Source organism: Ruegeria pomeroyi DSS-3 (assembly GCF_000011965.2).
GTDB classification, from domain to species: Bacteria; Pseudomonadota; Alphaproteobacteria; order Rhodobacterales; family Rhodobacteraceae; genus Ruegeria_B; species Ruegeria_B pomeroyi.
The window spans coordinates 1,219,352-1,277,022 of record NC_003911.12; the positions used below are offsets into that span (position 1 = coordinate 1,219,352).

The 57,671-nt window shown below is 64.2% G+C and carries 51 protein-coding genes (2 of these 51 running past the window's edge); 41 read left to right on the top strand and 10 right to left on the bottom strand.

Annotated features, from left to right (window positions below; translation table 11 throughout):
• The 3 genes from SPO_RS05935 to SPO_RS05945 form a co-directional block, all read right to left on the bottom strand.
• Positions 1-2,416 carry the 5' portion of a pyruvate carboxylase gene (locus SPO_RS05935; protein WP_011046914.1) on the bottom strand. It extends 1,022 nt beyond the left edge of the window, so only the first 2,416 of its 3,438 coding nucleotides appear in the window; the start codon lies at positions 2,414-2,416; its stop codon lies beyond the left edge, outside the window.
• Positions 2,417-2,553: 137 nt separating this feature from the next.
• Complete coding sequence (locus tag SPO_RS05940; RefSeq protein ID WP_044028004.1) at positions 2,554-3,708, bottom strand: alpha-hydroxy acid oxidase; 1,155 nt, start codon at positions 3,706-3,708, stop codon at positions 2,554-2,556.
• 100 nt (positions 3,709-3,808) lie between these two features.
• Positions 3,809-5,605: a sensor domain-containing diguanylate cyclase gene (locus tag SPO_RS05945; RefSeq protein ID WP_011046916.1), complete on the bottom strand. Its 1,797-nt coding sequence runs from the start codon at positions 5,603-5,605 to the stop codon at positions 3,809-3,811.
• Positions 5,606-5,795: 190 nt separating this feature from the next.
• Between SPO_RS05945 and SPO_RS05950 the strand changes: the two genes are divergently transcribed.
• Positions 5,796-8,192 (top strand): ATP-dependent helicase, encoded by a 2,397-nt coding sequence (locus SPO_RS05950; RefSeq protein ID WP_030003192.1) that lies wholly within the window; start codon positions 5,796-5,798, stop codon positions 8,190-8,192.
• An 18-nt stretch (positions 8,193-8,210) separates the two neighbouring features.
• Here SPO_RS05950 and SPO_RS05955 read toward each other — a convergent pair whose 3' ends face one another.
• The 3 genes from SPO_RS05955 to SPO_RS05965 form a co-directional block, all read right to left on the bottom strand.
• The gene (locus SPO_RS05955; RefSeq protein ID WP_011046918.1) at positions 8,211-9,074 is read right to left on the bottom strand and encodes an EamA family transporter; all 864 of its coding nucleotides are present in this window, start codon (positions 9,072-9,074) and stop codon (positions 8,211-8,213) included.
• Positions 9,075-9,851 (bottom strand): phosphodiesterase, encoded by a 777-nt coding sequence (locus tag SPO_RS05960; protein ID WP_011046919.1) that lies wholly within the window; start codon positions 9,849-9,851, stop codon positions 9,075-9,077.
• 427 nt (positions 9,852-10,278) lie between these two features.
• The gene (locus SPO_RS05965) at positions 10,279-10,503 is read right to left on the bottom strand and encodes a DUF1127 domain-containing protein (RefSeq protein ID WP_011046920.1); all 225 of its coding nucleotides are present in this window, start codon (positions 10,501-10,503) and stop codon (positions 10,279-10,281) included.
• Between the two features lie 933 nt (positions 10,504-11,436).
• Here SPO_RS05965 and mraZ point away from each other — a divergent pair.
• The 10 genes from mraZ (at position 11,437) to murD (ending at position 22,584) form a co-directional block, all read left to right on the top strand.
• Positions 11,437-11,940, top strand: a complete 504-nt coding sequence (gene mraZ, locus SPO_RS05970) for a division/cell wall cluster transcriptional repressor MraZ (RefSeq protein ID WP_011046921.1) — start codon at positions 11,437-11,439, stop codon at positions 11,938-11,940.
• Between the two features lie 4 nt (positions 11,941-11,944).
• Positions 11,945-12,940, top strand: coding sequence for a 16S rRNA (cytosine(1402)-N(4))-methyltransferase RsmH (rsmH, locus tag SPO_RS05975; RefSeq protein WP_011046922.1), 996 nt, complete (start codon positions 11,945-11,947; stop codon positions 12,938-12,940).
• Complete coding sequence (gene ftsL, locus SPO_RS05980; RefSeq protein WP_011046923.1) at positions 12,937-13,305, top strand: cell division protein FtsL; 369 nt, start codon at positions 12,937-12,939, stop codon at positions 13,303-13,305. Before rsmH ends, ftsL begins: the two co-directional genes overlap by 4 nt.
• Complete coding sequence (locus SPO_RS05985) at positions 13,302-15,089, top strand: peptidoglycan D,D-transpeptidase FtsI family protein (protein ID WP_011046924.1); 1,788 nt, start codon at positions 13,302-13,304, stop codon at positions 15,087-15,089. Before ftsL ends, SPO_RS05985 begins: the two co-directional genes overlap by 4 nt.
• Positions 15,090-15,107: 18 nt before the next feature.
• On the top strand, positions 15,108-16,589 hold the full coding sequence (locus SPO_RS05990; protein ID WP_011046925.1) for a UDP-N-acetylmuramoyl-L-alanyl-D-glutamate--2,6-diaminopimelate ligase: 1,482 nt from the start codon (positions 15,108-15,110) through the stop codon (positions 16,587-16,589).
• Positions 16,586-17,980 (top strand): UDP-N-acetylmuramoyl-tripeptide--D-alanyl-D-alanine ligase, encoded by a 1,395-nt coding sequence (locus tag SPO_RS05995; RefSeq protein ID WP_011046926.1) that lies wholly within the window; start codon positions 16,586-16,588, stop codon positions 17,978-17,980. Before SPO_RS05990 ends, SPO_RS05995 begins: the two co-directional genes overlap by 4 nt.
• Positions 17,981-17,995: 15 nt before the next feature.
• Positions 17,996-19,078 (top strand): phospho-N-acetylmuramoyl-pentapeptide-transferase, encoded by a 1,083-nt coding sequence (gene mraY / locus SPO_RS06000; RefSeq protein WP_011046927.1) that lies wholly within the window; start codon positions 17,996-17,998, stop codon positions 19,076-19,078.
• Positions 19,079-19,220: 142 nt separating this feature from the next.
• Entirely contained in the window at positions 19,221-20,021 is an 801-nt protein-coding gene (locus tag SPO_RS06005) for a hypothetical protein (RefSeq protein ID WP_011046928.1), read from the top strand.
• On the top strand, positions 20,014-21,117 hold the full coding sequence (locus SPO_RS06010) for a tetratricopeptide repeat protein (protein ID WP_158454161.1): 1,104 nt from the start codon (positions 20,014-20,016) through the stop codon (positions 21,115-21,117). Before SPO_RS06005 ends, SPO_RS06010 begins: the two co-directional genes overlap by 8 nt.
• Before the next feature lie 66 nt (positions 21,118-21,183).
• Positions 21,184-22,584, top strand: a complete 1,401-nt coding sequence (gene murD, locus SPO_RS06015) for a UDP-N-acetylmuramoyl-L-alanine--D-glutamate ligase (protein ID WP_011046930.1) — start codon at positions 21,184-21,186, stop codon at positions 22,582-22,584.
• A gap of 135 nt (positions 22,585-22,719) precedes the next feature.
• Here murD and SPO_RS06020 read toward each other — a convergent pair whose 3' ends face one another.
• The 3 genes from SPO_RS06020 to SPO_RS06030 all read right to left on the bottom strand — a co-directional run bounded on the left by SPO_RS06020 (position 22,720) and on the right by SPO_RS06030 (position 25,306).
• Positions 22,720-23,904, bottom strand: coding sequence for an NAD(P)/FAD-dependent oxidoreductase (locus SPO_RS06020; RefSeq protein ID WP_044028005.1), 1,185 nt, complete (start codon positions 23,902-23,904; stop codon positions 22,720-22,722).
• 55 nt (positions 23,905-23,959) lie between these two features.
• A complete protein-coding gene (locus SPO_RS06025; protein WP_011046932.1) occupies positions 23,960-24,844 on the bottom strand; it encodes a DMT family transporter in 885 nt (294 codons plus the stop codon).
• Between the two features lie 99 nt (positions 24,845-24,943).
• Positions 24,944-25,306 carry a winged helix-turn-helix transcriptional regulator gene (locus SPO_RS06030; protein WP_011046933.1) on the bottom strand — a complete coding sequence of 121 codons (363 nt, stop codon included), beginning with the start codon at positions 25,304-25,306 and terminating at the stop codon, positions 24,944-24,946.
• Positions 25,307-25,433: 127 nt separating this feature from the next.
• On the opposite strand from SPO_RS06030, the gene gstA reads away from it, so the two are divergent.
• The 27 genes from gstA (at position 25,434) to SPO_RS06165 (ending at position 54,096) form a co-directional block, all read left to right on the top strand.
• Positions 25,434-26,048, top strand: a complete 615-nt coding sequence (gene gstA / locus SPO_RS06035) for a glutathione transferase GstA (protein WP_011046934.1) — start codon at positions 25,434-25,436, stop codon at positions 26,046-26,048.
• Positions 26,045-26,431 (top strand): nuclear transport factor 2 family protein, encoded by a 387-nt coding sequence (locus tag SPO_RS06040; protein ID WP_011046935.1) that lies wholly within the window; start codon positions 26,045-26,047, stop codon positions 26,429-26,431. Before gstA ends, SPO_RS06040 begins: the two co-directional genes overlap by 4 nt.
• Positions 26,432-26,491: 60 nt before the next feature.
• Positions 26,492-26,698, top strand: a complete 207-nt coding sequence (locus SPO_RS06045) for a tautomerase family protein (protein ID WP_011046936.1) — start codon at positions 26,492-26,494, stop codon at positions 26,696-26,698.
• Between the two features lie 166 nt (positions 26,699-26,864).
• Positions 26,865-28,028, top strand: coding sequence for a putative lipid II flippase FtsW (gene ftsW, locus SPO_RS06050; RefSeq protein WP_044029079.1), 1,164 nt, complete (start codon positions 26,865-26,867; stop codon positions 28,026-28,028).
• 13 nt (positions 28,029-28,041) lie between these two features.
• A complete protein-coding gene (locus SPO_RS06055; protein WP_011046938.1) occupies positions 28,042-29,139 on the top strand; it encodes a UDP-N-acetylglucosamine--N-acetylmuramyl-(pentapeptide) pyrophosphoryl-undecaprenol N-acetylglucosamine transferase in 1,098 nt (365 codons plus the stop codon).
• Positions 29,136-30,533 carry a UDP-N-acetylmuramate--L-alanine ligase gene (murC, locus tag SPO_RS06060; protein ID WP_011046939.1) on the top strand — a complete coding sequence of 466 codons (1,398 nt, stop codon included), beginning with the start codon at positions 29,136-29,138 and terminating at the stop codon, positions 30,531-30,533. The genes SPO_RS06055 and murC overlap by 4 nt, the downstream gene beginning before the upstream one ends.
• 113 nt (positions 30,534-30,646) lie before the next feature.
• Positions 30,647-31,834, top strand: coding sequence for an APC family permease (locus SPO_RS06065; RefSeq protein WP_044028007.1), 1,188 nt, complete (start codon positions 30,647-30,649; stop codon positions 31,832-31,834).
• Complete coding sequence (locus SPO_RS06070; protein WP_044028008.1) at positions 31,831-32,082, top strand: DUF2484 family protein; 252 nt, start codon at positions 31,831-31,833, stop codon at positions 32,080-32,082. Before SPO_RS06065 ends, SPO_RS06070 begins: the two co-directional genes overlap by 4 nt.
• Positions 32,079-32,324: a DUF2484 family protein gene (locus SPO_RS06075; protein ID WP_011046941.1), complete on the top strand. Its 246-nt coding sequence runs from the start codon at positions 32,079-32,081 to the stop codon at positions 32,322-32,324. Before SPO_RS06070 ends, SPO_RS06075 begins: the two co-directional genes overlap by 4 nt.
• A gap of 7 nt (positions 32,325-32,331) precedes the next feature.
• Positions 32,332-32,601, top strand: coding sequence for a hypothetical protein (locus SPO_RS06080; RefSeq protein WP_044028009.1), 270 nt, complete (start codon positions 32,332-32,334; stop codon positions 32,599-32,601).
• On the top strand, positions 32,591-32,875 hold the full coding sequence (locus SPO_RS06085) for a hypothetical protein (protein ID WP_044028010.1): 285 nt from the start codon (positions 32,591-32,593) through the stop codon (positions 32,873-32,875). The genes SPO_RS06080 and SPO_RS06085 overlap by 11 nt, the downstream gene beginning before the upstream one ends.
• Before the next feature lie 68 nt (positions 32,876-32,943).
• On the top strand, positions 32,944-33,870 hold the full coding sequence (gene murB, locus SPO_RS06090) for a UDP-N-acetylmuramate dehydrogenase (protein WP_011046943.1): 927 nt from the start codon (positions 32,944-32,946) through the stop codon (positions 33,868-33,870).
• Between the two features lie 99 nt (positions 33,871-33,969).
• The gene (locus tag SPO_RS06095; RefSeq protein WP_011046944.1) at positions 33,970-34,890 is read left to right on the top strand and encodes a D-alanine--D-alanine ligase; all 921 of its coding nucleotides are present in this window, start codon (positions 33,970-33,972) and stop codon (positions 34,888-34,890) included.
• A complete protein-coding gene (locus SPO_RS06100; RefSeq protein WP_011046945.1) occupies positions 34,878-35,885 on the top strand; it encodes a cell division protein FtsQ/DivIB in 1,008 nt (335 codons plus the stop codon). The genes SPO_RS06095 and SPO_RS06100 overlap by 13 nt, the downstream gene beginning before the upstream one ends.
• Positions 35,886-35,893: 8 nt before the next feature.
• A complete protein-coding gene (gene ftsA / locus SPO_RS06105) occupies positions 35,894-37,228 on the top strand; it encodes a cell division protein FtsA (RefSeq protein WP_044029083.1) in 1,335 nt (444 codons plus the stop codon).
• A 397-nt stretch (positions 37,229-37,625) separates the two neighbouring features.
• On the top strand, positions 37,626-39,254 hold the full coding sequence (ftsZ, locus tag SPO_RS06110) for a cell division protein FtsZ (protein ID WP_011046947.1): 1,629 nt from the start codon (positions 37,626-37,628) through the stop codon (positions 39,252-39,254).
• Positions 39,255-39,466: 212 nt separating this feature from the next.
• The gene (gene lpxC / locus SPO_RS06115; RefSeq protein WP_011046948.1) at positions 39,467-40,387 is read left to right on the top strand and encodes a UDP-3-O-acyl-N-acetylglucosamine deacetylase; all 921 of its coding nucleotides are present in this window, start codon (positions 39,467-39,469) and stop codon (positions 40,385-40,387) included.
• A gap of 150 nt (positions 40,388-40,537) precedes the next feature.
• Complete coding sequence (locus tag SPO_RS06120; protein ID WP_011046949.1) at positions 40,538-41,392, top strand: outer membrane protein assembly factor BamD; 855 nt, start codon at positions 40,538-40,540, stop codon at positions 41,390-41,392.
• A 39-nt stretch (positions 41,393-41,431) separates the two neighbouring features.
• Entirely contained in the window at positions 41,432-43,081 is a 1,650-nt protein-coding gene (gene recN, locus SPO_RS06125; protein WP_011046950.1) for a DNA repair protein RecN, read from the top strand.
• 105 nt (positions 43,082-43,186) lie between these two features.
• The gene (locus SPO_RS06130) at positions 43,187-44,872 is read left to right on the top strand and encodes a chloride channel protein (protein ID WP_044028015.1); all 1,686 of its coding nucleotides are present in this window, start codon (positions 43,187-43,189) and stop codon (positions 44,870-44,872) included.
• 143 nt (positions 44,873-45,015) lie between these two features.
• Positions 45,016-46,464 carry a M81 family metallopeptidase gene (locus tag SPO_RS06135; protein ID WP_011046952.1) on the top strand — a complete coding sequence of 483 codons (1,449 nt, stop codon included), beginning with the start codon at positions 45,016-45,018 and terminating at the stop codon, positions 46,462-46,464.
• 155 nt (positions 46,465-46,619) lie between these two features.
• On the top strand, positions 46,620-48,215 hold the full coding sequence (locus SPO_RS06140) for an ABC transporter substrate-binding protein (protein ID WP_011046953.1): 1,596 nt from the start codon (positions 46,620-46,622) through the stop codon (positions 48,213-48,215).
• A 74-nt stretch (positions 48,216-48,289) separates the two neighbouring features.
• A complete protein-coding gene (locus tag SPO_RS06145) occupies positions 48,290-49,231 on the top strand; it encodes an ABC transporter permease (protein ID WP_011046954.1) in 942 nt (313 codons plus the stop codon).
• Positions 49,231-50,133: an ABC transporter permease gene (locus SPO_RS06150; protein WP_011046955.1), complete on the top strand. Its 903-nt coding sequence runs from the start codon at positions 49,231-49,233 to the stop codon at positions 50,131-50,133. Before SPO_RS06145 ends, SPO_RS06150 begins: the two co-directional genes overlap by 1 nt.
• 10 nt (positions 50,134-50,143) lie before the next feature.
• A complete protein-coding gene (locus SPO_RS06155; RefSeq protein ID WP_044029085.1) occupies positions 50,144-51,787 on the top strand; it encodes an ABC transporter ATP-binding protein in 1,644 nt (547 codons plus the stop codon).
• 3 nt (positions 51,788-51,790) lie between these two features.
• Positions 51,791-52,960, top strand: a complete 1,170-nt coding sequence (locus SPO_RS06160; protein WP_011046957.1) for a M20 aminoacylase family protein — start codon at positions 51,791-51,793, stop codon at positions 52,958-52,960.
• Between the two features lie 5 nt (positions 52,961-52,965).
• Positions 52,966-54,096, top strand: coding sequence for a M20/M25/M40 family metallo-hydrolase (locus tag SPO_RS06165; protein WP_011046958.1), 1,131 nt, complete (start codon positions 52,966-52,968; stop codon positions 54,094-54,096).
• Between the two features lie 870 nt (positions 54,097-54,966).
• On the opposite strand, the gene SPO_RS06170 is transcribed toward SPO_RS06165, so the two are convergent.
• On the bottom strand, positions 54,967-55,665 hold the full coding sequence (locus SPO_RS06170; protein WP_044028017.1) for a hypothetical protein: 699 nt from the start codon (positions 55,663-55,665) through the stop codon (positions 54,967-54,969).
• 126 nt (positions 55,666-55,791) lie between these two features.
• Here SPO_RS06170 and SPO_RS06175 point away from each other — a divergent pair, with 126 nt between their 5' ends.
• The 3 genes from SPO_RS06175 to SPO_RS06185 form a co-directional block, all read left to right on the top strand.
• On the top strand, positions 55,792-56,046 hold the full coding sequence (locus SPO_RS06175; RefSeq protein WP_011046960.1) for a helix-turn-helix domain-containing protein: 255 nt from the start codon (positions 55,792-55,794) through the stop codon (positions 56,044-56,046).
• Positions 56,047-56,249: 203 nt separating this feature from the next.
• On the top strand, positions 56,250-57,023 hold the full coding sequence (locus tag SPO_RS22445) for an AAA family ATPase (protein ID WP_084790946.1): 774 nt from the start codon (positions 56,250-56,252) through the stop codon (positions 57,021-57,023).
• Positions 57,024-57,047: 24 nt separating this feature from the next.
• Positions 57,048-57,671: the 5' portion of an ATP-dependent nuclease gene (locus SPO_RS06185; protein WP_158454162.1), read on the top strand. The gene runs 261 nt beyond the window's last position; the window shows 624 of its 885 coding nt (coding positions 1-624); it begins with the start codon at positions 57,048-57,050; the stop codon falls past the right edge of the window.

The following is a 57,671-nucleotide window of genomic DNA, read 5'->3' on the forward strand; positions in this document are numbered from 1 at the left end:
AGTAATCGCTGATCTCGCGGATCGCCTTGACGTCCAGCCCGGTGTCGCGGTCGGTATGGCGCAGCGCCTCGACCACGGTGCCCAGCGTTGCCTGGCTGGTATTGCCCGAGAAACTGTCCATCGCGCAGTCGACCGCATCCACACCTGCCTCAGAGGCGGCGAGGATGGTGGCGCTGGCGATACCGGCGGTGTCATGGGTGTGGAAATGGATGGGCAGGCCCACCTCTTCCTTGAGCGCGCGGATCAGCACCCGTGCGGCGGCGGGTTTCAACAGGCCCGCCATATCCTTGAGCCCCAGCACATGGGCGCCCGCGTCACGCAGCTGCTTGCCCATCGCAACATAGTATTTCAGGTCATACTTGGCGCGTTCGGGGTTCAGGATATCGCCGGTATAACAGATCGTGCCCTCGCAGATCTTGTTCTGCTCGACCACGGCATCCATGGCGACGCGCATGTTCTCGACCCAGTTCAGGCTGTCGAACACGCGGAACACGTCGATGCCCTTGGCGGCCTGGCGCACGAATTCGCGCACCACGTTGTCGGGATAGTTGGTATAGCCCACCCCGTTGGCGCCGCGCAGCAGCATCTGGGTCATCAGGTTGGGCATCGCCTCGCGCAGGTCGCGCAGGCGCTGCCACGGGCATTCCTGGAGGAAGCGATAGGCCACATCAAAAGTCGCGCCGCCCCAGCATTCGACGCTGAACAGCTGCGGCAGGTTGGCGGCATAGGCGGGCGCCACCCGGATCATGTCGATCGAGCGCATCCGGGTCGCCAGCAGCGACTGGTGACCATCGCGCATGGTTGTGTCGGTGATCAGCAGCTGGCGCTGCGCCTTCATCCAGTCGGCCACCGCCTGCGGGCCCTTCTGCTCCAGCAAGTTGCGGGTGCCCATGCGCGGCTCGCCGCGCTTGGCGGGCGGCTTCGGCATGCGGGCTTCGGCGGCGGGCATCGGGCGGTCCCGGGTTTCGGGATGCCCATTCACCGTGATGTCGGCGATATAGGTCAGCACCTTGGTGCCCCGGTCGCGCCGCTTCTTGAACTGGAACAGATCCGGTGTCGTGTCGATGAACTTGGTGGTGTATTCGTTCGACAGGAAGGTCGGGTGCTTCAGCAGGTTCTCGACAAAGGCGATATTGGTGCTGACCCCGCGGATGCGGAATTCGCGCAGGGCGCGGTCCATCCGGGCGATGGCCTTTTCCGGCGTCGGCGCCCAGGCGGTGACCTTGGTCAGCAGCGAGTCGTAATAGCGCGTGATCACCCCGCCCGCATAAGCCGTGCCGCCATCCAGTCGGATGCCCATGCCGGTGGCCGAGCGATAGGCGGTGATGCGGCCATAGTCGGGGATGAAGTTGTTGAGCGGATCCTCGGTGGTGATCCGGGTCTGCAACGCGTGGCCGTTCAGCGCGATCTCACCCTGGCTGGCCTTGCCGGTGGCCTCGGCCAGGGGCTTGCCCTCGGCGATCAGGATCTGGGCCTGCACGATGTCGATGCCGGTCACCTCTTCGGTCACCGTATGTTCGACCTGCACGCGCGGGTTGACCTCGATGAAGTAGAAATTGCCGCTGTCCATATCCATCAGGAATTCGACGGTACCGGCGCATTCATAGTTCACATGGGCGCAGATGCGACGGCCGAGATCGCAGAGCTCTTCGCGCTGGGCCTGGCTCAGATAGGGGGCCGGGGCGCGTTCGACCACCTTCTGGTTGCGGCGCTGGACCGAGCAGTCGCGCTCCCACAGGTGATAGATCTCGCCATGCTTGTCGCCCAGGATCTGAACCTCGACATGGCGGGCGCGGATGATCATCTTTTCCAGATAACCCTCGCCATTGCCGAATGCGGCTTCAGCCTCGCGCCGGCCCTCCATGACCTTTTCGGCCAGTTCCTTTTCGCTGTGGATGGGGCGCATACCGCGTCCACCACCGCCCCACGAGGCCTTGAGCATCAGCGGATAGCCGATCTCGGCGGCCTCCTTGCGGATCGCGTCCATGTCGTCGCCCAGAACCTCGGTCGCCGGGATCACCGGAACACCGGCGGCGATGGCCACCTTGCGGGCGCTGGCCTTGTCCCCCAGCGAGCGCATGGTCTCGGCACGCGGTCCGATGAAGGTGATGCCGTTCTGGACACAGGCATCGACGAAATCTGGGTTCTCGCTCAGCAGGCCATAGCCCGGGTGGATCGCGTCGGCGCCACATTCCTTGGCCACCCGGATGATCTCGGGGATCGACAGATAGGCAGCAACCGGGCCCATGCCCTCGCCGATGCGATAGGCCTCGTCGGCCTTGAACCGGTGCAGGCCCAGCTTGTCCTCTTCGGCGTAGACGGCAACCGTCTTCTTGCCCATCTCGTTGGCGGCGCGCATCACGCGGATGGCGATCTCGCCACGGTTGGCAATCAGGATCTTCTTGAAATCGGTCATGGCAGGTCCCGGTTATTGGTTAGTTGGCAGTGGGATTTACGCGGACAATAGCCGCAGTGATATTGGTAGTTCTGGGTAGAACCGGCATGTTATCGCTCGCATCCGCCGCATTTCGATATGACCCGGTCCGAATGGGGTCACTGTGCGATGCTCAGGGGGCGGGTCGGTGGCAGGTCGGTGAGGCGGGCGGCGCCCAACTGGCCCAGGTTCGATTCGATATCCTTTTGCAGGATGTCGATGGCATGGGCGGCACCGCGCGGGCCCAGCGCGGCCAGCCCGAAGTGGAAGGCCCGGCCCAGCATCACGAAATCCGCCCCCAGCGCCAGTGCGCGCAGAATGTCGAGCCCGCTCTCGACCCCGCTGTCAAAGATCAGCGGCAACCGGGTCGCGGCGCGGATATGAGGCAACATCTCGGCGGCCCCCGGGGCGCCGTCGAACTGGCGCCCGGCATGGTTCGAAACCCAGAGCGCATCGACGCCCAGACGCTCCATCCGTTCGCCATCCTCGGGGCGCAGGACGCCTTTGACGACAAACGGACCCTGCCAGGCATCGCGAAGCCAGGCCACGTAATCCTCGGTCGGCGAGGTGCGCAGCAGATAGCCGATATGGGCGGTGGGCGGCAGATTGGTCAGGCCCTGGCTGTATTTGTCCAGCGTGCGCATATGCGGCATGCCTCTGCGGGCCATGCCCATCGCCCAGGCCGGGCGCATCGCCACCTGTGCCAGCAGGCGCGGGGTCAGTGTCGGTGGCTGGGTCAGGCCCGAGCGCACCTGCCGCTCGCGCCGCGAGGCGACGGGCACATCCACCGTCAGCACCAGGGTCTTGAACCCGGCCTGCCGGGCCCGCTCGACCAGGTCGCGGCGGATGTCCGGGTTCTTGGGCGGGTAGAGCTGAAACCAGGCCTGGGGCCCGATATGGGGGGCCAGATCCTCGGGGCTTTGTGACGCGACGGTGGACAGGCAATAGGGAATGTTGGCGGCGGCGGCGGCGCGGGCCAGATGGCCCTCGGCATCGGGCCAGATCAGGCCGGACATGCCCACCGGCGCGACGCCGAAGGGCAGCGCGTAGGTTGTGCCGAGCAGGGTGGTTGTCAGATCGTGCTCGAGCGGGCCATGCAGGACCGACGGCAGAAAGCCAACCCGGTCGAGCGACGCACGATTGCGGGCCTTGGTGGCCTCGACTCCGGTGCCGCTGTCCAGGTACTCCCAGACAAAGCGGGGCAGGCGCCGCCGGGCGCGCCATTTCAGGTCCATGATGCCGGGAAACGCGCTGTGCAAATCCATGCGGCGCATTAATGGGTGACGTTGGGGAAAAGTCTAGTCCCGGATGTGCCATTTCCGCAGATTTTTTCTGCACTGCGGCAGAGCCGGGGCAGAGGCCACGTTTCCGGTGCTATTCGGCGGCGAATTTCCCTTCGGGCGTCTTGGGGTCCTTTGCTTTTGCCGGTTTGGCGGCCTGCGCCTCGCGCGGGTCCGTTCCCGGCGACTGTGCGACGCGCACCTGGTTGCGGCCCAGTCCCTTGGCCTCGTAAAGCGCGTCATCGGCGGCGCGCATCAGGTCCTGGGGCATGGTGCCGTGGCGCGGGTAATGCGCCACCCCGGCCGAAATGGTCACCCGCGGCAAGGTCTTTTCACCATAGCGGACACTCACCTCTTCGACCGACTGGCGCAGCAATTCGGCGCGGGTCAGCGCATCCTCGGGCGCGCAGTCGAGCAGCACCAGCATGAATTCCTCGCCGCCGATGCGACAGGCCACCTCGTCGCGGTCACAGGCCTGCTCCAACGCCGCGCCGACCGCGCGTAGCACCATGTCGCCGGCATCATGGCCGTGGGTGTCGTTGAATTTCTTGAAGTGATCGACATCGACCGCGATCAGGCTGAGCCGGCCGCCGCGCGTCTGGCAATGCAGCAACTGCTTGCGCAGGGTTTCGGTCAGGTGGCGCCGGTTGAACAGGCCGGTCAGCGGGTCACGCACCGACTGGTCGTGCAACTGGTCGCGCATCCGCACATTGGCGATCGCCATGCTGATCTGTTCGGCACACATCTGCGCCAGCCGCTTGCTGGCGGAGAATTCCGCCTCGGCCCCGGGCTGGGCGCGCAGATGCATCAGGCCGACGGTTTCGCCATGCGCCAACACCGGGAAGCAGAAATAGGGCCGGCCATCATGCGGTTCGGCATGGTCGCAGACGAAATCCACCTCGGATGCGCCATATTCATAAGAGCGCCCGCGGCGCAGGCCCCAGCAGGCCTCGGGGTGGATGTGATCCTTGAACGCCCCGCCATTCCAACCGGCGCTGCCATCCAGCACATCACGCGAGTTGGAATAGACATAGAGACTGCCCTCGGCATCGGGCAGGATATGTTCCATGAAGCGCGACACCATCGCGAACAGCTCCTCCAGCGAGCGGCAGGATTGCAGCCATTCGTTCAACTCGCCCAGCAGCCGCACCTCGCGCGCCAGCCGCAATTGTTCGTCCATCAACGTGCGTTCGGTTTCGGATCGCGATTGCAGTGCCGCGAAACGGGCGCGGTTGGTGCGATAGATCACCAGCATCGTTATGCACATGGTCAACAGGGCAAAGCTGCTGAGCGCCGCCAGCACCAGCTGCAACCGCTTGGCAAAGGTCTGCCGGCGCTCGCTGACATCGGCATAGAATTTCAGCGCCCCCAGAAACTGTCCGTTCAACATCACCGGCGTATAGACCTCGGCAATGCAGCGCAGGCTGCCGGTCTGCACCGGCTCGTCAACCGGCAAGAGCCCATCGACCTCGGTGATCGGACGTTCGGACAGGGTGAAATGTGTTCCGCCGCGCGCCACCACGTCGAAAAAGGGCGCGTCCTGCGTCAGCGTGCCGATCTCATCCTCGCGGGTGGACCAGATCACCCGCCCATCCGCAGCCAGCAACGTCAGCCGATAGGCGTCCGAGGTGTTGGGCATCAGCATCAGGAATTCGATGTCATGTTCGTCCAAAGCGCCGGTGGCGAAGGTTTCCGACAGATGGTCCAGATGCATGGTGATTCCACGCGACCACAGCTGTGCCTGCTTGCGGATATCCGCCTCGATCATCCGGTCGACCACCGGCACCGGCAGGCGAAACACCGACCAGGCGGCGACAGCGACCATCGCGCATAGAAACAGGACCAGACCAAGCCATCGTAAGCGCCAACTGGCGAATGCCTTCTGTGTCACGTTGCTCTCCCGCGCGCCTGAACCTGTCTGAGGCTCGGCGCCCGGATTTACAAAGTCGTTAACAGATGCGCCGCATGATCCGGCAAAATCCTTAAACTTTCTGCGAAACCCGGCGGAAAACCGAAATAACCTGTGAACAAGCCGTGAACAAACCCTTCCCCTCGGCCCCGTTCCGGCGTAATTTGCCCCCATGAGCAGTTATGACGACATGGATGCCTTTGAAGGCGTCTCGCTTTCCGCGCGCGCCATGGCGGCGCGTCCCGCGCCCTATCTGGACGACCTCAACCCCGCCCAGCGCGAGGCGGTGGAGCGATTGGACGGTCCGGTGCTGATGCTGGCGGGCGCGGGCACCGGCAAGACCAAGGCGCTGACCGCGCGCATCGTGCATCTGCTGATGACCGGCCGGGCCCGGCCCAACGAGATCCTGGCGGTGACTTTTACCAACAAGGCCGCGCGCGAGATGAAGAACCGCGTCGGCCGCCTGCTGGGCCAGCCCGCCGAGGGCATGCCCTGGCTGGGCACCTTTCATTCGATCTGTGTCAAGCTGCTGCGCCGGCATGCGGAGCTGGTCGATCTGAAATCGAACTTCACCATTCTCGACACCGACGACCAGCTGCGCCTGCTCAAGCAGCTGGTGCAGGCCGCCAATATCGACGACAAGCGCTGGCCCGCGCGGCTGCTCGCCAATATCATCGACGGCTGGAAGAACAAGGCGCTGACGCCCGACAAGCTGCCCGCCGCCGAGGCCGGCGCCTATAACCATCGCGGACCCGAGCTGTATGCCCAGTACCAGACCCGCCTGCGCGAGTTGAACGCGGTCGATTTCGGCGACCTGCTGTTGCATATGGTGACCATTTTCCAGACCCACCCGGATGTGCTGGAGCAATATCAGCGCTGGTTCCGCTATGTGCTGGTGGACGAGTATCAGGACACCAATATCGCCCAGTATCTGTGGCTGCGGCTGTTGGCGGGCGGGCATCGCAACATCTGTTGCGTGGGCGATGACGACCAGTCGATCTATGGCTGGCGCGGTGCCGAGGTGGGCAATATCCTGCGGTTCGAAAAGGATTTTCCCGGCGCCCATGTGGTGCGGCTGGAACAGAACTATCGCTCGACCCCGCATATCCTTGCGGCGGCCTCCAACGTCATTCGTGGCAACGAGGGGCGGTTGGGCAAGGAGCTGTGGACCGATGCGCAAGAGGGCGAAAAGGTCCGCCTGATCGGCCATTGGGACGGCGAGGAAGAGGCCCGCTGGATCGGCGAAGAGATCGAGGCGATGCAGGGCGGCACACGGGGCGTACGGCCGATCTCGCTGGATGAAATGGCGATCCTGGTGCGCGCGGCGCATCAGATGCGCGCGTTCGAGGACCGGTTCCTGACCATCGGCCTGCCTTACAAGGTGATCGGCGGCCCGCGTTTCTACGAGCGGATGGAGATCCGCGATGCCATGGCCTATTTCCGGCTGGTCACCAGCCCCGAGGACGACCTCGCCTTTGAGCGGATTGTGAACACGCCCAAGCGTGGCCTTGGCGACAAGGCGCAACAGGCCATTCGCGCCGTCGCGCGCGAGAACGGAGTCTCGCTGGTCGAGGGCGCCCGGATCGCGGTGGAGAACGGCCTGATCAAGGGCAAGGGCGGCAAGGCGCTGGGCGAGTTGACCGACGGGCTGGCCCGCTGGGCCGCGCTGACGCGCGGGCCACGGATCGAGATCGACGACGACTCGGTGATCGAGGACGGCGCCGCGCCGATCCAGTTCGGCGCGCCCGAGATGTCGCATATCGAGCTGGCGCAGGTGATCCTGGACGAATCCGGCTATACTGCCATGTGGCAGAACGACAAGACGCCCGAGGCGCCGGGGCGGCTGGAAAACCTCAAGGAACTGGTCAACCAGCTCGACAATTTCGAGAACCTGCAAGGGTTTCTGGAACATGTCAGCCTGGTGATGGACAACGAACAGGACAGCGGCGGCGCCAAGGTCTCGATCATGACGCTGCACGCGGCCAAGGGGCTGGAGTTTCCCGCCGTCTTCCTGCCGGGATGGGAGGACGGGCTGTTCCCCTCGCAGCGCTCGATGGATGAAAGCGGCCTCAAGGGGCTCGAGGAGGAGCGGCGGCTTGCCTATGTGGGCATCACCCGCGCCGAGGAGGTCTGTACCATCTCCTTTGCCGCCAACCGGCGGGTGTTCGGCCAGTGGCAGAACGCGCTGCCTTCGCGGTTCATCGACGAATTGCCCGAGGATCATGTCGAGGTGCTGACCCCGCCCGGCCTTTATGGCGGTGGTCTGAGTTCGCCGGGTATCGAGAGTCGTGCAGCTGCCGCCGATGGCTATAACTCGCCCGGCTGGAAACGGCTCCAGGCGCGTCAGGGCCAGCATGGCCTCTCGCAACCGCGCGAAAGCCGCAATACGGTGATCGACCTTGCCGCGGTGGCCAGCTTCACCCTGAGCGCGCGCGTCTTTCATCAGAAATTCGGCTATGGCAGCGTGGTCGGGGTCGAAGGGGACAAGGTCGAGGTCGCGTTCGATAAGGCCGGTCTGAAGAAGGTGGTGGCCCGCTTTCTTTGCGCGCCCGACGACGTTCCGTTCTGAGCGCGCGCGGCCTGCCGCCTATTGCAGCGCGATCATCGCGATGCCGATGGCGATCAGCACCGCCCAGCCCAGGCGGCGCAGGCCGCGCGGCTCTTTCAGTACCAGCGCCGCCAGGATTACCGAAACCGGGATCGACACCTGCCGGACCGCGCTGACCGCCGCCGCCTCGGCGCCCAGTTGGAAGACCCGCAGGATCAGCAGGTAGGACAGGTAAGAGGACAGGCCGGCAAACAGGATGCGCCAGGGGTTTTGCACCCATCCACGCACCACCCCCAAAAGCGGCGCCGAGCTGCCCCGATCCTCCCATGCGCGCAGTGCCGTCATCGCCAGCGTAACCAGGGCATAGGTCCAGAACAGGAAGGGCGCGCTGGTGGTCGCTTGCATCGCGGTGGCGTCCGAGATCGAATAGGCGGCTGAACCCAGCATGGCCATCAGCGCCATGGCAAAGGCGCGCGGATCGTCCAGCAGCCGCCCGTTGCCCCGCTGGATCATCAGCCCGGACAGGATGATCAGCGCCATTCCCGACAGCGCCGCCCAGGAATAGCTCTGCCCGGATGCCAGCCAGCTGAGCGCGGCGATCGCGAGCGGAGAGGAGCGCACGATCGGGTAATAGGCCGACAGGTTGCCGCGCCGCAGTGCCGACAAGGTGCCGTAATAATAGACCGTCAGTCCCAGCCCAGAGACCGCCACCAGCGGCCAGACCTGCGCGGGCAGGGCGGCGCCCTGTCCGCCGAGCACCATATGCGCCCCGGCAAAGACCACCCAGGACAGGCAGACGCCGGTATAGCAGGACACCGGATGGGCCACCCCCTTCAGCGTCAGATCCCGCAACGGATGGGTCACCGCGGACAGCAGGACCATCAGGATCCACAAAAGCTCCATCTAGGCGCCGGGCTTGCCCAGGTAATGGTCCACATGCAGGGTGAACTGATCGCCCTCGATGGTGGCGACGCCATAGGCCAGAGGCTCGGCGCTGTGTTCCTGGCCCTCGCGCTCTGGGATCAGCGGCACCTGGTGGTTGGTGCTGGGCAAGGAGGTAAACGGATAGCCGCGCCAGTTCACATAGGTGGTGCGGTGTACGTGACCATAGAAGATGTGGCGGATGTTGCGCCCTGCCTGCAACGCGGCATGGAATGCGTCGGGCTGGCGCAGCTTGATCTCGTCGACATAGGGGATCGCGATGTCGAAGGGCGGATGATGCAGGAACACATAGACCGGCATGTCGCCCGCCCGCTCTAGCTCGGCCGCGAACCAGGCCAGCCGGTCGTTGCACAGCTCTCCGTCATGGATATCCGGCCCGCCGGTCAGGGTATCGAGAAACAGGAACCGCGCTCCTCCGGCCGTATGGGCATGCTGGATGAACCCGTTTGCATCGCGCGGATGGTCGGGAAAGACGCTTATGAAGGTCTCGCGCACATCATGATTGCCCAGCATCAGGAAGACCGGAACCGGGAAATGCGCCAACCGCTGCCGCAGCCATTCATAAGACTCCCTGTCCCCCAGATCGGCAAGATCGCCCGAGACAACGCAGAATTCGGCATCGGAATGCCATGTGGCGATGTCCTCGAACACCTTTGACAGCTTTTCGATGGGATCGCTGCCGCTCACGCTCTGCCCCGGGGGCATCAGATGGATGTCGGTCAGATGGATGAATTTCATGCTGATGCGCCTCGATATGGGGTCTTCCTGCTCAGGATAGAAGCAGCAAGCAGGAATGTCGAAGCGTCGGAATGCGTCAGAAGCTGCCTTTGTCCGCGACATGAAGGCCGTTCAAACGAAAAAACGGCGGCGCCCAGGGAGGAGGAGGGGGCACCGCCGTTCATTGCAACATCCAGGCAGGGAGGAGGCGCCCGAATGTATCCGTTCCGGACCATCGCCCGGTATGAGGGTCGCGGCGGTGCAGGGAGGAGGAGAGCACCGCCGCGCGCTTTCTACACCGGGCAGGGAGGAGGAGAGCCCGGTGTATCCGCGTCCGGCTTTCTTTGCCGGTATTAGTGCGGCGGCATCAGGGAGGAGGAGGATGCCGCCGCGTAGTCTCAGGCCCCAGGGAGGAGGAGAAGGGCCTGATTCCGAAAACTCGTGGCGCTCAGCGCGCCGTGTATTCCTTGGCCGCCTGCAGGGCGACGCGTTTGATCATCGACCGGTGCAGGCCCAGATCGGCCAGTTCCCGACCGGACAGCGCCGACAGTTCATTCACCGTCTGGCGATAGACGCGATGCTGGGCAAACCGGCTCCGCGCGGCTTCGATCAGCGCCAGAACGCCAAGGCCGTGGTGGCCTTTCAGGGTGCTATGTTCGCTCGTCACAGCCATGGTCATCATCCGTATCCGTTTGGTTTGCGCCGTGTTGTGGCGCTTGCTTGAGGCTGAAGATAGGTGATTGCTGCAGGTGCACAATAGCTCTTCGATTCAATGCTGCTATGCAGCAAGTGCATAGATTGGTTGGATAAGTTCGGGAATCGCCGAAAGGTCCATATTTTATTGATGTTTCGCCGACCGGCGACAGTAGGTGTATTTTCGGGCAAGAAAACCACCCAAGGGCGAACGGCTGAGACTTACGCGGCGTGAATTGTTTTTGAGCGCGAAAAAAACCGCTGACGGTCCGGCCTGTGTTCCGACTCGGCCGTGCCGGGCGCGCGGACGGAGAGATGGTGCGCCTTTATGGGAATTCGTGGGAGGGAATATCGTATCGGCCGATTCAACGCGGAAACAACATGGTTTGGTGGGTGATTCGCGAGGGAAATCGAAACATAACAAGAACATTTGCGCGTTCTCCCCAAGATGTAGAAATTTTTTGGGAATTCAGGGGAAATTTTGGGAGGGGTCAATTTTGTCTATATCTAGGGTAACGATGGTCACTTCTGTCTAATTATCGTGGGTCAGGGTGCGATATCTTGATTTTGTTCTTAAAATGTTCTCATCTGTATAGAATCGAGACCCGCAGATTGGTGTTGATTTCCATGTTTTCCCATGGCATCCCTTGTTCATCCGATGAGGACGAGGCGACAGGGGCACCAAACGACCCCAACCAAGAATAACAAGGTTTCATACAGGCACTTCGCTTTCATCGAACCAAGAGATCCGGCGCGCGAGCGAGCAGACATCCCCCCAGGTGGCGCGTGCAGTCGGACACCCCGCAAAGCGGGCTAAGGCGGCGGGTTGATCAGTGGCAGCAGATCAACCCGCCGTTTTCTCGTTTCTGGGGACGGAAATTCAATTGGGGCGCAGGCGAAAGGGACAGTCAGCTTGGCGCGCAGGTTCAGAGGCGAAAGCAACCATAAGGTTGACAGCAAGGGGCGGGTGTCCATTCCCGCCTCGTTTCGCCGTGTTCTGGAGGCGGGCGACCCGAACTGGCAATCCGGCGGCAACCCCGAGCTGGTGATCGTTTACGGCGACCACCGCCGCAAGTTCCTCGAATGCTACACGATGGAGGCGATCGACGAGGTCGATGCCAAGATCGACGCACTGCCGCGCGGCTCGATGGAGCGCAAGATGCTCCAGCGCATGTTCCATGGACAATCCTTTCCCACCAGCGTCGACGAGACCGGGCGCCTGGTACTGCCCGCCAAGCTGCGCACCAAGATCGCGCTGGAAGACGAGGCCTTCTTTATCGCCGCGGGCGACACGTTCCAGATCTGGAACCCGGCCACCTATGACCAGGAAGAGCTGGCCGCAGCCGAGGAGTGGCTGGACGAGCTGCCCGAGGATTTCGATCCGATGCAATATCTCGACGGTGCCGGGGGCAGCTGAGGTCATGTCCCGAACCGCTGCCCCTCCCTCTGACGACCCTCACATCCCCGTTCTGCTGCGCCCGCTTCTGGCGGCGGTGGCGCCGGTATCGGGGATCTGGCTGGACGGCACCTTTGGCGCCGGGGGCTATACCCGTGGTCTGCTGGCCGCCGGGGCTGACCGCGTCATTGCGGTGGACCGCGATCCGCTGGCCTTTGAACTGGCGGCGGGTTGGGCCAAAGACTATGGCGACCGGCTGGTGATGCAGCAGGGCGTGTTTTCCCGCATGGACGAATATGCCAGCGACCTCGATGGCGTGGTGCTCGATCTCGGGGTCTCCTCGATGCAGCTCGATCTGGCCGAGCGCGGGTTTTCCTTCATGAAGGATGGACCGCTGGACATGCGGATGAGCCAGGAGGGGCCGAGTGCGGCCGATCTGGTCAACACCGCGACCGAGGCCGATCTGGCCGATATCCTGTTTCATTATGGCGAAGAGCGCGCCAGCCGCCGCATCGCGCGGGCCATCGTCAAGGCGCGCGCCGAGGCGCCGATCGAAACGACGCTGCAACTGGCCGCTCTCGTCGAAAGCTGTCTGCCCCGTCCCAAGCCGGGCCAGTCCCACCCCGCCACCCGCAGCTTTCAGGCGCTGCGCATCGCGGTGAATGCCGAATATGACGAATTGTTCGAGGGGCTGATGGCCGCTGAACGGGCGCTGAAACCGGGCGGCAAGCTGGCGGTCGTCACCTTTCATTCGATCGAGGACCGGATGGTCAAGCGCTTCCTCCAGGCGCGGGCGGGACGCAGCGGGCGGGCCAACCGCTATGCGCCCGAAACCGTCGAGGACGCGCCGCAATTCGAACTGCTGAGCCGCAAGGCCATCGGCCCCGACGATCAGGAACTGGCCGAGAACCCGCGCGCGCGCTCTGCCAAGCTGCGGGTCGCGCTGCGCACCGACGCGCCGGCGGGCGCGGTCGATGCCAAATCCATCGGCATGCCGCAACTCAAGGGGGGAACGCGGTGAGAAGTGTGATCTATGTGCTGACCGCTCTGGCGGTTCTGGGGCTGGCACTCTGGGCCTATCAGGAGAATTACCGCACCCAGGAAGTGCTGAAAGACACCCAGCGCCTGCAACGCCAGATCGGCGAGGCCCAGGTCCGGCTGAGCGTCTTGCGTGCCGAATGGGCCTATCTCAACCGTCCCGACCGGCTGCGCGAGCTGGCCGACCTGAACTTCGAGCGTCTGGGCCTGTTGCCCATGCGCGCCGACCAGTTCGGGCGGGTCTCGGAAATCATGTATGCCGAGGATCCCGCCCTGCCGATCATCAACGGGATCGACGTGTCGAACTTCTCGGACGCCGGAACCCTGCCGCCGGAGCAACAGCCATGATCCGCACCCCTCTGCGCCCGCTTGCCCGTGTCCTGCATGCCCGCGCCAAGGGCGAGAACCCGGATCTGATCGAACGCGAGAACATCCGCCTGCGGCATGAAGAGATGCAGGACCGGTCGCGCGCCCGCGCCGAGGGGCGGCTGCTGGTGCTGGGCGTGTTCTTCTTCTGTGCCTTCTCGGTGGTCGGTGCCCGCATGGGCATGCTGGCCTCGTCCGAGGCGCAGGAACCGCTGGCCAGCGCCACCGGCGCCACCATCGCCGCGCAGCGGGCCGATATCGTCGACCGCGAGGGCCGGCTGCTGGCCACCAATTTCGAGACCCATTCGCTTTATGCTCAGCCGCCGCTGATGGTCGACCCGGTCGCCGCCGCCGAGGGGCTTGTCCGCATCTTCCCCGATCTGGACAAGGATCGGCTGGTGCGCGACTTCTCGGGCAAGCGCAAGTTCATCTGGATCAAGAAACGCATCAGCCCCGAGCAGAAACAGGCGGTGCATGACATTGGCGATCCCGGTCTGCTGTTTGGCCCGCGCGAGATGCGGCTTTATCCAAATGGCCGCCTGGCCGCGCATGTTCTGGGCGGCGCGGGCTTTGGCCGCGAGGGCGTCGACGCGGCCGAGGTGATCGGCGTTGCGGGCGTGGAAAAACAGTTCGACGGCTATCTGCGCGATCCGGCCAATGGCGCCAAGCCCCTTCAGCTGTCGCTGGACCTGACGGTGCAGGCGGCGATGGAACAGGTGCTGGACGGCGGCATGAAGATCATGAGCGCCAAGGGCGCCTCGGCCGTGCTGATGGATGTGCATACGGGCGAGGTGGTGGCCGCCTCTTCCTTGCCCTCCTTCGATCCCAATGACCGGCCGCGCCCGCCCACCAGCGGCTTTGACCCTTCGGACAGCCCGCTGTTCAACCGCTATGTGCAGGGGGTGTACGAGCTGGGTTCGGTCTTCAAGATCTTCGCCGCCGCGCAGGCGGTCGATCTGGGGCTGGTCAATTCCGACACCATCATCGACACCTCGGGGCCGATGCGGATCGGCAAGTTCCCGATCGGCGAGTTCAACAACAAGAATTACGGCAAGATCAGCATCGCCGACGTGATCGTGCACAGTTCGAACCGGGGCACTGGGCGGCTGGCGCTGCAGATCGGGGCCGAGCGTCAGCAGGCCTTCCTGAACAGCCTCGGCATGTTCGACCCGACCCCGTTCGAGATCGTCGAGGCCTCGGGCGGGCAGCCGCTCAAGCCCAAGACCTGGGGCGAGCTGAGCACCGTCACCATTTCCTATGGCCATGGCCTGTCGACCAGCCCGATGCATCTGGCGGCGGGCTATGCGGCCATCGCCAATGGCGGGCAATATGTCAGCCCCACGGTGCTGAAACAGAAAGGCCCGCAATACGGTCCCCGGGTGATGTCGGAAAATGCCGCGCGTCAGGCGCGGGCGATGCTGCGCAAGGTGGTCACCAGCGGCACCGCCAGCTTTGGCGAGGTGCCGGGCTATCAGGTGGGCGGCAAGACCGGCACCGCCGACAAGCCCAAACCGCGCGGCGGCTATTACGACGACAAGGTGATCGCCACATTTGCCAGCCTGTTCCCGGCCTCGGACCCGAAATACGTTCTGGTGGTGACGCTGGATGAACCCTCGATCCTGGCCTATGGCGAAAAGCGCCGCACCGCCGGTTGGACCGCGGTGCCGGTGGCCGCCGAACTGATCGGCCGGGTCGCACCGCTTCTGGGTCTCAGGCCACAGCTTGAGCCCGGGCAGGGGGCTGGCTATACGCTCACCTCGAACTGAACATGAGGTGAGGGCGCCATGGGCGACACGCGACGCAGACTGAGCCAACTGGCGCTGACCGCCCGGGGCGGGCGTGACCCCGATATTTCGGGGCTGGCGGTCGACAGCCGTCTGGTGCGCGAGGGGTTCCTGTTCGCGGCCCTGCCCGGCAGCCGGGTGCATGGCGGAGACTTCATCCAATACGCCCTGCGGATGGGCGCAAGCGCCATCCTGACCGATGCCGAGGGCGCCCGTATCGCGGCCGCCGAACTGGCCGCCTCGCAGGCGGCGCTGGTGGTGGTCGAGGACCCGCGCCAGACGCTGGCCCTGACGGCCGCGCTGTGGTTCGGGGCGCAGCCTGCCACCATGGTCGCGGTCACCGGCACCAATGGCAAGACCTCGGTTTCGACCTTCGTGCGCCAGATCTGGACCGAGCTGGGCCATGATGCGGTCAACCTCGGCACCACCGGGGTCGAGGGCGCCTGGACCGCGCCGCTGGCCCATACCACGCCTGAACCGATCACCCTGCATCGTTGTCTGGCCGAGGCGGTCGCAAACGGGGTCACCCATGCGGCGATGGAGGCCTCCAGCCACGGGCTGGAACAGCGGCGGCTCGATGGGGTGGTGCTCAAGGCTGCCGGGTTCACCAATTTCACCCAGGACCATCTGGATTATCACGAAACCTTCGAGGCCTATTTCGCGGCCAAGGCGGGGCTGTTCCGCCGTGTGCTGCCGCCTGACGGGGTGGCCGTGATCAACATGGACGACCCCAAGGGCGCCGAGATGCGCGCCATTGCCGCCGCGCGCGGCCAGAACGTGCTGACCGTCGGGCGCGGCCCCTGCGATCTGAGCCTGACCAACCAGCGGTTCGACGCCACCGGGCAGGACCTGTTGTTCTCGTGGCGGGGCAAGGCCTATCAGGCGCGGCTTGACCTGATCGGCGGTTTCCAGGCGGAAAACATCCTGTTGGCCTGCGGGCTGGTCATCGCCAGCGGCGGTGCGCCCGAACGGGTGTTCGAAACCCTGCCGCATCTGGGCACTGTCCGGGGCCGGATGCAGTTGGCCGCAACCCGCGCCAATGGCGCGGCGGTCTTTGTCGATTACTCCCATACGCCTGATGCGGTCGCCACTGCGCTCAGGGCGCTGCGCCCGCATGTGATGGGGCGTCTGGTGGCCATCGTCGGTGCCGGCGGCGACCGTGACCCGTACAAGCGCCCGCTGATGGGAAAGGCTGCGGTGGAAAATGCCGATATCGTCATCATCACCGATGACAATCCGCGCAGCGAGGACCCCGCCCTGATCCGCGCCGCCGTGATGCAGGGCGCCCCCGGTGCCACCGAAGTGGGCGATCGGGCCGAGGCGATCCTGCGCGGTGTCGACACGCTGGAACCCGGCGATGCCTTGCTGATCTGCGGCAAGGGACATGAGACCGGGCAGGTTGTGGGCGACCAGGTGCTGCCCTTTGACGATGTGGAACAGGCCAGCATCGCGGTGGCCGCACTGGAAGGACGGCTGGCATGACCCTCTGGACCGCAGCCGAGGCCGCCGAGGCCACCGGGGGCCGTGCCCTGGGCGACTGGCAGGTCAGCGGCATCTCGATCGACACCCGCACCATTGCGCCCGGCGATCTCTTCGTCGCGCTGACCGCCGCCCGCGACGGGCATGACTTTGTGGCGCAGGCGCTGGACAAGGGCGCGGGCGCCGCGCTGGTCTCGCGCATCCCCGAAGGCGTGGGTGAGGACGGGCGGCTGTTGCTGGTCGATGACGTGCAGACCGGGCTTGAAGCTTTGGGCCGCGCCGGGCGCGCCCGCGCACAGGCGCGGGTGGTTGCGGTCACCGGCAGTGTCGGCAAGACCTCGACCAAGGAAATGCTGGCCGCCATGCTTGGTGCTCAGGGTCGCACCCATGCCAGTGTCGCCAGCTACAACAACCACTGGGGCGTGCCGCTGACGCTGGCGCGAATGCCGCGCGACACCGAATTTGCGGTGATCGAGATCGGCATGAACCATCCCGGCGAGATCGCTCCGCTGGCCCGCCAGGCCCGCCCGCATGTGGCGATGGTCACCACCGTCGCGGCGGTGCATCTGGAGGCCTTTGACGACGTGGCAGGTATCGCGCGCGAGAAGGCCGCGATCATGGAGGGGCTGGAACCCGGCGGCGTGGCGGTGCTTAACGCCGATATCGCCGAGGCGGATATCCTGCGCGCCGCTGCTCGGGGCGCCCGGCAGCTCTCGTTCGGGCGTGCCGCGCAAGACTATCGCCTGACCGGGGTCGAGGTGGCGGATGGGATGACCCATGCCCGCGCCGACACTCCGGCTGGCCCCGTCAGTTTCACCCTGCAATCGGCGGGAACGCATTTCGCGATGAACGCGCTGGGTGCCCTGGCCTGCTGCGATGCGCTGGGGGCTGATGCGGGGCAGTCGCTGCAAGGGCTGGAGCGCTGGACGCCCTACAAGGGGCGCGGCGCGCGTGAAACGATATCTCTCGCGGGCGGGCCGGTGACCCTGTTCGACGACAGCTATAACGCCAACCCCACCTCGGTCGGGGCCGCGCTTGAGGTGCTGGCGGGCACACCGGGCACCCGTCGGGTCGCGTTTCTGGGCGACATGAAGGAGCTGGGTCCCGAGGAGCTGCCGCTGCATGCCGGTCTGGCCGCGCTGCCGGCGATGGAGCGGGTCGACCAGGTCCATTGCATCGGGCCGCTGATGCGCGCCCTGTTCGATGCTTTGCCCGAGGCAAAACGCGGGCGCTGGACCGAGACCGGCGCTGAGATGCTGGCCGAACTGCCCGCCTTGGTCGCGCCGGGCGATGCGGTGCTGGTCAAGGGCTCGCTCAGCATGGGATTGGCCCGTCTTGTTGACGGGCTGCGTGAAATGGGCCATGGGGCCGGATCGAAACAGTCGGAAACGTAACAAGGACGCCGTCGCATGCTATACTGGTTGACCGCCCTGTCGGACGGGGGGGATGTCTGGAACCTCTTCCGCTACATCACCTTCCGCGCGGGCGGGGCCTTCATGACGGCGCTGATCTTCGGGTTCCTGTTCGGGCGCCCGCTGATCAACGTGCTGCGCCGCAAGCAGGGCAAGGGCCAGCCGATCCGCGACGACGGCCCCGAGGGGCATTTCTCCAAGGCGGGCACGCCGACCATGGGCGGTCTGCTGATCGTGGGGGCGCTGTTGACCTCGACGCTGCTCTGGGCGCGCTGGGACAACCCGTTTGTCTGGATGGTGCTGTTCGTGACGCTGGCCTATGCGCTGATCGGCTTTGCCGACGACTATGCCAAGGTGTCGAAACAGAACACCAAGGGCGTATCGGGCAAGATGCGGCTGGCGCTGGGCGTAATCATCGCGGTGATCGCCGCGCTCTGGGCCAGCTACAACCACCCGGCCGAATTGCAGAACCAGCTGGCGCTGCCGGTGTTCAAGGACACACTGATCAATCTGGGCCTGCTCTATGTGCCGTTTGCGATCTGCGTCATCGTCGGCTCGGCCAACGCGGTCAACCTGACCGACGGGCTGGACGGGCTGGCGATCATGCCCGCGATGATCGCGGCCTCGACTTTGGGCGTGATCGCCTATGCGGTGGGGCGGGTCGATTTCACCGAATATCTCGACGTGCACTACGTGCCGGGGACCGGAGAGATCCTGATCTTCACCGCAGCGCTGTTTGGCGCCGGGCTGGGCTTTCTGTGGTATAACGCGCCCCCTGCGGCCGTGTTCATGGGCGATACCGGCTCCCTCGCGCTGGGCGGCGCGCTGGGCGCGATTGCGGTCGCGACGAAGCACGAGCTGGTGCTGGCCATCGTCGGCGGGCTTTTTGTGGTCGAGGCGCTGAGTGTCATCATCCAGGTGCTTTACTTCAAACGCACCGGCAAGCGGGTCTTCCTGATGGCCCCGATCCATCACCATTACGAGAAAAAGGGCTGGGCCGAACCCACCATCGTGATCCGGTTCTGGATCATCTCGCTGATCCTGGCGATGATCGGGCTGGCCACACTCAAGGTCCGCTGAGGCGGGCCTTTCGTACACCGAATTGACCGTTTTGTCCCTGCTCTGCGAGGGGGATTGACCGTTTTGTACGGGATGGAAAAAATAGCTTTGGCTGGACTTTTCTTGGTTCTTGAAGAAACTCTGAGTTGATTCAGGAGTTACAATGACCTCGAACTTTAAGAAGTCTCTCGGTGAAATAGTTTCGATCGAGGCGTGGTATACTGGTTTTTCAGAGGAAGACCAGCAATCTGATCTTTTCCTGCATGTCAGGTTTCAGGAAGCAGTGTTCGGAGGCGACCCCAGCCAATCGGTTCGCTTCAAACTGCGGCTGAAAAAGGCGGATATCGTGGTAATCGCCGAGGCGCCAATCAATGTGCCGCGCTCTCGGGTTCGTCGCGATCGTCTGAACATGGAAGCGAAGCTGACAGAGGTTCGAAAGACCGAACTGGAAGGCTCGGTCGAGGGTTCGGTCGAAGCCAACGTCAAGCCTACCGGGGTGTCAGGTGGCGCTCAATTCAAGGCGACTGGAAAAGCTGCCGGAGCGGTTGAGAAAAACTCTACACGGGAAATTCGCCACAGCGGAACTTTGGTCGAACACTCGGTTGACAGCGAAGGCAACAATCGTTGGTCTTTCAATCCGGCGGAGGGTCCGAACCTTTTTGGTCAAGCGTTCAATGCGACAGAGCCAGTAATGCTCATGCGCATTGATGGAAAGCCCCCAAAGATTCCACCTACAGTGAAAGTGCGCGTGCATTGTCTGCGCGAAGATATCGACGTCCTGGAACTTGAAGCCAAGAACATTTCCAAGTCTCTGCTGAACAGGGGGATTGGAGAAGAAAAGAAGCTCAAGCTGGCCGAAGAAATCATCAAGGACTACCTGTCGCGAGAGGGACTGGAATTTGAAGATGTTAGCGAGAAATTTGCCAAACTGGTAGTTGCCGATGTCATCGCCCATGATGAGTGATACAGATAGAGAAGACCTTGATGCGATCCTTCGCACGGTCTTGGTGTCCGACAAAGGCTATGTAGAAACTCTGTCCAGGGCCACTGGACTGAACGGAAAGGCGCTGACTGATAAAGCTGCCTTTACTCTCTCAAGGCTCAGTGCTGTAGGCGGGTATGACTACGAGAACGAAGCGCTTGAAGTAGCTGGCCGCTACTTGGCGGAGGCGCGATTTACCGAGGCAGAGGCGATCTATAGACAGGTATTGGTGAGTTTTCCCGAGAAACATGGTTTCAATCATCCCGGGTATGCAACGCGACTTAACAACTTGGCGGAAGTTCTTCGGGCGACCGCAAGATATGATGAAGCTGAGTCGCTATATCGTCAGGCTCTCGAAATTGATCGCGAAGCGCTTGGTTTAGAACACCCTGACTACGGGATAGATCTTCTAAACCTAGCTGGCCTACTTCACGATAGGGGGCGGTATGAGGCGGCAGAACCGCTCTACCGTGAAGCAATGACAATAATCGGCAAGGTGGTGGGTGAGGAGCATTATCGTTACGCGACTGCCCAAAACAATTTAGCGGGATTATTGCAAGATATGCTGCGGTTTGAAGAGGCCGAGGCGCTTTGCCGTCAGGCGCTAGAGATCACAAGCAAGACGCTGGGAGAGTCGCATTCCGTCTATGCCACCCGCCTCAACAACTTGGCGGAGTTGCTTGGAACGACGGAGCGATATGGGGAGGCCGAGCCACTTTACCGCCAAGCGCTTGAGATCACGCAAAAGACTCTGGGGGAGGAGCACCCTGACTTTGCGATCCGCCTCAACAACTTGGCTGTGTTGCTCAAAGCTACGGGACGGTACGAGGAGGCCGAACCACTTTACCGTCAAGCGCTTGAGATCACACACAGGACTCTGGGGGAGGCGCATCCCGATTATGCCACCCGCCTCAACAACTTTGCCGGACTGCTGGATTCGACCGAACGGTATGACGAGGCCGAGCCACTGTACCGCCAGGCCTTGGAGATATGTGAAAAGGCGCTGGGGGTGGAGCATCCGAGTACGCAGACCGTACGGGCAAATCTGGAGCTATTTCTCTCGGAAAAGCCCGACTAGCCCCGCTTGCAATCCGCCCCTGACCGGGTACAGGGTGGCGCGAAACGGGTTTGAGGGAGGGCGGGCATGATCCCGGTCAAAGGGTTTGCGGGCGCCAATGTGGCGGTTCTGGGTCTGGGCCGCTCGGGTCTGGCCACGGCGCGGGCCTTGCGCGCGGGCGGCGCCGAGGCGCTGTGTTGGGATGACAACCCGGCGGCGCGCGAGGCGGCCGAGGGCGAGGGGTTCACCATCCGCGACCTGCGCAAGCAGGGCGTCCGGGACGATACCGCCTGTCTGATCGTGTCGCCGGGCATCCCGCATCTCTATCCCGCGCCGAACCCGGTGGTGGCCGCCGCGCTGGAGGCCGGGGTGCCGGTGGATAATGATATCGGCCTCTTCTTCCGGTCGTTCGCGGGGCCTGAATGGGACGGGTTCGACACGCTGCCCCGCGTGGTGGCGGTGACCGGCTCGAACGGCAAGTCGACCACCTCGGCGCTGATCCACCACATCCTGAGCGAGGCCGGGCGGCCCGTGCAACTGGCGGGCAATATCGGGCGCGGGGTGCTGGATATCGAGCCGGGAGAGGAGGGCTCGGTCGTGGTGCTGGAACTCAGCAGCTATCAGACCGATCTGGCCCGCGCGTTGACGCCGGATGTGGCGGTGTTCACCAATCTTTCGCCCGACCATCTGGATCGCCACGGCGGCATGGGCGGGTATTTCGCGGCCAAGCGCCGGCTCTTTGCCGAGGGCGGGCCGGATCGGGCGGTGATCGGGGTGGACGAGTCCGAGGGGCTGTATCTGGCGGGCCAGATGTCCGAAGGGCCGGGCGATGACCGGGTCATCCGGGTCTCGGTCAGCCGCAAGCTGACCGGGCCGGGCTGGCAGGTGTTTGCGCGCAAGGGGTATCTGAGCGAGTACCGCAAGGGGCGGCAGGCGGGCTCCATCGACCTGCGCGACATTCGTGGCCTGCCGGGGGCGCATAACCACCAGAACGCCTGTGCGGCCTATGCCGCCTGCCGGGCGCTGGGGCTGAGCCCCAAGGCGATCGAGGCGGGGATGCGCAGCTATCCGGGCCTGCCGCATCGCAGCCAGATCGTGGCCGAGGCGGGCGGGGTCACCTATGTCAACGACAGCAAGGCCACCAATGTGGACGCGGCGCTCAAGGCGCTGGGCGCGTTCAAGCGGATCCGCTGGATCTGTGGCGGCTTGCAAAAGGAGGGCGGTATCGCGGCGCTGAACGGTGGTTTGGCAGAGGTTCTGAAGGCCTATGTGATCGGGCGCGAGGCCGCCGGTTTCGCGCTGCAACTGGAGGTCGAGAGCGAGGTCTGCACCACCATGGACGAAGCGGTCGCCCGCGCCATGGCCGAGGCGGAGCCGGGCGATACGGTGCTGTTGGCTCCTGCTGCGGCCAGCTTCGATCAATATGACAATTTCGAACGCCGTGGTGAAGATTTCATGGCCGAAGTTCAAAAGCGTCTGGACGGGTAGGGGGCGCTGCCCCCGTCACCTGCGGTGACTCCCCCGGAGTATTTTGAGCGAAATGAACATATGGGGACTGTCCGGGCTTCATTTCGCCGCAAATACTCCGGAGCGCGAGGCAGAGCCTCGAATCGGCGCTTGCACTCAGCGCTGCGTTTTGGCGATCGCGGTGCCGGCGGCGTGGCCCGAGGACCAGGCCCATTGGAAGTTATAGCCGCCGAGCCAGCCGGTGACGTCCACCGCCTCGCCGATGGCGTAGAGGCCGGGTTGCGATTTCGACCTGAGCGTGCGGGAGTCGAGCATGTCGGTGTCGATCCCGCCCAGCGTGACCTCGGCAGTGCGGTAGCCTTCGGTGCCCGAAGGAGTCAGGCGCCAGTCACGCAGCGTCTCGGCAAGCGCGCGGAGCGCGCTGTCGGACTGGTCGGCAAGACGGCCTTTGAGGCCCAGTTGTGGTGCCAGGAACTCGACCAGCCTGGCGGGCAGGTGGCGGGCCAGTTCGGTGGTCAGGTCGCGGCGCCCAGCGGCTTGCCGCTGGTCGCGCAGCGCGGCGAACAGGTCCTGATCCGGGGCCAGATCGATCGCGATCTCCTCACCTTCGCGCCAATAGGAGGAGAGTTGCAGCACCGCCGGGCCGCTGAGCCCGCGATGGGTGAAAAGCAGCGCCTCGTCGAACGTGGCGCGCGCGTTCGACAGGCGGGCGGGTAAAGAAAGCCCGGCAAGCGGAGCAAAACGACTCTCGGGGAAAGTGAAGGGGACAAGGCCCGCGCGGGTTTCAGTGACACCGAGGCCGAACTGGCGCGCGATGTCATAGGCCAGCCCCGTGGCGCCCATCTTGGGGATCGACTTGCCACCGGTGGCCAGCACCAGGTTGCGCGCGCTCAGGTGTTCGGTCCGGCCCTCACGCTCGACCGTGAGGGAGAAGCGGCCATCGGCATGGGACAGGTCCTTGAGGGTCGTCGACAGCCAGAGCGTTGCTCCGGCGCGCTCCATCTCGCTTAGCAGCATCGAGATGACCTGTTTGGCCGACCCATTGCAGAACAGCTGGCCCAGCGTCTTTTCGTGCCAGGCGATGTGGTGGCGGTTCATCAGGTCGATGAAATCCCACTGGGTATAGCGGGCCAGCGCCGATTTGCAGAAATGCGGGTTCTGCGACAGGAAGTTCTCGGGTTCCGCATACATATTGGTGAAGTTGCAGCGGCCACCGCCCGAGATGCGGATCTTTTCCCCCGGCGCGCGGGCATGGTCGAGCACCAGCGTGCCCGGTCCCGCATGGGCCGCGCACATCATGCCGGCGGCACCGGCGCCCAGGATGATCGTGTTCAACTGCATCTGCCCGGGGGTGCCGTACCGCGCGCGATTTGGCAAGGGGGCAGGTGATCGGGGGTCAGGCCATCGGTGGCATCACCGGCTTGCGCCGCATGCCGCTGAGCGCGTTGAGCGCCACGGCGCCCAGGATGATCGCGCCGCCCCAGAGCGTGCCGGCGCTGGCCTCTTCGCCCAGCAGCAGCCAGACCCAGACGGGGGCCAGCATGGATTCGATCATGGTGATCAGCGTCAGTTCGGCGGCGGGCACGACCTGACTGCCCATGGTGTAAAGCGCCATACCCACCGCCAGCAGCCCTGCGCCCATCGCCATGGCGATGGCGATGTCGCGCGCAGGCACCAAAAGCGGCTCGCCGGTGAGCCCGAGCATTCCCAACGCCACCATCATCGACAGCATGCCGCCGATGGCGACGGCGGGCATCATGTCGCCCAGCCGCCCCCAGCGCAGCGACAGGGTGAAAAGTGCAAACCCCATGGCCGATGCGAGCGCGGCCAGATTGCCCGCCAGCGCCCCCAGCGCCAGCCCCTCGCGCACCATCACCACCAGGCCGATCAGGGCGATGGCGATGGCGGCCCAGGTGGCGCGCCGCACGGTTTCGCGCAACACCACCCAGCTGAGCGCGGCGGCCAGAAAGGGCGAGGCGGCGAACAGGAACACGGCATTGGCCACGGTGGTGGACTGGATTGCAAAGATCGCGCCGGCAAAGGCGACCACCAGGCCAAAGCCCGCCATCAGCCCGGCCCGGCCGGTGGCGCGCAGCGCGGGCAGGATCGGCTTGCGTTTGCGCCAGACAAAAAAGGCCAGCAGGGCGGGCACCATCGCCGCCGAACGCCAGAACAGGATCGCCCAGGTTCCGGCCACTTCGATCTCGCGGATGGCAAGGCCCATCAGCGACCAGAGCATCGCGGCGGTTGCCACCAGAATGACCCCTGTCGAATAACGCATGCCCTTTGCCCCTTGCCCCGGTAACGGGGCGATGGTGGCGGCGGGTCGGGGGTGCGTCTGTTCCGTTCGCGACGTGACGCGCCGCAAAACGCGGGCGCGTCAGGAGGTTGCGGAACACTGATCCCGGTTCTTGAGCCGGTGACCCACATCGACAATCGCCAGGATCGCGGGAACCAGGTCTTGGCCCAGATCGGTCAGGCTGTATTCGACCGAGGGCGGCGAGGTCGGGCGCACCTCGCGCTGGACCACGCCCTTGTGTTCCAGCTCGCGCAGGCGGGTGGTCAGCATCTTTGCCGAGATGCCGGGGATATCGACCCGCAGCTCGTTGAACCGCCGTGCTCCGCCGCTGAGGTACCAGATCACATTCGGGGTCCAGGCGCCGCCCAACAGCTTCATGCATTCGCTGAGCGGGCAGCGGCCGGGCAGGGGGGCGGCCTTGTTGCGGGTGATCTTGAGCGCCATTGGATTCTCACCTGGTAACCGTGGGGTAACCGGATAAAGGAGTAACAAAAAGAAATCAAGTTTACTTCGGTAACTGAGTGATTACTTCCAGCCCATCAGAGCAATCCGACAAAAGGAGATGGAACGGATGAAACTCTATTACAAACCCGGTGCCTGTTCGCTGGCCAGTCACATCGCGTTGATCGAAGCGGGCGAAAGCTTTGAGCTGGAGCAGGTGGACACCGCCGCCGGCACCACCGCATCGGGCGGCGATTTCCGCGCCATCAACCCCAAGGGATATGTGCCCGCGCTGGTGCTGGACGGGGGCGAGACCGTGACCGAGGGCGCCGCCATCCTGCAGCTGATCGCCGAGCGTAACCCCGATGCCGGGCTGGTGCCGCAGGGCGGTGGCCTGGGCCGGACCCGGGTGCAGGAGCAGCTGAACTTCGTCGCCTCGGAATTGCACAAGGCGTTTGGGCCGTTCTTCTCGGGCAAGCCGCTGGAAGGCGAGGCGCGCGACGCGGCGGTCGAGCGGGTCAATGGCCGGATGCAGCTGGTCGAGGCGATGCTGGCCGATGGCCGCGACTATCTGAACGGGGCACAGTTCAGCGTCGCCGATGCTTACCTGTTCGTGGTCACTAACTGGGCCAACTTCCTGGGCCTGTCTCTGGACGGCGTGCCCAATCTCAAGGCACTGGTCGCCCGCGTGGCCGAGCGCCCCTCGACCCGCGCCGCGATGCAGGCCGAAGGGCTGTTGGGATGAGCATGACCACCGAGGAGGCCTCCTTTGCCGCCGTTCAGGCGGTGATCGGGACCTATTTCGACGGGTTGCACCATGCCGACAGCGCCCGGTTGCGGCAGGTCTTCCACCCGCAGGCGATCTATGCCTGTGCCACCGGTGGCGACTGGCTTTACCGCGACATGGAGACCTATTTCGCGGTGGTCGATCAGCGGGTCTCGCCCGCCAGCAAGGGCGAGGCGCGGCGCGACCGCATCCAGTCGATCGACTTTGCCGGGCCGGATACGGCGCGGGCGGTAGTGAACTGCGCCATCGGTGACAGCTATTTCACCGATTTCCTGACCTTTGTGCGGCAGGACGGGCGCTGGCAGATCCTGGCCAAGGTGTTCCATTCGGAACCTCTCTGACCCTTTCCGGCGCGCTTGTGCGCGCCGGACCCCGAGACCAACAAGGACCCCGAGACCCACATGCCCTATGTCAACATCAAGATCACCCGCGAGGGCGCAACGCCCGCGCAGAAGGCCGAGCTGATCGCTGGAGTCACCGACCTGCTCAAGCAGGTGCTGAACAAGAACCCCGAGACCACGTTTGTCGTCATCGACGAGGTCGAGATGGAACATTGGGGGATCGCCGGCCTGCCAGTGGCGGAATACCGCCAGCGCAAGGCCGGCTGATCCCGCCTCTCCGCCCTGCGCGCGCCGGGGCGGAGAAATGCCTGCGCCGGACAAAGCCTCTGGCACGATGGGCGCCTTTGCAGTACTCTTGCACCAGATCCGGCGCAAACCGGGCACGAAGACCCCGAACAGGGGCGCGAACGAGGCAGCAAGCGGCAGTGGTGTCATGACCGAGATGGTATATGGCGCGGTCCCCGAGCGGGGCGGCGAACCTATTCTTCCCAAATGGTGGCGGACACTCGACAAATGGTCGATGTCCTGCGTGCTGATCCTGTTCGGGATCGGGCTGCTGCTGGGCCTTGCGGCCTCGCCGCCGCTGGCCGCGCGCAACGGGTTCGATCCGTTCCATTACGTGCAGCGGCAGGCGTTTTTCGGCGGGCTGGCCATCGTGGCGATGCTGCTGACCTCGATGATGTCGCCGGTGCTGGTGCGTCGCCTTGCGGTGCTGGGCTTTCTGGGCGCCTTCGTGGCGCTGGCGCTGTTGCCGATCTTTGGCACCGATTTCGGCAAGGGAGCTGTGCGCTGGTACTCGCTCGGTTTCGCCTCGGTGCAGCCTTCGGAGTTTCTCAAGCCCGGTTTCATGGTGGTCGCCGCCTGGCTGTTTGCCGCCTCGCAGGAAATCAACGGCCCGCCGGGGCGGCTGTGGTCCTTTGCGCTCTGCGTGGCGATCGTGCTGATGCTGGTGATGCAGCCCGATTTCGGGCAGGCCTGTCTGGTGCTGTTCGGCTGGGGGGTGATGTATTTCGTGGCCGGTGCGCCGATGCTGCTGTTGATGGCGATGGCTGGCGTTGTGGTGCTGGGCGGCATGGTCGCCTATTCCAGTTCCGAGCATTTCGCCCGCCGCATCGACGGGTTCCTGAACCCCGATGTCGATCCCACCACCCAGCTGGGCTATGCCACCAATGCCATCCGCGAGGGTGGCCTGTTCGGTGTCGGCGTCGGCGAGGGGCAGGTGAAATGGTCGCTGCCCGATGCCCATACCGATTTCATCATCGCGGTCGCGGCCGAGGAATACGGGCTGGTTCTGGTCCTTATCATCATCGCGCTCTATGCCTCGATCGTGGTGCGCTCGCTGCTGCGGCTGATGCGCGAACGGGACATGTTCCTGCGCCTCGCGGGCACCGGCCTTGCCTGCACATTCGGCGTTCAGGCGATGATCAACATGGGCGTGGCCGTTCGCCTGCTGCCGGCCAAGGGCATGACCCTGCCGTTTGTCAGCTATGGCGGCTCCTCGCTGATCGCGGGTGGTATTGCGGTGGGCATGCTTCTGTGTTTCACCCGCACCCGCCCGCAGGGAGAGCTTGGCGATCTGTTGCGCGGGCGCGGATAGACAGGCGGTTGGGATGACGCGGAAATACCTGATGATCGCGGCGGGTGGGACCGGGGGGCACATGTTCCCCGCCCAGGCCTTGGCCGAGGCGATGCTGCGCAAGGGCTGGCGGGTGCGCCTGTCCACCGACGCCCGTGGCGCGCGCTATACCGGCGGCTTTCCGCATACGACCGAGATCTCGCAAGTCTCCAGCGCGACCTTCGCCCGAGGCGGGATTCTGGCCAAGGCGATGGTGGCGCCGCGCATTGCCGCGGGCATTGCCGCCACCGCCTGGGAAATGCGCCGCGACCGCCCGGATGTGGTGGTGGGCTTCGGCGGCTATCCCTCGATCCCGGCGCTGGGGGCGGCAACGCTGCTCAGGCTGCCGCGGATGATCCATGAACAGAACGGTGTGCTGGGCCGGGTCAACCAACTGTTTGCCCGCCGCGTCGCCTGTGTCGCCTGCGGCGTCTGGCCCACCGACCTGCCCGAGGGCGCCCAGGGCGTGCATGTGGGCAATCCGGTGCGGGCCGCCGTGCTGGAACGGGCCGGGGCCGCCTATATCCCGCCCGGGCCCTATCCGATGTCGATCCTGGTGATGGGCGGCAGCCAGGGCGCGCGCATCCTCAGCGATGTGGTGCCCGGCGCCATTGCCGCCCTGCCCGAAGAGCTGCGCCAGTACATTCGCGTGGCCCATCAGGCCCGCGACGAGGATGGCGCGCGCGTCACCGAATTCTATGCCGCCCATGGCATCGACGCCGAGGTGCAACCCTTCTTTCACGATGTGCCCCGGCGGATGTCCGAGGCGCAGTTGGTGATCAGCCGCGCGGGTGCCTCAAGCGTTGCCGATATCAGCGTGATCGGGCGCCCCTCGATCCTGATCCCCTTTGCCGCCGCCACCGGCGATCACCAGACCGCCAATGCCCGCGCGCTGACCGGCGCCAATGCGGCGATCCTGATCCCCGAGCGCGCCCTTGACAGCGCCGCGCTGGCAGAGCAGATCGCGGCCGTCCTGACCCATCCGGACGCGGCGCTGCAAATGGCCAACGCGGCCCTGTCCACCGGCGCCCCCGATGCAACCGAACGTCTGGTCGGACTGGTCGAACAGCTGGCCGAGAAGGAGACACCATGACCCCTGCCACCAAACTTCCGCAGGATGTCGGCCCGATCCATTTCGTCGGCATCGGCGGGATCGGCATGTCCGGCATCGCCGAGGTGCTCTTGAACCTGGGCTACCGCGTGCAGGGATCCGACCTCAAGGGGTCGAAGATCACCGAGCGGCTGGCCGGGCTGGGCGCCGAGATCTTCGAAGGCCAGCGGGCCGAGAACCTCGATGGCGCCGCCGTGGTGGTGATCTCGTCGGCGATCAAGCCGGGCAATCCCGAGCTGGACGGCGCCCGTGCGCAGGGCCTGCCGGTGGTGCGCCGTGCCGATATGCTGGCCGAGTTGATGCGGCTGAAATCCAACATCGCCATCGCCGGCACCCATGGCAAGACCACCACAACAACCATGATGGCCGAGCTGATGGTGGCGGGCGGGTTCGACCCGACCGTGATCAACGGCGGGATCATCCACGCCTACAGTTCGAACGCACGGATGGGGCAGGGCGAATGGATGGTGGTCGAGGCCGATGAAAGCGACGGTTCGTTCAACCGGCTGCCCGCCACCGTGGCCATCGTTACCAATATCGACCCCGAGCATATGGAGCACTGGGGCTCGATCGAGGCGCTCAGGCAGGGGTTCTACGACTTCGTTTCGAACATCCCGTTTTACGGCATCGCCGTCTGTTGCACCGATCATGCCGAGGTGCAGGCGCTGGTGGGCCGGATCACCGACCGCCGCGTGCGCACCTACGGGTTCAACGCCCAGGCCGATGTGCGCGCGACCAACCTGACCTACAAGGGCGGGGTGGCCCATTTCGACATCCTGCTGCAGCACGAGGACATGGTGATCGAGGGCTGCACCTTGCCGATGCCGGGCGATCACAACGTCTCGAACGCGCTGAGCGCGGTGGCCGTGGCCCGTCATCTGGGTATGAAGGCCGACGAGATCCGCGCCGCGCTGGCCGCCTTTGGGGGCGTCAACCGCCGCTTTACCAAGGTGGGCGAGGTGAACGGTGTCACCATCATCGACGATTACGGCCATCACCCGGTCGAGATCGCGGCCGTGCTGAAAGCCGCGCGCCAGGCCAGCGAGGGCCGGGTCATCGCCGTGCACCAGCCGCACCGCTATTCGCGCCTGTCCAACCTGTTCGACGATTTCTGCGCCTGTTTCAACGAGGCCGATGTGGTCGCCATCGCCGAGGTCTATGCCGCGGGCGAGGCACCGATCCCCGGCGCCGATCGCGATGCGCTGGTCGCCGGGCTGATCCGGCACGGCCATCGCCATGCCCGTGCCATCCTCAGCGAGGAGGACCTGGAACGGCTGGTGCGCGAGCAGACGCGTCCGGGCGACATGGTGGTCTGTCTGGGTGCCGGCACGATCAGCGCCTGGGCCAATGGTCTGCCCGACCGGCTGAAGGGCTAAGGCCTGCCCCGCACCGCCCATGCGGCGACGGGTCGGGCTGTCATTCTCCTGATGCGCTGTAAGGTGGGAACCGGGCCGACAGGATCGGGCCGTTGCTGCACCGGAGAGGGATCATGGCCGCGCCATTGAAACGACGGATCGGATTGGGCCTGCTGACCGCCTATGGCGTCGGCGTCATGGTGGGCGCGGGCATCTATGTTCTGGTCGGTGCGGTGGCGGGCGATGCCGGTGTCTGGGCGCCGGTTGCCTTTCTGCTGGCCGGTCTCATCGCGGCGCCCACCGCGCTCAGCTATGCCGAGTTTTCCACCCGCCTGCCCGAGGCGGCGGGCGAGGCCGCCTATGTGGGCACCGGGCTCAACAGCCAGTCGCTGGCGCTGTTGGTGGGGCTTGCCGTGGTGGTGGCGGGCACCGTTTCGGCCGGCGCGGTGCTGCGCGGCGGGGTCGGCTATCTGAGTGCGGTGACCGAGATCAACCCGGTCTGGGCGATGATCGGCCTCGGCGGCGCGCTGACGCTGGTGGCCGTTGCCGGGGTGTTGGAAAGCCTGGCGCTGGCGGCGGTGTTCACCGTGGTCGAACTGGCCGGGCTGGCGCTGGTGGTCTGGGCCGGGCTGGGGGCCGACCCCTCGCCCGACTGGGTTGCCCCGGCACCGCCGGTCTGGACCGGTATCGGGCTGGGCGGCGTGCTGGCCTTCTTCGCCTTCATCGGCTTCGAGGATATCGTCAACATGGCCGAGGAGGTCGAGGCGCCCGAGCGCACCCTGCCGCGCGCCATTCTGATTTCGCTGGTGGTCACCTCGGTGCTGTATGCGCTGGTCGCCTGGGCAGCGGTGCGGGCGGTGCCGCTTGACGTGCTGGGCCAGTCCGAAAGCCCGCTGGCGCTGGTTTGGCAATACGGGCGCGGCAGCGGTGCGGGCTTTCTGTCGGCCATCGCGGTGTTTGCGGCCCTGAACGGTATTCTGGCGCAGATCGTGATGGCGACCCGGGTCCTTTACGGTCTGGGCGGGCGCACCAAGGCGCTGGCGCTGTTCCACACGGCCCATCCCCGGTTCGGCACCCCGGTGCTGGCGACGTTTCTGGTGGGGGCGGCGGTGATCTTCTGCGCGCTCTATGTGCCGGTCGAGACACTGGCCGAGACCACCTCCTCGATCCTGCTGGCGGTGTTTGCGCTGGTCAACGGCGCCTTGATCGTTCAAAAAAGACGCGCGCCCGAGGCGCGGTTCCGCGTTCCCATGGCGGTGCCCGTTCTGGGGCTGGTGCTGTCGCTGGCGGCGCTTTCGGTTGCGGTAAGGGGAATTCTATGAGCTGGACCATCCTGTTCGGGGCCTTGTGGGTGATCGCCGCGACCGTGGTCGCGCTATTGCCCATGCGCCGCCAATATGCGCCCGGCGTGGTGCTGTTGATCCTGGCGCCGGTCCTGATCGTCGCCATCGGCTATGACTTCGGCCTGCTGGCCGGGCTGCTGGCGCTGGCCGGGTTCGTGTCGATGTTCCGCAATCCGCTGCGCTATTTCTGGCGCAAGGCCTTCGGCCCGGCGGAGCGCACCGAATGAGCCTGTCGCTGATCCTGGCCGCTCTCTGGGCGGTCATCGCCAATGTGCTGGCGATGCTGCCCAGCCGCGACCACCATTGGCGCCGCGCCTATGTGCTGATCGCGCTGGGCATTCCGCTTGTCGGCTTTGTCACTTACGAGAACGGGCCCTGGATCGGGCTGGTGGTGCTGGCGGCGGGCATGTCGGTGCTGCGTTGGCCGGTCATCTATCTGGGCCGCTGGCTGCGGCGGCCCCGGGCCTGAGCGGGGGATGGAGGCCGAGTTCGCCATACCGCTTGCGCTTTTGGCCTTCGGCTTGGCGGCTGGCGCGTTCCTGGCCCGGATCGGCGCCGTGGTCTGGGCGGTGCTGGCTGCGCTGCTGGCGGCGATCCTTGCCTGGCTGTTGATCTTTCATTCGCAGCGCTTCGGCTGGGAGGGGATGGGCCCCGGCATCGTCGCCATTCTGTTCTGCGCGCCGATGGGGCTGGGCCTGCTGCTGGGTGCGGGATTTGGGTATTGGAGGTGGCGGCGTGAGCGATGAACTTCTGATTTACGTGATACCCACGCTGCTGGGCCTGGGGGCCGCGCTGCTGGGCCGCTGGATGGCGCGCAAGGGGGGCTGGCGCCGGGTGCTCAGCCTCGCGATGATCGCCAGCGGCGCCCTGGCCGGATTGATGCTCTATGCCGACAGCCTGGATGATCCCTGGGCCGCCATCGGTGTCGCGGCCTTGGCGGCGCTGGGGGTGGGGCCGGTGATCCTGGGCCTGGTGCTGGGCGGCTTTGTAGGCTGGGTCGGCTGGCGTCGCGGCGGCTGAGCTTTGGCGTTGTCCCTTGTGATGCTTCCGGGTTACATGCCCCCGATATCACATCAAGACGGGCCGATATGATCGATACCAGCGCAATTCGCGGCAAGCTGACGCCGAACCGGGACCTGTCCGAGCTGACCTGGCTCAGGGTGGGCGGACCGGCGGACTGGCTGTTCCAACCCGCCGATATCGACGATCTGCAAACCTTTCTGCGCATGCTGCCCGCCGATATCGCGGTGTTCCCCATGGGGGTCGGGTCGAACCTGATCGTGCGCGATGGCGGTCTGCGCGCGGTGGTGATCCGGCTCGGACGCGGCTTCAACGCTATCGATGTGGCGGGCGACACGGTCACCGCTGGCGCCGCCGCGCTGGATGCGCATGTGGCACGAAAAGCGGCGGATGCGGGTGTCGACCTGACCTTTCTGCGCACCATTCCCGGCTCTATCGGCGGGGCGGTGCGGATGAATGCGGGCTGTTATGGCAGCTATACGGCGGATGTGTTCCGCTCGGCCCAGGTGGTGCTGCGCTCGGGCGAACTGGCGACGCTGGGCGCGGCCGAGCTGAATTTTCGCTACCGGCAGAGCGACCTGCCCGAGGGCGCGGTGCTGGTCTCGGCCAGCCTGCAGGGCGTGCCGGGCGACCCCGAGGCGCTGCATGCCCGGATGCAGGCGCAGCTGGACAAGCGCGACCAGACCCAGCCCACCAAGGAGCGCAGCGCCGGATCGACCTTTCGCAACCCGGCCGGGTTTTCCTCGACCGGGAGGGCCGATGACACCCATGAGCTGAAGGCGTGGAAGGTGATCGACGAGGCCGGTATGCGCGGCGCCCGGCTGGGCGGCGCGCAGATGAGCGAGATGCACTCGAATTTCCTGATCAACACCGGGGGCGCCACGGCGGCGGATCTCGAAGGTCTGGGCGAAGAGGTGCGAAAAAAGGTTTACGACACCAGCGGCATAACGCTAGAGTGGGAAATCATGCGGGTCGGAGATCCGCTAGACGGCTAACATCCCGAAACCGCAAACCCTTTCAGGCAAAACAGGGGGCGGACTCCGGGGCATAAAGCGGGTCACCAAATAAGACCCGAATGACATAGAGGCACCGAATTGGGTATGTCGAGCAGGACAAACCCCAAGGTGGCGGTATTGATGGGCGGACCCTCGGCCGAGCGCGAGGTCTCGCTTGTTTCGGGGCGTGAATGCGCCGCCGCCCTGCGGGGAGAAGGTTTCGAGGTGGTGGAGCTGGATGCCGGCTCCGACCTCTGCGACCGGTTGCGCGCAAGCGCGCCCGATGTTGTGTTCAACGCGCTGCATGGCCGCTGGGGCGAGGACGGCTGCGTTCAGGGCCTGTTGGAATGGCTGCGCATCCCCTATACCAGCTCGGGTGTTCTGGCCTCGGCCCTGGCGATGGACAAGGAACGCAGCAAGGAAGCCTATCGCGCCGCCGGACTGCCGGTCGCCGCCAGCCAGCTGGCCGATCGCGCCGCCATCGAGGCCGCTCATGTGATGCAGCCGCCCTATGTGGTGAAGCCTTACAACGAGGGCAGCTCGGTCGGGGTCTATATCGTGACCGAGGCGGCCAATGGCCCGCCGGTGCTGGCGCCCGACCTGCCCGCGACCCTGATGGTTGAGGAATATGTGCCGGGCCGCGAGCTGTCGACAACCGTGCTGGGCGACCGGGCGCTGAACGTCACCGATATCATTACCGATGGCTGGTATGACTATCATGCCAAATACAGCCCCGGTGGCTCGCGCCATGTGATCCCCGCCGATCTGCCGCCCGAGATTTTCGAGCTGTGCCTGGACTATGCCCTGCGCGCCCACAAGGCGCTGGGCTGCCGTGGTCTCAGCCGGACCGATTTCCGCTGGGATGAAAGCCGGGGTGCCGCCGGGCTGTTCCTGCTGGAAACCAACACGCAACCGGGCATGACGCCCACCTCGCTGGCGCCCGAACAGGCGCTTGCCGCTGGCATGAGTTTCGGTCAGCTCTGCGCCTGGATGGTGGAGGATGCCTCATGCGATCGCTGAGCCGCATCCTGCTGCCGGTGCGGTTTCGTCCGCAACTGCCCGCCGGGCAGGACGCCGCCTTTGACAGCGGCGCAGGGCAGGTGCCGCCGCTGGCCGAGGCCATGCGGCTGGATGGGTTGGCGCGGCTGAAGCCGGCGCCGAAACGGTCTGATCCCGCCCCCTCGCGGCTGAGCTATCGGGTGCAGCGCTGGATGCTGACGCCGGGCATTCGCCTGGGTCTGCGGATCGGGGTGCCGTTCTGCCTGATCTTTGCGCTGGGCAGCGGATTTCTGGCCAGCGAAAAGCGGCGCGACGCGCTTAACGCCTTTGTTGCCGATATCCGCGCCTCGATCCAGGATCGCCCCGAATTCATGGTCAACCTGATGGCGATTGACGGCGCTGGAACCCATCTGGCGGCGGATATCCGCGAGGTGGCGCCGATCGACTTTCCGATCAGTTCGTTCGATCTGGATGTCGAACAGATCCGACAGGTGATCGCCGGGCTTGACCCGGTCAAGAGCGCGACCGTGCGCATCCGCCCCGGCGGTGTGTTGCAGGTCGATGTGATCGAGCGCCAGCCCGCGGTGGTCTGGCGCACCCGCGCCGGTGTCGAGATGCTGGACGAGACCGGCGCCCATGTTGACGATCTGCCCGAGCGGGGCGCGCGCCCCGATCTGCCGCTGATCGCGGGTGAGGGGGCCGATGCCCATGTTGCCGAGGCGCTGCGGCTGATCCAGGCCGCCCGGCCGATGGGCGACCGGCTGCGCGGGCTTGTCCGGGTGGGCGAACGGCGCTGGGATCTGGTGCTGGACCGGGGGCAGACCATCCAGCTGCCCGCCAAGCGGCCGGTTCCGGCGCTGGAACGGGTGCTGGCGGTGAACGAAGTACAGGAATTGCTGGATCGCGATGTCGCGGTCGTGGACATGCGGCTGGGCACACGCCCCACGATCCGCATGACCGAGGCGGCCTCGGCTGAATGGCTGCGGGTCAGAAATACGGGCGGAAACGGGCAGTAACACAGATGATGACGGATCTCTATCAGTCGCAACGGGCAATGCGTCAGATGCGCCAGCAGGCGATACAGCGGGGCGTGGTGGCCATCCTGGATGTGGGCAGTTCCAAGATCTCCTGCCTGATCCTGCGTTTCGACGGCAGCGGCCGCCTGTCCGAGGACAGCGCCATCGGGTCGATGGCGGGGCAGACCGGGTTCCGGGTGATCGGCGCCGCCACCACCCGTTCGCGCGGGGTGCAGTTCGGCGAGATCACCGCCATGCAGGAGACCGAGCGCGCGATCCGCACCGCCTTGCAGGCGGCGCAGAAAATGGCCGATATCCGGGTCGATCACGTGATCGCCTGTTTCTCGGGGGCGAACCCGCGCTCCTATGGGCTGGATGCCAAGGTCGAGCTGGAAACCCAGGTGGTGACCGAGTCCGAGATCGGTCGGGTGCTGAATGCCTGCGAGGTGCCCGAATACGGCGCCGGGCGCGAGGTGCTGCATGCCCAGCCGGTGAATTTCGCACTCGATAACCGTTCGGGTCTGATCGACCCGCGCGGCCAGCTGGGCCAAAGCCTGGCGGTGGACATGCATATGCTGACGGTGGATGCCACCGCGATCCGCAACCTTGCCCATTGCATCAAGCGCTGCGATCTGGAGCTGGCCGGTGTGGCCAACTCGGCCTATGTCTCGGGCGTTTCGGCGCTGGTCGAGGACGAGCAGGAGCTGGGTGCGGCCTGTATCGACATGGGCGGCGGTACCACCAGCATCTCGATCTTTCTCAAGAAACACATGATCTTTGCCGATTGCGTCCGCATGGGCGGCGATCACGTGACCGGCGATATCTCGATGGGGCTGGGCGTGCCCACCGCCAATGCGGAGCGGATCAAGACCTTTTCGGGCGGCGTGCATGCCACCGGGGCCGATGACCGCGAGATGATCGACGTCGGCGGCGATACCGGCGACTGGGAGCATGACCGGCGCACCGTCAGCCGGGCCGAGCTGATCGGCATCATGCGGCCCCGGGTCGAGGAGATCCTCGAAGAGGTGCGGGCGCGGCTGGACGCGGCCGGGTTCGAACATCTGCCCAGCCAGCAGATCGTGCTGACCGGCGGCGGCAGCCAGATCATGGGGCTCGACGGGCTGGCCAGCCGCATCCTGGGCCAGCGCGTGCGGCTGGGGCGGCCGCTGCGGGTGCATGGCCTGCCGCAATCGGCCACCGGTCCGGGGTTTTCCTCGGCGGTGGGGCTCAGCCTGTTTGCCGCCCATCCGCAGGATGAATGGTGGGATTTCGAGGTCCCGGTCGATCGCTATCCCGCGCGCTCGCTGCGTCGGGCGGTCAAATGGTTCCGCGACAACTGGTAAGGATGCCCAGACCGGTCGGGCAAGCGCTTGATCCGGTGTGATTAAATCGGGCGCAGCATGTACGGATCGGGTGACAGGCCCGGCCCGGTATGGTAAGAAACAGACAAGGCACCCGCCAAGCGGTGCTGCAAAATGGGGCGAGCAGGTCCCGTGCCAGATCAGACAGTACCTCCCGCCGCGCGATGCGTGCGGGGTGCTGTCCTGTTGTGTCCGGTAACTCCAGAACCGCAATATCTGCATGGATCGGCGAAATACCGCGTCCCGGTGCAGATTCTTTCCATATTTTGTGGCTTTTTTGCGATTTGGGCGTGACGAGCCGCCGCAATATCAGTAGGATTATCTGTGGATAGGTAAGAAAAACCCCGCGCAAGGCGGGGGCAAAACAGGCGGACAGAGCATGACATTGAACCTTTCGATGCCCGGACAGGACGAGTTGAAGCCGCGGATCACCGTTTTCGGGGTCGGGGGCGCTGGCGGCAATGCCGTCAACAACATGATTGAAAAACAGCTGGAAGGCGTCGATTTCGTCGTTGCCAATACCGACGCGCAGGCCCTGCAGCAGAGCCATGCACCCTCGCGCATTCAGCTAGGCGTCAAGGTGACCGAAGGCCTGGGCGCCGGTGCGCGCGCCACAGTGGGGGCCGCCGCCGCCGAAGAAAGCATCGAGCAGATCGTCGACCATCTGGCCGGGGCGCATATGTGCTTCATCACCGCCGGCATGGGTGGCGGCACCGGCACCGGAGCCGCCCCGATCATCGCGCAGGCCGCGCGTGAACTGGGTGTGCTGACCGTGGGCGTGGTGACCAAGCCGTTCCAGTTCGAAGGCGCCAAGCGCATGCGTCAGGCCGAGGATGGCGTCGACGCGCTGCAAAAGGTGGTCGACACGCTGATCATCATCCCCAACCAGAACCTGTTCCGCCTGGCCAACGAAAAGACCACCTTTACCGAAGCCTTCAGCATGGCCGACGACGTTCTGTATCAGGGCGTCAAGGGCGTCACCGACCTGATGGTGCGCCCGGGCCTGATCAACCTCGACTTCGCCGACGTGCGCGCGGTGATGGACGAGATGGGCAAGGCGATGATGGGCACCGGCGAGGCCGCAGGCGAGGACCGCGCCGTGCAGGCCGCCGAAAAGGCGATTGCCAACCCGCTGCTCGACGAGATCAGCCTGAACGGCGCCAAGGGCGTGTTGATCAACATCACCGGCGGCCATGACCTGACCCTGTTCGAACTGGACGAGGCGGCCAATATCATTCGCGAGAAAGTGGACCCCGATGCCAATATCATCGTCGGTTCGACCCTGGATACCTCGATGGAAGGCGCAATGCGGGTTTCGGTCGTGGCGACCGGCATCGACGCGGTGGATGTGCAGCATGACATGCCCGTACCGCGCCGTCCCATGAACGCACCGCTCAAACAGCGGGTTGCGGCCGAAGAGAAGCCGGCGCCGCTGACGCTGGAACAGCCCGCGGCCCCGCAGCCGGTGGCCGAGGCCGCCGAGGAACCCAGCCTGTTCGAAGGCATGGATGTCGAGCAGGTCGCTGCGCATGATCTGGGCGAGGATATCCTGGATACGGGCGACGAGCCCGAGCTGCTGGACGATGACGGCCTGCCGCCGCCGGCCTATCAGCCGCAGGTGCCCGCCTTTGAACCGCGCGCTTATGTCGAAGAGGAAGAAGCGCCGGTCGAGACCTTTGTCGCCCCGCGCGCCCCGGCGCCCGGAACACCCTCGCCCGAGGCGATGCGCCGCCTTCAGGCTGCCGCGCAAAAGGCGCCTTCCGCCCCGCAGCAGGGTCATCGCGCGCTCCAGCAGCCGGTCGGGGACAAGCCGCGTTTCGGCTTCAACCGGCTGATCGACCGGATGACCGGACACGCGCCGGATACGCCCGCGGATCGTGGCCCCGCCGTGGCCCGCAAACAGCCGGTGATGCGCCCGAGTGACGCAACGGCACCTGCGCATGCCGAGGCCGACCCCGATCAGGAACGGATCGAAATTCCCGCCTTTTTGCGCCGTCAGGCCAACTGATAGCGGTCACAAAACGAGTAGGAGAGGCCGCCAAGGGGCGGCCTTTTCTCTTTGTGTTTCATAGGCTTACATCCACTGCGGCGAGGTTTTGCCGATCTGTTTTTCGCATGTTTCAAACCGTTACAAAGATTGAGTTGAGCCCCCGGGCCCCCTCGCTTACCTGATGGTCAACACAGCTCGTAGAGGCTGTAGGCAACCGTCAGAGGCCTATCTTGCAACATACGCTGAAAACCTCGGTCACCTTCCAGGGCATTGGTCTGCATGGTGGTAAACCCGTCCGCATGACCCTTCGCCCCGCCGCTGCCGGACACGGCATCTGGTTCAAACGGACGGATATCGAGATCGGCGATGCAATGATCCCCGCGATCTATGATCTGGTCGACCGTACCCCGCTGTGCACCCGTCTGGTGAACGCCGCCGGGGTATCGGTGTCGACGGTCGAACACATCATGGCGGCCCTCGCCGGGTGCGGCGTGCATAACGCCCTGATCGAGCTGGACGGCCCCGAAGTTCCGATCATGGACGGCTCCTCGGTCGAGTTCGTGCGCGGCATCATGGCGCGCGGCGTGCGTCAGCAGGCCGCCCCGGTGCTGGCCTACGAGGTGCTCAAGGCCGTCACCGTCGAAAAGGACGGCGCGCGCGCCACCCTGATGCCCTCGGATGGGCTGGAGATCGAATTCACCATTGATTTCGAGGATGCCGCCATTGGGCGCCAGACCCGCCGCATGAACATGCGCAACGGCAGCTTTGCCCGCGAACTGAGCGACAGTCGCACCTTTTGTCGGCGCAGCGATGTCGAGGCGATGCGCGCCAACGGGCTGGCCCTGGGCGGCACGCTGGAAAACGCCGTGGTCGTCGATGGCGACGAGATTCTGACGCCGGGCGGTCTGCGCCATACGGACGAGGCGGTGCGTCACAAGATGCTCGACGCGCTGGGTGATCTCTATATGGCCGGTGGCCCGATTCTCGGCTGCTATGTCGGCGACAAGGCCGGTCATGCCCTGACCAACGCCCTGCTGCGCACCCTGTTTGAAACGCCGGGTGCGGTGCGCCCCGTGCTGTGCACCCCCGAACAGGCCGCGCGCCTGCCCGGACAGGGGCTGATCTGGTCGGAAATCCCTCAGGTTGCGTGAAAAGGGCCGGATGCGGCCAGGCTTGACCTCCCTACGCCCGGCCCAGTGCCGGGCGATGCTTTTAAGACGTTTTGCAGCGGAATTTAATGTGCTAGACCAAGGCCCAATCGGGGGACACACCCCGCACGCAAGACGACAAGGACTAGCGGTATGATTGGCAGCAGGGCAGGGGCCAGACTGGTTGGCGCACTTCTTCTGGCGACGTTTCTGGCGGCCTGCGGCGGCGGTGGTTTTCGCACGGCGGCCGATCGCAGCCAGAATCTCGACGGCTATACGCCGGAACAGATTTTTGAACGCGGCGAATATGAACTCTCGGCCAAGCGGACCGAAGACGCGGCCTATTACTTCTCCGAGGTCGAGCGGCTGTACCCCTATTCCAACTGGGCCAAACGGGCGCTGATCATGCAGGCCTTTGCCTATCATTCCGGCAAGGACTATCCCGAAAGCCGCGCCGCTGCGCAGCGTTACATCGACTTCTACCCGGCGGATGAGGATGCGGCCTATGCCCAGTATCTGCTGGCGCTCAGCTATTACGACCAGATCGACGAGGTCGGGCGCGACCAGGGCCTGACCTTTCAGGCGCTGCAGGCGCTGCGCACGGTGATCGAGGTCTATCCCGACAGCGAGTACGCGACCTCGGCGATCCTGAAATTCGATCTGGCCTTCGATCACCTTGCCGCCAAGGAAATGGAGATCGGCCGCTATTATCTGCGCCGCCAGCATTTCTCGGCCGCGATCAACCGGTTCCGCGTCGTGGTCGAGGATTTCCAGACCACAACCCACACCGCCGAGGCGCTGCATCGTCTGGTCGAGGCCTATCTGTCGCTGGGGCTGGAGGCCGAGGCGCAGACGGCGGGCGCGATCCTGGGTCATAACTACCAGTCCTCGGAATGGTACGAGGCAAGCTACAAGCTCTTGACCGCGCGCGGGCTGAAGATGCGCGATGTCGGCAACAACTGGCTGAGCCAGATTTACCGGCAGTCGATCAAGGGGCAGTGGTTGTAACAGGGCGACGGGCCGCTGGTCCGTCCGGCGGGGTTTACGATGCTGCGGGCGCTTGAAATCCGGGACATGCTGATCATCGACCGGCTGGAGTTGAACTTCCGGCCGGGTCTGAACGTGCTGACCGGTGAAACCGGGGCGGGCAAGTCGATCCTGCTCGACAGTCTGGGCTTTGTCCTGGGGTGGCGCGGCCGGGCCGAGCTGGTGCGCCAGGGCGCCGAACAGGGCGAGGTGATGGCCGAGTTCGATCTGGCCCCCGGGCATCCGGCCCATGCGGTGCTGGCCGATGCCGGCCTGCCCGGTGGCGACACGCTGCTGATGCGCCGGGTCAACACCGCCGATGGGCGCAAGACCGCCTGGGTCAACGACCGCCGCTGTTCGGGCGAGGTGCTGCGGGCGCTCTCCGAGACGCTGATCGAGCTGCATGGCCAGCATGACGACCGCGGCCTGCTGAACCCGCGCGGCCACCGGGCGATGTTGGACACATATGCCGGGCTGAGCGCCGAGCTTGAGGCGGTGCGCGCGGCCTGGACAGCGCAGGCGAGGGCCCGCAAGACGGTTGCCGCCACCGAGGCGGCGCTGGAGGCGGTGCGCGCCGAAGAGGAATTTCTGCGCCACGCGGTGGGCGAGCTCGACGCGCTCGACCCGCAGCCGGGCGAAGAGGGGGAACTGGACGCCCGCCGCCGCCTGATGCAGGGGGCCGAGCGTATCCGAGACGACGTGGCCCGTGCCTTTGCCCTGATCGGCAACGAAGGGGCCGAGGGCGCGATGAGCGACGCGATCCGCTGGCTCGACGGTGTTGTCGACAAGGCCGAGGGACGGCTGGAAGCCGCCGTTTCCGCGCTGGGCCGGGCGCTGATCGAACTGGGCGAGGCGCAGTCGGGCGTCGAGGACTGCCTGGACGCGCTGCAGTTCAACCCGGCAGAGCTGGAACAGATCGAAGAACGGCTGTTTGCCATTCGGGCGTTGGCGCGCAAGCATGGCGTTGCCCCGGATGAGCTGGGCGGATTTGCCGAAACCCTGCGCGGCAAGCTGGCGGCGCTGGATGCGGGCGATGCCGATCTGGCGGCGCAACGCGCGGCGCTGGCCAAGGCCGAGGCCGCCTATGAGGCAGCGGCGGCGGCGCTGTCGCAGGCCCGCCGGGCCTCGGCCGGAGAACTGGACGCGGCGGTGATGCACGAGCTGGCCCCGCTCAAGATGGAGCGCGCGGTGTTCCAGACCCGCATCACCGAGGGCGAGCCGGGCCCCGAGGGGCGTGACGCGGTCGCTTTCGAAGTGGCCACCAACCCGGGCGCGCCCGCCGGGCCGCTGAACCGCATCGCCTCGGGCGGCGAACTCAGCCGCTTCCTGCTGGCGCTGAAGGTCTGTCTGCGCGGCGACGATGGGGGCAAGACGATGATCTTTGATGAGATCGACCGCGGTGTCGGCGGCGCCACCGCCGACGCGGTGGGCCGGCGGCTTGAGGCGCTGGCGGGTGCGGGGCAGGTGCTGGTGGTGACCCACTCGCCACAGGTGGCCGCGCGTGGCGTCCATCACTGGCGGGTGCAGAAACGGGTCGAGGCCGGCATGACGCTGTCGACCGTGGTGGCGCTGTCGGACCCCGAGCGGGAGGACGAGATCGCCCGCATGCTGTCGGGCGACACGGTGACCGAGGCCGCCCGGGCCGCCGCCCGCGCCCTGCTGGACGCCTGACCTTAGTGCAACACCGGCGGACAAGCCGGTGAGACTCCACGGGTTTTGCCTTCCCTGCGCCTCCGCGCTGTCTTAGTAAGGACAAAAGACCTCCGCGAGTGTGTGATGACCCAATCCACCCGCACTGTTCTGGTGCAGCAGTTCCTTCAGGCCAAGGCCGAGATCGGTGATGCCTGGCAGGTATTGCGCCATCGCGGCCCCAGTCAGGTCCAGTTCTGGTTCATCGCGCTTGCCATTGGCGTGGCCGCCGGTGTGGCGGCGGTTGCCTTTCGCAAGGGGATCAACGCCTTGCAGTCGGTTCTTTACGGCAACGAGGATGTGCGCCTGTTGCACAGCCATGCCGAACACCTGCCCTGGTTTTGGCTTTTGCTGATCCCCACCCTTGGCGGGCTGGTGGTGGGGCTGATCCTGCACAAGACCACGCCCGATGGTCGTGTCCGCTCGGTCGCCGATGTGATCGAGGGGGCGGCGCTGACCGATGGCCGGGTCGAGATGCGGGCCGGGATCGGTTCGATGCTGGCCTCGCTGATCACGCTCAGCTCGGGCGGATCGACCGGGCGCGAGGGGCCGGTGGTGCATTTGGCGGGGGTGATTTCGACCTGGGTCTGCCGGCGCATCAATGCCGACGGGATCACCGGGCGCGACCTGCTGGGCTGCGCGGTGGCGGCGGCGGTTTCGGCCAGTTTCAACGCCCCCATCGCCGGGGCGCTGTTTGCGCTCGAGGTGGTGCTGCGCCATTTCGCGGTGCATGCCTTTGCGCCCATCGTCATCGCCTCGGTCGCGGGCACCGTGATCAACCGGCTCGACCGGGGCGATGTGACCGAATTCGCGCTCAACACCCCCGGCGCGCTGCAATTCTACGTGGAATTGCCCGCCTTTCTGTTGCTGGGCCTGGTCTGCGGTCTGGTTTCGCTGTTGCTGATGCGCTCGATCTTTCTGGCCGAGGACCTGGGCACCCATGTGCAGAACAGCCTGCGCATGCCCCGCTGGCTGCGTCCGGCGGTGTCCGGCGCGCTGCTGGGGCTGCTGGCGATCTGGTTCCCGCATATCATCGGGGTCGGTTACGAGACCACGATCCTGGCGCTGAGCGGCGAGCTGGCGCTTGGCACAGCGATCCTGTTTGCGGTGATCAAGACCGTGGCGCTGGCGCTGACCATGGGCGGGCGCATGGGGGGCGGGGTGTTCTCGCCCTCGCTGATGATCGGGGCGCTGACCGGGCTGGCTTTTGGCCTGATCGCCACGCGGGTGCTGCCGGATGTGTCGGGGACCCATGCGCTTTATGCCTTTGCCGGGATGGGGGCGGTGGCGGCGGCGGTGCTGGGGGCGCCGATCTCGACCACGCTGATCGTGTTCGAATTGACCGGCGACTGGCAGATCGGGCTGGCGGTGATGGTTTCGGTCAGCATGTCGACGGCGCTGGCGTCGCGGCTGGTGGACCGCTCCTTCTTCCTGACCCAGCTGGAGCGGCGCGACGTGCATCTGGCGGCGGGTCCGCAGGCCTATCTGCTGGCGATGCTGCGCGCAGGCGCGGTGATGCGGCCGCTGGGTGATCCGCGCTGTCTGGACCGCGCCGGCTGCGAGGCGCTGATCGCCGAGGGGGTCTGTGTGCCCGCCAGCGCCACGCTTGAAGCGGCGATGCCCTGGTTCGATCGCGACGAACATCCCTGTATTCCGGTTGTGGTCCGAGAAGAGGACGGCCGCGAAACCCCGGTCGGCGCGCTTTATCACATCGACGCGCTCAAGGCCTATAACCGCGCGCTTGCCGCCACCGCCGCTGAAGAGCACTCCTGACACCGGCGGCGATGGCCGACCCGTCCGATCGCGCCCGGCGGCAGAATTGTGGCGACCCTGCAAAGCAATCTTGGACAAGACGGGTTGGACCGCCTTATCGTGGCACGCGACGTCAACCGCATCCGCGCCGCTAGGAGCCTGTCATGAAAGTACTGATCGCGGGACTTGCGACCGAAACCAACAGCTTTTCCCCCATTCCCACCGGGCGGCTCGCCTTCGAGGACAGCTTTGTCAGCCGCACCGCCACGCGGGAACCCGCCAACCTGTTCTCGGCGCCCCAGCACGAATGGCGCGCCATGGCCGAGGCGCGCGGGTGGGAGGTTGTCGAAAGCCTGTCCGCCTTTGCACAGCCTGCGGGTCCGACGATCCGGTCGACCTATGAAGGCTTCCGCGACGAGATCCTGGCCGATATCGAAGCGGCCAAACCCGATATCCTGCTGCTGTCAATGCATGGCGCCATGATTGCCGAGGGCTATGACGATTGCGAGGGCGACATGCTTGTGCGCGCCCGTGCCATCCTTGGCCCTTCGGCGGTGATCGGGCTTGAGATCGACCCGCATAATCACCTGACCGAGGATATGCTCGGGGCTGCCGACCTGATCGTCTCTTACAAGGAATACCCCCATACTGACGGGCATCTGCGTGCGCGCGAGCTGTTCACGCTTGCCGCCGATACCGCGGCGGGCAAGATCAGGCCGGTCATGCGCGATTATGATTGCCGCATGATCACCATGTTCCACACGACCCGCGCGCCCATGCGCGGCTTCGTGGACGAGATGCAGGCCCGTGAAAACACCGGCGGCATCCTCTCGCTGTCCCTGACGCACGGGTTCCCCTGGGGCGATTGCGAACGGGTGGGGGCGCGAATGCTTGCGATTGCCGATGGCGACGCCGAGCTGGCCGAAACCGTGGCGCGCGAATTTGGCGAGAAACTGTGGTCGCTGCGCGATCAGCTGCGGGGCGACTGGCCGTCGATCCCCGGGGCCATCGACCACGCGGTTGCCGCCAACAAGACCCCGGTGGTGCTGGCTGATTTCGCCGATAATGCGGGCGGTGGCGCACCGGCTGATTCAACCTTCGTCCTGCGCGAGATCCTGGGGCGCGGGCTGCGGGATGCGGCAATCGGCATCTTCTGGGACCCGGTCGTCGTGCGGATGTGTCAGGATGCCGGCGTCGGCGCGCAGATGCAGGTGCGGCTGGGTGGCAAGATCGGCGCGATGTCGGGCGATCCGCTGGACCTGAAGGTCACCGTGCGCGGGCTGCGCGAGAAGATGACCCAGAAAATGGGCGAAGGTCAGATGCCGATGGGAAATGGTGTCTGGCTGGAAACAGAGGGCGTGCATATCGTGGTCAGCGACCGCCGCACGCAGGCCTTTCACCCGATGTGTTTCACCGATCTGGGGATCGACTTGTCGGACATGCGGATGGTTGTCGTGAAATCCTCGCAGCACTTTTATGCAGGATTTGCCCCGATCGCCTCTGAGGTGGTGTATATCTCGGGTCCGGGCGCGATCACGCCGGATTACGCGAATATTCCCTACACCAAGCGCGATTCGAATTACTGGCCAAAGGTAGAGGACCCCTTTGCCTGACGCCAGTTCTTTTGGCGCAGGCCACCGTTTGATTGACAGCAGTCAGGGGATCTGCAGTCAAGAACATAACAATGTTTGACAGGTTAAATTGCATTCCGAATAGTTGACGTAGCGCAAAGAAGTGGTTGCGCCAATAAATTGACAGGGAGACAATTATGCTCAACTCATCACGACGCGGTGCGCTGCGCAGCGCCGTGGGTGCGATGGTTATCGGTCTTGGGCTGACCTTTTCGGGGTCGGCCACACAGGCGGAAACCGTCCTGAAAGCGGTGCCGCATTCGGATCTCAAGATCCTGGATCCGATCTGGACGACTGCTTACATCACCCGCAACCATGGTTACATGGTTTATGACACGCTCTTTTCGCTGGACGCGCAGGGCAACATCCAGCCTCAGATGGTCGACACCGTCACCACATCCGAGGATGGGCTGATGGTCACCATGACATTGCGTGACGGGCTGGTCTGGCACGATGGCGCGCCGGTGACGGCGGCGGATTGTGTCGCCTCGATCAACCGCTGGGGATCGAAGGACGCAATGGGCCAGAAGATGATGAGCTTTGTCGAGTCGCTCGAAGCGACCGACGACAAGACCATCACCTTCAAGCTGAGCACGCCCACGGGCCTGGTGACTCTGGCCCTGGCCAAGCCCAGCTCGAACGTGCCCTTCATGATGCCCGAACGGGTGGCCAGCACGCCCTCCTCGGAACAGATCGCCGATTACACCGGGTCGGGTCCGTTCGTGTTCCGCCAGGATCTGTGGGAGCCGGGCACCAAGATCGTCTACGAGAAGTTTGACGGCTATGTGCCGCGCTCGGAACCCGCTTCGGGTCTGTCGGGTGGCAAGATCGCCAAGGTCGACGTTGTCGAATGGCTGCCGATCCGCGATCACCAGCAGGCGGTCAACGCGCTCAAGGCCGGTGAGATCGACTTTATCGAGGCCCCGCCGCATGACCTTCTGCCGCTGCTGAAGGACGATCCCAACATCACGCTCGACGATTTCAACCCGGCGGGCAACCAGTTCACCTTCCGTTTCAACGTGCTGCACCCGCCCTTCGATAATCCGAAGATGCGTCAGGCCCTGCTCTATGCCTTCAACCAGGAGGATTTCGTGCAGGCAGTGGTCGGCAACGAGGAGTATTACGAGCTTTGCCTCGCGCTGTTCGGGTGCGGCCTGCCATTCGAATCGACCGCGGCCATGGACGGCCTGCTCGAGTCGAATTTCGCCAAGGCGCGCGAGCTGATCGCGGAATCGGGCTATAACGGCGAGCCGATCCTGCTGATGCATTCGACCGACCTTGCGGTTCTGACGAACCTGGCGCCCGTCGCCAAGGATCTGATGGAAGCGGTGGGTCTGAACGTCGACATGCAATCGATGGACTGGCAGACCCTGGTGGCCCGGCGCTCCAAACGGGACGCCCCCGCCGATGGTGGCTGGAACGCGTTCATCACCTCGTGGACGACGGGGGATCTGTTCAACCCGGTCGCTGCGGCCTTCCTGAACTCGAGCTGTGACACGGCTCTCTTCGGCTGGCCCTGCGATACCCGGATCGAGGAGCTGCGCGATGCCTTTGCGCGGGCCACCTCGGTCGAGGAGCAGAAGAAGATCGTCGACGAGGTCCAGGCGGCCTGGTTCGACTATCCGACCCATATCCACCTGGGTCAGTGGACCAGCCGTGCCGCGATGACCAATAACGTGTCCGGCCTGCTGCAAACCGGCGCTGCGGTGTTCTGGAACCTGGAAAAGAACTGACGCATCGTCAAATCAAACGGCGGCGCGCCTTGATGCGCGCCGCCGCCCCTTCTCAGAACAGCGGGTGAACCGGAATGGTTTCCTATCTTCTGCGCCGTGTGCTGGCGACGATCCCGGTCATGCTGCTGGTCGCCGTCTTCATCTTTCTTCTGTTGCGCCTGACCCCGGGCGATCCGGCCACGATCATCGCGGGCGATTACGCCAATGACGAACAGGTGGCCCAGATCCGCGAGAACCTGGGCCTGGACAAGCCCGTCGTGACCCAGTTCTTTGTCTGGCTGGGCAATATCGCGCAGGGGGATTTCGGCGAAAGCTTCTTTTACAAGAAGGATGTCAGCGAGTTGATCGCCGCGCGGCTTGAGCCGACGTTGTCGCTGTCGCTGCTGACCATCGTCCTGACCGTCTCCATCGCGGTGCCGCTGGGCACCCTGGCCGCCTACAGGCAGGGGAGCTGGGTCGACCGGGGCATCATGGGCTTTTCGGTGCTGGGCTTTTCGCTGCCGGTTTTTGTGATCGGCTATGCGCTGATCTACCTGTTCTCGATCCAGCTGGGCTGGCTGCCGGTGCAGGGTTACCAGCGCATCGGCGAGGGGATGGGCGGCTGGCTATACCGGCTGATCCTTCCATCCTGCGCCCTGTCGGTTGTCTTCGTGGCCTTTATCGCGCGTATGACCCGCACCAGCGTGCTCGAGGTGCTGGGCGAGGACTACGTGCGCACCGCGCGCGCCAAGGGCCAGACCGAAACCCGCGTGCTGGTGCGTCACGCCCTGCGTAATGCGGCGGTGCCCATCGTCACGGTGATCGGGCTGTCCTTTGCGGTGCTGATCGGCGGGGTCGTCGTCACGGAATCGGTCTTTACCATTCCCGGGCTTGGCCTGCTGACGGTCGAGGCCGTGCTGGCCCGCGATTTCCCGACCATCCAGGCCGTGATCCTGCTGTTTTCCTTCATTTACGTGCTGATCAATCTCATCATTGACGTCAGCTATACGCTGCTTGACCCAAGGATCCGCTACTGATGTCCACCACCGCAATTTCTCCTGCCGGGCAGACCGTGCGCCGGATGTTTCGGAACTCTTCGGTCATTGTCGGCGGCGTGCTTGTGCTGGTGATCACGCTGATGGCCCTTCTTGCGCCTGCGCTCGGCACCCGCGACCCCTCGGCCATCTCGCCCAAGGATCGCAACCAGCCGCCCGGCTTCGAGGCCACTGTCCGGGACCGCGAGACCGGCCAGAAGGTGACGGTTGAATACAAGCTGGGCACCGACACGCTGGGGCGCGACGTCTATAGCCGCATCATCTACGGCGCGCGTATCTCGTTGGTGGTGGGGCTGGCCGTTGCCGCCATCGCCATCGTGATCGGCATGGCGATCGGGGTGCTGGCGGGTTACATCCGATGGCTTGACGGCATCATCATGCGCGTGATGGACGGGCTGATGGCGATCCCCGCCATCCTGTTGGCGATTGCGGTGGTGTCGCTGTTCAGCGCGGGTCTGCTGAGCGTGATCATCGCCATCGTCGTGCCCGAGGTGCCACGGGTCGTGCGTCTGGTCAGGTCGATCGTGTTGTCGATCCGCGAAGAACCCTATGTCGAGGCCGCGATCACCGCGGGCACGCGCACGCCGACCCTGCTGGTGCGCCATGTGCTGCCCAACACCATCGCGCCGCTGATCGTTCAGGGCACCTTCATCGTGGCATCCGCCATCATCGTCGAAGCGATCCTGAGCTTCCTGGGCATCGGCATCCCGCCCGAGATCCCGACCTGGGGAAACATCATGGCCGAGGGGCGCACGGTGTTCCAGCTCTACCCTCACAACATCCTGTATCCGGGGGTCATCCTTGCGATCACGGTGCTGGGGGTGAACATGCTGGGCGACGGGCTGCGCGACACGCTCGATCCGCGCTTTGCGAAACGGGTATAGGGTGGAACCGATGGTGGATCACAAATATGCCCTCGAGGTCGATGGCCTGACCGTCAGCTTGCCGACAAACGCCGACCGGCCAAACGCGGTCGAGAACATCAGCTTTACCGTCGCCCCGGGCGAGATCGTCTGCGTGGTCGGCGAAAGCGGCTCGGGCAAATCCGTGACCGCCTCGGCGGTCATGGGGCTTTTGCCCGATGCGCTGCGGCCGATCGCGGGCCGGACGCTGCTTGAAGGGGAAGACACGCTTGCGGCCGACAAGAACCGCCTGCGCGACCTGCGCGGGACCCGCATGGCGATGATCTTTCAAGAGCCGATGACGGCGCTCAACCCGGTCACGCGCGTCGGGGAACAGATCGCCGAAGTGCTTGAAATTCATACCACCATGAGCGCGGCCGAGCGGCGTCAGCGCGCGATCGAGGTCATGGAATCGGTTCATCTGCCCGATCCCGAGAGGATGGTGGATTCCTTCCCGCACCAGCTGTCCGGGGGGCAGCGCCAGCGCATCATGATCGCGATGGCGTTGGTTCTGGACCCAATTCTGTTGATCGCGGATGAACCAACCACGGCGCTGGATGTCACCACCCAGGCGCAGATCCTCAAGCTGATCAAGGAGATGCAGGAGCGGCGCGGGACCGGTGTTCTGTTCATCACGCATGACTTTGGCGTGGTGGCGGAAATCGCCGACCGCATCGTCGTCATGCAGAATGGCCGCATTGTCGAATATGGCGACCGGGACGAAGTGCTGCAGCGTCCCAAGGCGCCCTATACGCAGATGCTCATGCGGTCGGTCCCGTCGATGACGCCGCCCGACCGCAGCGCCAAGACCGACAAGACAGCGGTCGAAGTCACCGCGCTGAACAAGGTCTATGGCCGCACCGGCTGGCTGTCCAAAGACCGGATCGTGCACGCGGTGCAGGATGTCGATCTGCAGGTACGCAAGGGCGAGACATTGGGCATTGTCGGCGAAAGCGGCTCTGGCAAATCCACCGTCGCGCGCTGCATCGCGCGGCTGATTGATCCAACCTCGGGCTCGATCGGGCTGCACGGGGCGGAAATCGCCCATCTCACACAGGGGCAGCTGCACCCTTATCGCCGCAAGGTGCAGATCGTTTTCCAGGACCCTTACCGCTCGCTCAACCCGCGCCGCACCATCGGCCAGTCGCTGATCGAGGCGCCGATGAACTACGGGATGACCCGGGATCAGGCGCTGACGGTGGCACGCGATCTGATGGAGCTTGTCGGCCTGTCCGGCGATGCGCTGGATCGCTATCCTCACCAGTTCTCGGGCGGGCAGAGACAGCGGATCTGCATCGCCCGGGCGCTGGCGGTCGAACCCGATATCCTGATCGCGGACGAGGCGGTCTCGGCGCTTGATGTCAGCGTTCAGGCGCAGGTGCTGAAACTGCTCGACGACATCCGGGTCAAATACAATCTGGCGATGCTCTTCATCACCCATGACCTGCGGGTGGCCGCCCAGATCTGTGACCGGCTGATCGTGATGCAAAAGGGCGTGGTGGTCGAGCATGGGCCAACCCGTCAGGTCTATCAGGACCCTCAGCACGCCTATACCCGACTGCTGCTGGAGGCCGCGCCGGGCCAGGGCATGCGGTTCGGCTCGCAAATCCAACCTACCGTTGCCCAAGGGAGTTGACGCATGAAGATCCTGCCCGCCATCGAGCAAAGCCGGAGTGAGCTTGAAACCATCTTCAAGGATCTGCACGCACATCCCGAGATCGGTTTTACCGAGACCCGAACCGCGGCCATCGTCGCCGAGAAACTGCGCGCCTATGGCGTGGACGAGGTGCATGAGGGGATCGCCCGGACCGGCGTCGTGGCCCTGATCCGGGGCAAGGGCGACGGCAACCGCCGCATCGGGCTGCGCGCCGATATGGACGCCCTGCCGATCCACGAGGAAACGGGGCTTGCCTATGCCTCGACCCGGCCCGGCATCATGCATGCCTGCGGCCATGACGGGCATACGACCATGCTGCTGGGCGCAGCCAAGCACCTGGCCGAGACCCGCGATTTCTCGGGCACTGCGGTTCTGATCTTCCAGCCCGCCGAAGAGGGGCTGGGCGGCGCGCGCGGAATGCTTGCCGATGGCCTGTTCGATCGGTTTCCCTGCGACGAGGTCTATGGGATGCACAACTGGCCCAACGGCACGCCGGGCAAGTTCCGCATCGTGAAGGGCGCGGCGATGGCAGGGGCCAGTTTCTTTGACATCCACATCAAGGGAAAGGGCAGCCACGGCGCCATGCCCCAGGACAGCCGCGATCCGCTGATCGTGGCAAGCGCGCTTGTCGGCCAGATCCAGACGATCGTGTCGCGCAACATCCCTCCGCTTGACGCCTGCGTGGTCTCAGTGACGCAGATCCATTCGGGGTCGGCCTATAATGTGGTGCCCGACACTGCCACGCTGGCGGGCACGATCCGCTACTTCAAGGACGAGGTCTGCGCGCTGGCGGAGCAGCGGATGCAAGAGCTTTGTGACGGGCTCGCGGCCGCCTATGGTGTCGAGATCCGGCTCGAATTGCGCAACATCTTCAACGTCCTCGAAAACGACGCCGATCTGTCGGACGCCTATATGGAAGCGGCCTGCGATATCGTCGGCGCGGAAAACGTGATCGAGCGCAAGGAGCCGGTCACCGGCTCCGAAGACTTCGCCGACATGCTGCGCGCGGTGCCGGGCGCCTATTGTACACTTAGCCATGCCGGCAACGTGCCGGTGCATAATCCCGGCTATGTGCTTGACCCGGAAATCCTGCCGGTTGGCGCCTCGATCCTTGCCCGGATCGTGGAACGCCGACTAAGCCCGGCCGCGTGACCGCCATGCCTTATCTCGATCTACCCTTCGACGCAGACGCAATGCTGGCGGGCCTCAAGCCCTGGATCGAATGCGAAAGCCCGACCTTCGACGCCGCCGCCGTGAACCGGATGATGAGCCTTGCGGCCTATGATCTGTCACAGATGGGGGTCGTCGAACGCATCCCCGGGCGGATGGGCTTTGGCGATAGCCTGCGCGTGCGCCTGCCGCACCCCAGGGCAGGCGAACCCGGTATCCTGATAGCGGGTCACATGGACACGGTGCACCCGATCGGCACGCTTGCCAAATTGCCGTTCCGGCGCGAGGGCGATCTTTGCTATGGCCCCGGTATCCAGGACATGAAGGGGGGTAATTACTGCGCGCTCGAAGCGCTGCGCCAGATCGCGGCGGCGGGCTTGCATACCCCCTTGCCGGTCACGGTTCTCTTCACTCCGGATGAAGAGGTCGGCACGCCCTCGACACGCGAACTGATCGAATCCGAGGCGCGGCGAAACCGATACGTGCTGGTGCCCGAACCGGCGTTGCCCAATGGCGGCGTGGTGATCGGACGCTATGCCATCGCGCGGTTCAACCTGCGCACCACCGGACGGCCCAGCCACGCGGGCGCGCGTCTGGCCGAGGGCCGGTCGGCAATTGCCGCCATGGCCCGGCGTATCCTGGATATCGAAGCGATGACAGGCGCGGACTGCACCTTCAGCGTCGGTGTGATTCATGCGGGGCAATGGGTGAATTGCGTGTCATCCAGCTGCGAGGCCGAGGCGCTGAGCATGGCCAAGCGGCAGGAAGACCTTGACGATGGCATCGCGCGGATGCTGGCGCTGGCGGGCGAGGCGGACGATGTCCTTTTCGAGGTGACGCGCGGCGTGACGCGGCCTGTCTGGCAGCCGAACCAGCCCGGCACGATGCAGATGTATGACCTCGCGCGCGAGATTGCCGGCGAGATGGGGGTCGAGCTGCCCTGCGACAGCGCGGGCGGCGGGTCGGATGGCAACTTTACCGGCGCGCTGGGGATCGCAACGCTCGACTCGCTGGGGGTGCGGGGGAAGGGGCTGCACACGCTCACCGAACATATCGAAGTGGCAAGCCTGCCCGAACGCGCGCGTCTCATGGCGGGGCTTTTGCTGCGGCTCGAATAGCACGCGCGCGTTGCGGCGATGTCGACCTTGCTTGTCTGGCGGCTCAAGCCGGGGTGTTTGCGGCACCATGGTGAAAGCATGCCGTGCCCGTTACGTTACTGCTATGTCTCCGTTCTTGCTGGTTAGCGTCCAGCCTTGGGAGGCCGCAGCACCAGGAAATTCAAGCAGAAGACCAGAGTTCGACAAGCTCAGACAATGCGAGCAAAACCCGGACGGGATATTGATATCATCTTGAGCCTTGCCTCAACGCATCGGTCTAAGTCGTTGATTTTGTGATGGAGGCGAGTACCGGACTTGCCTCCATCAATCCAAGTCATTGAATAACTTAGGATACCAAGTGAGAGGTTTCATTTTGTGTCTCACTTATGGGTATCACTACGTAGCCCGGATGTTGAGGATTTGTCAAAGGGATCACCGAGGAAGCCCGGAAGTAGGATGACCAAGTCACAGCCTACAGGGATGATATGTGGCTTGCGAATGATGTAAATGTATCAGGATTGGATGTTGGTTTTGGATTGTCGGTCGAAGTGGATTTCATCGAAGATGGGAGAGGCAGGTATATCAATCAGTTTTGAATATGGGTTTTAAGATATTGATTGTAAACAATTTTACAAGATAATAGGTTGATTATCTGGCCAGACAGATACTGGGTAGCATCTTGTCCTTTAGGTGGCGCGATAGATTTATCTCATGGAAACAGGAGGATGGCTAAGGGCGGCAGCGAGCACCGTACAACCTCTTGTCCTATAGTGTCGGGGAATGCTTCCGGGACGCATCGGCTGGTTGCAAGGCTGTGTCGGCTGTTAGGCTAGTCCAGATGGAAAACAGATAGATACCGGACGCCGGGGCGCTCGTCCGGGGGTATCGGTTTCAACCTGTAAAGACCCAACGCAGAAGGCCGTAGACTGACCCAAGCGCGACCCCTGCCATAGCTGCGAAGAACGCAACCACGATGGGCACAGCCCATATCTCATAGTAGCTGAGAACGCCCAGCCTCGGGACGATAAGCCCAAAAACAAACCCCGCCATTGCGCCCCGCACGCCCCAGCGCGCCCCGGTGAAGATGATCGCCTGCAAGGCGGACCTCAGCGCGTCTTTGTTGGCTTCGATCTTCTCAAGCCCGGCGTGGTAGGCGTCCGCCAAACCGGATGGGGCATGGGGGAAAGACCCTCCCGGCGCGGTAGTAGATTGGCCCTCGGAAAAATCCGCCGCAAAATCTTGAGGACGGTTCGTCTGAGCCTGCGCTTGTGACAGGTGGGCCATGTCAAAGCGGGTATCGCCACTGTCGATTGCGAAACCGCGTTGTCGGGCTTCATCTATCCAAAGCAGTTGTTTGCCATCAGTCATGCGGTTGGCCTTGTCCATCGCGTATTCGATAGCTGCTACGTCCGTTTCCGATGTCGAATGCTTGGTGAACAACCGGGCAACCTTGCCGTTTGCTTCGTCTGTATTTGCCCCGCTGTCTAGCAGGTCGAGAAAGTGAACCGCCCGGACAAACCGCTGGCCCCGACGCTTGTTGGAATACCAAACCAAAAGGGTTCCAATGCACAGGATTGCGATGATCCACATATGGCCTTCTCTCCCAAGCAATGACTGCCCGCGACCCCAACGACCCGGATAGCTTGATTATCCTAAAATGGTATTATCCTAACTTGGGATTACCCGACTGCCTGCACCCGATCAACAGGCAGTCACTTGACCAAGACACTTCGCACACCGGAACACGTCTACCTGTGCCAGCGGCTCAGGCAGGCGCGGCTTGATGCGGGGCTGACCCAAGCGGACTTGGCCGAACGGCTGGACAAGCCGCAATCTTTCGTTGCCAAGGTCGAGACGCGGGAACGCAGACTGGACGTGATCGAGTTCGCCAAGTGGATGGCGGCGTGCGAAGGCTTGGACGTGGTGTCGGAGATCGTGGCGACCATTGCGGAAGGGCGGGCCCAAGCCTGACCGCGATTTCCGGGCCTGTGAGGCTTTTTGTGTCCTTCCGAGCGCTGTTCCTGCCAGAGCATGGCAAGGCCGCTCAGCGGGCCTTCCGGGGCCGCTCAGGGCATACCAAATTCTCGTCAGCTTCGGCGATGCGGGTTGTTGCTTCTCTTTAGTGCAAGCTAAGCTTATGGTCGTGGCAGCAATCAGATCAAAGAGTATTCCCGATGAAACTGCGAGAAGTTAGCGCAAAGAATTTTCGTACACTTGAAGATCTTACCATTAATTTCAATGCTGATTACTGCACTCTCAGTGGGCGCAACAATGCCGGCAAAACCGCGATAGTAACCATAATTCGTCATTTTCTTGACGATGAACGAGAGCGTTTTCATGGCGAAAACTCATTGTCCTTCGAGCGAGATAAGACTCAATGGGCTGAATGCGAAGAAATGAGTGTATCAATTCGACTCGAGCTTGATCGTCACGATGATGCAGAAATCTTTTTTGAGGTCGACAGGTTTGCGCCACAAGTGATTGAAGGCGACACAGCTTTCGTCAGACTGACCGAGACGTTCTTCGCGGAATCAGAGAGAGAGTTGACCTGCCGATTGAACAGCAATGACGTTGATGGGCAAGCAGCAAGCGCAATTGCTAAAACCCTCAAGTCGTCTGCTACTCTTGTGGTTCACAACTCTACAGTACCAACGGGCCGCAGATATTACTATATCTCAGGTGAAATGACTGAGGTGTTGGAGTCCCATTTTTCGCAGGAAGATCGCAAGAAGATTGCGGAAGCAGAAAAACGCTTGTCGAATCGAGTGAAAGCAGCTTCGAAGGAACACAAAGAAGAATTGAACCAGTTGCTGGGGCGATTGGGAGAAAACTATGATGTCGAGCTTACTACACTGGAGCGTGGAAGATCCTCTCGGTTCCCATTGAGCGTGCGTCTGAATGACAAGAGTGTAAATGCAAACCTAGGTGGCTGGGGGTCAGGCACGTAGAACCGAACACGTGTCCTAATCTCTGTGCTCGAGGCGAACCGAATTCGCACAACACAGGCTGATGCAAATCGTCTGACACCGGTGGTTATTGTGGAAGAGCCTGAGAGCTTCTTGCATCCCTCTGCTCAAGCTGAATTCGGGAAGGTACTAAATAACTTGGCAGATGACTTTGGCATCCAGATTTTGGCTACAACTCATAGCCCATATATGCTGAACCAGACAAACCCGCACGCCAACTTGTTGCTTGAACGCCATGTCTACAGAAAACGACTGAAAGAAACACGTCGCGTGGAAACAGAAGGTGATGACTGGATGCTTCCCTTTGCTGACAACCTTGGAGTTGTAGCTGGAGAGTTCATCCCTTGGAAAAAGATTGTCTCTTCACCAAACTCAAAAATCGTTCTGGTGGAGGGCGATATTGACGTAGAGTACTTTGCTCTTCTCAAGAACAAGTACCCTAACATCTATCAGTTGCCCGATGAGATTGAGGTCGTTGGATATGGTGGCAAAGATGCTTTGAAAAACACCCAAGTTTTACAGTTTATGCTGTCGCGCTTGGAGCGGGTTTTCATCACATTTGATCTCGATGTAGAGAAAGAGGTCAAGGGCAAGCTAGAATCTATCGGTCTAAGCGATGGTGCAAACTTT

Excerpts from the sequence above, each read along its gene's own strand:
- SPO_RS05940 (WP_044028004.1), bottom strand. The coding sequence starts at position 3,708 with ATGCGCCGCATGGATTTGCACAGCGCGTTTCCCGGCATCATGGACCTG.
- SPO_RS05950 (WP_030003192.1), top strand. The coding sequence starts at position 5,796 with ATGAGCAGTTATGACGACATGGATGCCTTTGAAGGCGTCTCGCTTTCC.
- SPO_RS05955 (WP_011046918.1), bottom strand. The coding sequence starts at position 9,074 with ATGGAGCTTTTGTGGATCCTGATGGTCCTGCTGTCCGCGGTGACCCAT.
- SPO_RS05960 (WP_011046919.1), bottom strand. The coding sequence starts at position 9,851 with ATGAAATTCATCCATCTGACCGACATCCATCTGATGCCCCCGGGGCAG.
- SPO_RS05965 (WP_011046920.1), bottom strand. The coding sequence starts at position 10,503 with ATGGCTGTGACGAGCGAACATAGCACCCTGAAAGGCCACCACGGCCTT.
- rsmH (WP_011046922.1), top strand. The coding sequence starts at position 11,945 with ATGTCCCGAACCGCTGCCCCTCCCTCTGACGACCCTCACATCCCCGTT.
- SPO_RS05985 (WP_011046924.1), top strand. The coding sequence starts at position 13,302 with ATGATCCGCACCCCTCTGCGCCCGCTTGCCCGTGTCCTGCATGCCCGC.
- SPO_RS05990 (WP_011046925.1), top strand. The coding sequence starts at position 15,108 with ATGGGCGACACGCGACGCAGACTGAGCCAACTGGCGCTGACCGCCCGG.
- SPO_RS05995 (WP_011046926.1), top strand. The coding sequence starts at position 16,586 with ATGACCCTCTGGACCGCAGCCGAGGCCGCCGAGGCCACCGGGGGCCGT.
- mraY (WP_011046927.1), top strand. The coding sequence starts at position 17,996 with ATGCTATACTGGTTGACCGCCCTGTCGGACGGGGGGGATGTCTGGAAC.
- SPO_RS06005 (WP_011046928.1), top strand. The coding sequence starts at position 19,221 with ATGACCTCGAACTTTAAGAAGTCTCTCGGTGAAATAGTTTCGATCGAG.
- SPO_RS06010 (WP_158454161.1), top strand. The coding sequence starts at position 20,014 with ATGAGTGATACAGATAGAGAAGACCTTGATGCGATCCTTCGCACGGTC.
- murD (WP_011046930.1), top strand. The coding sequence starts at position 21,184 with ATGATCCCGGTCAAAGGGTTTGCGGGCGCCAATGTGGCGGTTCTGGGT.
- SPO_RS06020 (WP_044028005.1), bottom strand. The coding sequence starts at position 23,904 with ATGCAGTTGAACACGATCATCCTGGGCGCCGGTGCCGCCGGCATGATG.
- SPO_RS06025 (WP_011046932.1), bottom strand. The coding sequence starts at position 24,844 with ATGCGTTATTCGACAGGGGTCATTCTGGTGGCAACCGCCGCGATGCTC.
- SPO_RS06030 (WP_011046933.1), bottom strand. The coding sequence starts at position 25,306 with ATGGCGCTCAAGATCACCCGCAACAAGGCCGCCCCCCTGCCCGGCCGC.
- gstA (WP_011046934.1), top strand. The coding sequence starts at position 25,434 with ATGAAACTCTATTACAAACCCGGTGCCTGTTCGCTGGCCAGTCACATC.
- SPO_RS06040 (WP_011046935.1), top strand. The coding sequence starts at position 26,045 with ATGAGCATGACCACCGAGGAGGCCTCCTTTGCCGCCGTTCAGGCGGTG.
- SPO_RS06045 (WP_011046936.1), top strand. The coding sequence starts at position 26,492 with ATGCCCTATGTCAACATCAAGATCACCCGCGAGGGCGCAACGCCCGCG.
- ftsW (WP_044029079.1), top strand. The coding sequence starts at position 26,865 with ATGACCGAGATGGTATATGGCGCGGTCCCCGAGCGGGGCGGCGAACCT.
- SPO_RS06055 (WP_011046938.1), top strand. The coding sequence starts at position 28,042 with ATGACGCGGAAATACCTGATGATCGCGGCGGGTGGGACCGGGGGGCAC.
- murC (WP_011046939.1), top strand. The coding sequence starts at position 29,136 with ATGACCCCTGCCACCAAACTTCCGCAGGATGTCGGCCCGATCCATTTC.
- SPO_RS06065 (WP_044028007.1), top strand. The coding sequence starts at position 30,647 with ATGGCCGCGCCATTGAAACGACGGATCGGATTGGGCCTGCTGACCGCC.
- SPO_RS06070 (WP_044028008.1), top strand. The coding sequence starts at position 31,831 with ATGAGCTGGACCATCCTGTTCGGGGCCTTGTGGGTGATCGCCGCGACC.
- SPO_RS06075 (WP_011046941.1), top strand. The coding sequence starts at position 32,079 with ATGAGCCTGTCGCTGATCCTGGCCGCTCTCTGGGCGGTCATCGCCAAT.
- SPO_RS06080 (WP_044028009.1), top strand. The coding sequence starts at position 32,332 with ATGGAGGCCGAGTTCGCCATACCGCTTGCGCTTTTGGCCTTCGGCTTG.
- murB (WP_011046943.1), top strand. The coding sequence starts at position 32,944 with ATGATCGATACCAGCGCAATTCGCGGCAAGCTGACGCCGAACCGGGAC.
- SPO_RS06100 (WP_011046945.1), top strand. The coding sequence starts at position 34,878 with ATGCGATCGCTGAGCCGCATCCTGCTGCCGGTGCGGTTTCGTCCGCAA.
- ftsA (WP_044029083.1), top strand. The coding sequence starts at position 35,894 with ATGACGGATCTCTATCAGTCGCAACGGGCAATGCGTCAGATGCGCCAG.
- ftsZ (WP_011046947.1), top strand. The coding sequence starts at position 37,626 with ATGACATTGAACCTTTCGATGCCCGGACAGGACGAGTTGAAGCCGCGG.
- SPO_RS06120 (WP_011046949.1), top strand. The coding sequence starts at position 40,538 with ATGATTGGCAGCAGGGCAGGGGCCAGACTGGTTGGCGCACTTCTTCTG.
- recN (WP_011046950.1), top strand. The coding sequence starts at position 41,432 with ATGCTGCGGGCGCTTGAAATCCGGGACATGCTGATCATCGACCGGCTG.
- SPO_RS06130 (WP_044028015.1), top strand. The coding sequence starts at position 43,187 with ATGACCCAATCCACCCGCACTGTTCTGGTGCAGCAGTTCCTTCAGGCC.
- SPO_RS06135 (WP_011046952.1), top strand. The coding sequence starts at position 45,016 with ATGAAAGTACTGATCGCGGGACTTGCGACCGAAACCAACAGCTTTTCC.
- SPO_RS06140 (WP_011046953.1), top strand. The coding sequence starts at position 46,620 with ATGCTCAACTCATCACGACGCGGTGCGCTGCGCAGCGCCGTGGGTGCG.
- SPO_RS06145 (WP_011046954.1), top strand. The coding sequence starts at position 48,290 with ATGGTTTCCTATCTTCTGCGCCGTGTGCTGGCGACGATCCCGGTCATG.
- SPO_RS06150 (WP_011046955.1), top strand. The coding sequence starts at position 49,231 with ATGTCCACCACCGCAATTTCTCCTGCCGGGCAGACCGTGCGCCGGATG.
- SPO_RS06155 (WP_044029085.1), top strand. The coding sequence starts at position 50,144 with ATGGTGGATCACAAATATGCCCTCGAGGTCGATGGCCTGACCGTCAGC.
- SPO_RS06160 (WP_011046957.1), top strand. The coding sequence starts at position 51,791 with ATGAAGATCCTGCCCGCCATCGAGCAAAGCCGGAGTGAGCTTGAAACC.
- SPO_RS06165 (WP_011046958.1), top strand. The coding sequence starts at position 52,966 with ATGCCTTATCTCGATCTACCCTTCGACGCAGACGCAATGCTGGCGGGC.
- SPO_RS06170 (WP_044028017.1), bottom strand. The coding sequence starts at position 55,665 with ATGTGGATCATCGCAATCCTGTGCATTGGAACCCTTTTGGTTTGGTAT.
- SPO_RS22445 (WP_084790946.1), top strand. The coding sequence starts at position 56,250 with ATGAAACTGCGAGAAGTTAGCGCAAAGAATTTTCGTACACTTGAAGAT.